Source organism: Rhodococcus sp. I2R (assembly GCF_020889545.1).
In the GTDB taxonomy this organism is placed as follows: domain Bacteria; phylum Actinomycetota; class Actinomycetes; order Mycobacteriales; family Mycobacteriaceae; genus Rhodococcoides.
Map to the genome: position 1 here is coordinate 115,033 of NZ_JAHUTG010000010.1, position 57,671 is coordinate 172,703.

A 57,671-nucleotide genomic window follows, 5' to 3' on the forward strand; every position below is an offset into this window, starting at 1 on the left:
AAGAACGCGAGAACGCTCACTGCGAGCACGCCGACAAGCCACAGCACAGACGAATCGATGTCGCGTCCTGCGATGCGACTCATCGCTCCACGCAGGGATTGGTTCCATACCGAGCCGACTGGGCCGATGCGGTCGGCGTCGCCCAGTAGCTCGGTGAAGTAGGTGCCCGCCTGCCGGCCCAGCACCAGGTAACTGATGGCGACGGTCGCGCCGAACGCGACGGCGGAGAAAGCGGCGGCCTTCCACCGTTTCGTCGCCAGGAAGTACAGGCCGGTGATCGCGGGGGTCAGTTTGATTCCGGCGACGAACCCGACGATGCCCCCGGCGATCCACCAGCGCGTGCTGCGGATCGCCACGATGGCGGCGAGTGCCAGGAAGACGTTGACCTGCCCGTAGTCGAGTGTGGTGCGTACGGGTTCGGTCCACAGCGCCAACGCCGTCCACAGCATCGCCACACGCGTCCAGTCGGTCGTGCTCCCAACCGCATCCGGCCTGAAGTCGAGGACGAGTCCGATGGCGAGCCGGATCAGCAGGAACATCGCCGCCATCGTCGCGAGCTGCCAGCACACGCCGACGATCGTGAACGGCAGGTAGTGCAGTGGGAAGAACACCAGGGCAGCGAACGGTGGGTAGGTGAAGGGGAGCGGGAAATCCGGTGTCTTTTCCGCGTAGGTGAACTCGTACAGGTTGCCTTGCAGGAGGGCCGCCGCCCCATCCACGTAGACGTGCAGGTCGACGAGGTTCATGCCGTTGGGCGTCGCGAAAGCCCACACAAGCCGCGTGATCACGGACAGGGCGAGCAGGAACGGGGCGTATCGAACCAGGCGGTTCACTTCTTCACAGCTCCCGTTTCAGTGTGCGTTGGGCCGATTGCGCGGAATCGACGGCTGAGCCTATAAGGCAATTGTGAAATGGCCCGAACAGGTGCCCCAGCGGGGGTCGGAATTCCCACATTCACGTATCACGAATAACATTTGTATCACCAACCACACTGATCACTTCCGTAACAGGCTACTGTCCACTTGCGGTGAACGCTGGTACCGGCTGTACAACGTCGAGTCGGATACATAGAGTGACCCCTCGAGCCAGCAACCGATTCACGGCCCGCTTTTCGATCAGGATGGGGAAAACAAGTGTTACGTAACGGTGTAACGCGCAGGACCGTCACAGCCCTAGCAGTGGCAGTCGCCGCCGCGCTCGCTGTGCCGACCGTTGCGTCCGCAGAACCAGCACCACCCGCAGTGGAACTGCCTCCTCTTTTCCTCCCCACTCCTGATCAACCGCTTCCCGACTACGCACAGGTCGAAGCACTCGCCGCGTTCGCGCCGGCCATCATGGGTGCCGCAGCGGGGCCGGCCGACGCCGCTCCCACCACCCAAGCCGATCTGCTCGCTCAGGCACGCATGCTCTTGGAGTCCTCTGCACTACCCGAGCAGGTCAGGTCCATCCTCGAGCGGGTCATCACGTTCCTCGACGGCTCCGGCGGCGGCGGCCCGGAGATTCCACCCGCGGACGGCCCGGTCATCGCGCAGTTCCTGTACCCGACCATCGGCAAGGGATGCATCTCCGATTCCGCCGATTCCGTCGGCACTGCACTCGCTGTGCCGGGACCGGCAACCCTGCCTCCCCCCGGCCCCCCGGCCGGCCAGGCGGGCTTCGTCTTCACGGCCCTCGGAACGCAACCCCTCGCGCAGACGCAGGAAGCGCCGCTGACCGTATCGTGGCTCAACCTGGACAACCGCCGCACCGGCGCTGTGGACCTGACCGGCGCTGCGAACATCAACCCCGGCGGGCCCGCAACTCTGTCGACCATCGCCGACACCGGCCCAGGTCGCGTTCTTGCGGTCGTCTCGGGATCGATCACGACCCAGTCGAAGGAAGATCCGACAGCACCGGCTCGCTCCTGCAGCTTCCTGCCGACGATCGGGACCGTTTTCGTACCGTGAGCGTCTGACCGATAGCACGGGTAAGGTCTGCTCGTGCGCAGACCTCTGGCTTTCGTCGCGATCGCATACGCGTTCGCAGTAGCGATGCTGGGCACGACGATGCCCACCCCCGTGTACTCGCTCTACCAGGCCGAATTCGGGTTTTCCGTCTTCGTAGTCACGATCATCTTCGCCGCCTACGCACTCGGGGTGTTGGCAGCACTTCTCGCGTTCGGCCGATGGTCCGATTCGCTGGGCCGTAGACCGATGCTGCTCGCCGGCATCGGTCTCGGCATCGCCAGCGCAATCGTGTTCATCAGCGCCGGCTCCCTCACTGCGCTGTTGATCGGACGAGTCCTCTCCGGGCTCTCCGCCGGAATCTTCGTCGGGACCGCGACGGTGACGCTGGTGGAACTGGTACCGGACAAGTGGCGCTCCCGGGCTCCATCCATCGCCACCGCAGCCAACATCGGCGGACTCGGCCTCGGCCCCCTGCTGGCGGGCCTGCTCGTCCAGTACATGCCACAACCGATGCGTCTGACTTTCGCAGTCGACATCGCGCTGCTGCTGGTCGCCGCCATTGCTGTGTACTTCGTTCCCGAGCCGGTCGCTGTGGCGCGCGGCGCCCGCCCACACATGCAACGACTGTCCGTACCCGCTCCCATACGAGGTACCTTCGTTCGCGCCGCGACCGGTGGTTTCGCAGGTTTCGCCGTACTCGGCCTGTTCACGGGCGTCTCACCCGGGTTCATGACGCAGGTTCTGGGGATCGACAATCATGCCGCGACCGGCGCCGTGGTCTTCGTGATCTTCGCATCTTCCGCGGCCGCCCAGATCGGCCTGCGCGGCCTCGGCGATACCTTCGCACTCCGGGCCGGGTGTATCACGCTGGTTGTCGGCGTTGCTGCGCTCGGAGTGTCACTGCTACTCGAATCTCTGCCGCTACTCGTCATCGCCGCGGTGGTGTGCGGCGTCGGTCAGGGCGTCACATTCAGCAAGGGGATGGCCTCGATCACGGCCGAGCTTCCCACCGATCGGCGCGCAGAGGTGACCTCGACGTTCTTCGTCGTGCTCTACATCGCCATCTCGGTGCCGGTCATCGGAGCCGGTGCCGCGGCCAATGCCTGGGGGCTCGTCACCGCGGGAGTGGTGTTCTCGGCGGCTGTAGCCGCGCTGGCCCTGATATCGCTTGCTCTGCTGTTACTCGAGTCCAGGGACTTTCACGAAGAAAAGGCGTCGGAGAACAGCTCGTAGAAATAGCCGGCGATCAAATAAATTACATCGATGAGATTCATTCGATTACCCTCTCAGGCCGCGGACCACTGACCGTAATCGGAGGCAAGAATGACATTGATGTCGACGGTGACCCCATCGATTTCGTCTTTGTCTATTCGGACCTGATGCAAATGCGCACTGGGGTGCCGGTATCCCTTCGGCGTTCCCCAATTGTGCTGCCAGTACCACTGACCGAGACCGGCGATCGAGGCCAGTTCGATGGTGGGTGAGTTTGCGTAGATGCCGGTGTTCTCCGGGCCCACAACAGACTCCCACCCCAGGATGTACGGCGCGATCATGGTCGCGAACTCCACCGCGGTGGGATTGTCGTCGATCGAGGCGTAGATCGGCCGATTCGCCGGACCGCCGGCAGCCGTGTGCAGTTCGAGGCCCCGCTTGGCATGTTTGACCCCCGCCGCGTAGCCACCCCTCCAATCGGAGGTGTCCCCCTTGCCGTACTGGTAGTTCGACACCACCTCGAGACCTGCCGCCGCGAGGGCGTCGGCCTCGGACTCCTTCAGCGGCTTGCCGATCATCCAGTCGGCGCCCGGCCGACGATCCGAGACGTACCGGACCGCACCGAGGTGGCCGGCCGCAGCAATTGCCGCCGCTGACGGAACACCACCTGAGTAGTCGACGAGAGTGCCCAGTCCGTCCGCTCGTGCCGCCGTCGAATTCACGGCAGCCAGACCCATTGCCGCGGCCGAACCGACCGCGGCGTACTTGAACAGCTCTCGTCTCGAAACGTGCACGGTGCAATCCCCATATCGATCGATCGGTCACCTCGGCGTGTCGCGCACAATTCGATCGGTGACGCTGGTAGCTTGGCGCGTTTCGCTATTGCACCACAATCACTTGGGTATCGCTAGTCACATCACTCGCACAGGTGTCACACGACCCATCCGCCCCACGCTCGCCAATTCGGCCGTTCCCCTACTGTGGAGTCGACAGCAGACACGATCGAAAAGGAGTTCCAGATGGGCGTCACGCTGGCCAAGGGCGGAAACGTCTCGTTGTCCAAGGAAGCACCCAACCTCACCGCCGTGTCCGTCGGTCTGGGTTGGGACGTACGCAACACCACCGGCGGGGACTTCGATCTCGACGCGAGTGCGATAGGGCTGCGCGCCGACAAGAAGTCCGTGGGTGATCAATTCTTCGTCTTCTACAACAATCTGCGGTCCCCGGACGGGGCCATCGAGCACACCGGAGACAACCGCACCGGTGAAGGCGAAGGTGACGACGAGAGCATCAACGTCGACCTCACCGCCCTCTCACCCGAGGTCGAGTCCATCGTCTTCCCGGTATCGATCCACGACGCCGACGTCCTGGGGCAGAACTTCGGGCAGGTCATCAACGCGTTCATCCGTGTCGTCGACCGCGCTGACGGCCGCGAGCTCGCGCGATTCGACCTCACCGAGGACGCCTCCACAGAAACCGCCATGGTGTTCGGCGAGCTGTACCGGCGCGGCCAGGAGTGGAAGTTCCGCGCCATTGGTCAGGGGTATGCTTCCGGCCTGGTGGGGATCGTTCGCGACTTCGGGATCAGCGCAAGCTGACGTATCGATTGAATAACCGTGCCGCCTTCTCCTTGGAAAAGCGGACATCGGTGTGGTCCCATCACCACATCAGTAACTTCGGCCACATCAGTCTCAGGAGTCACACAATGTCTCGTCGTCTCAGTCGTGCAGCGGGTGCAGTCGCACTGTCCTGTGCCGCACTCCTCGCCGTTCCGGCAACAGCCGCCGCGGACCCCGCTCCAGTCTCCGATCCGCTGTCGCAGGCCGTGGCAACACTTCAGGGGCAGGGCGATTCGACCGCTCTCGCAGCTGCCGAGGCGATCTCGAACTCGCGCACCGAGGTTGCCGACCCGGTGGACGCCAACCCACTGGCAGCACTCGAGACCGCCAATCGGATCCTGACCGACGCCGGCATCACGCCGTTCTTCTACCCGACTGCGGCAATCAACTGCTCTGCAACACCCGGCGCACCGTTGGGAATCGTGCCGGGTGTCGCAGGCGGCGCGGCCGGACCGTGGCCCAACCTCAGCATCCCGACGCTACCCCCGCTCAACGCGGTGGAAGCGGGCGAGACGATGTTCGCATTCGTCCCAGCCGGAATCATCGACGACTCGGGTGACAAAGCCGGCATGCAGGTTGCCTGGTTCAACGTCAACACCCTCCAGGGTGGATTCGCCGAGATGGGCGGCGCCACCAGCGAGCTCGTCGACGCCATCCTCGACAACCTCGACGTTCTGCCCGTCGTGAAGGAACTGGCGCGTGGACCGATCACCGAAGCGTTGGCCGCTCTGCCATCCGCAGGTGCGCGGGCTGTGCCGGTCGAAACCGGATCGGGCACCGTGCTCGCAGCCGTGTTCGGCAACGTCACCCACAACACTGCCGACGGTGCGAAGACTTGCTTCTTCTTCCCGACGGTCGGCTTGGTCAACGTCGCCTGATTCGAAACCTCGTATCACCTGTGCCGCCGCGTCGAAGTCTCACGCGGCGGCACAGTTCGTTGCATCCCACTGACGCTCAGACGTACTGGATTTCGTCGAAGATCCCGAACGATCAGTTTCTGCTCTACTGCTTCGACACCGACAGCACCGCCGAGCCCGTTCGCAGCGAGGTGCTGCGCAATGCCGCAGATATCGAACAGTTGCAGCTTCGAATCGCCGACGTCCCACTCGATCTCGGATACCCGCGGACGAGATCGATGCGTCTCGACGCCGCGCATGTGCTCGATCACGGACAACCCGGCGACTGGGGTGCGTGCCTGAGCGAGCTCGGCACGTTGTTACGGGAACAGCTCGATCAACACGAAACAACCTGGCGGCTACACCTTTTCACCGCTGTCACTGGTGCACCTCGATGCACCGGTGCGGCTCTCGTTGCGGTCCTGCAGATCTCACACGCGCTCGGTGACGGCAGGGTCGCGTCGTCACTTGCACGGCGACTGTTCGGCGACGCCGACACTGCTGTCTTCGACCCACCGGCACGTGGACGGTTTCGTCCCATCGAGTTCATCCGAAGATCGCGGCGTGCACACGAACTCGATCAGCGCCTCGCTGCCGACACCGATGCCGGGAAAGTACCGGCTCAGGCACCGCCCCGGCCGAGAACCCGACTCAACGTCGCCCCCTCCGAAGCAGTATCGATCCGCACGGTCGTTCGCGATCGCGCCGATCTCACGGCCCCGGGAATCGGTGTCACAGCCGGCGCACTCACCGTCGTATCGGCGGCCCTGTCTCGATACCTCGAAATGCACGGTGACCGTGTTCCGTCCGACCTCGGCGCCGAGGTGACCATCGCAAAACCCGGTGAGCGCCGCGCCCGCAACCACTTTCGCAATGCCGGGGTCGGACTCTTCCCCGAGACGGACGATCTGTTCGAACGCGCCGGTTCGATTGCGGCCGCACTGGCGCAGCGCCGAGCCCGTGCCGAGCATCCGGCAATGGCAGTGAGCGCGCTGGCAACCGAAATGGTTCCTGCCGTCCTGCTCCACTGGGGCGTGCGCCAGTTCGACGCCACCGCCGTCCCCGACGCGGTCACCGGGCATACCGTCGTATCCAGTGTCGCTCGGGGCGCGGCCACGCTGCGGCTCGGCGGCGGCCCGGTACGGTTCACCGCGGGCTTCCCCGCTCTCTCCCCCGTCATGGGACTCACCCACGGTGTGCACGGAATAGGAGAGACCGTGACGTTCGGGATCACCTCGGCCGCATCAGCGGTGCCCGACCCCGATGTCTACGAGTCGATCCTGCGCGGGGCCGCCGACGACGTTGCGCTCGCCTTCGGCTGATTGCCAGGGTCTTCTCAGCATCGGCAGGGTGATGGTCTCAGATTCTTCGACCACAGTTGGGTCATGACGCACATGACAGTCCTGGCGGTGGGCGGCACTGGCGAATCTCACCCCGACGACCACCGGACAGTTGTCACCGGGCTTCTCGGCAGCGTGACGACCCACCTCGACGATCGGTTCACGTCCAGGTGGGTGGGCTACCCCGCGTCCTACGGACCCGTTGCTGTCGGTGGTCTGAGCTATCGGCAGAGCACCCAGGCCGGTGTCCGCAGGCTGATCGCCGCGATTCGGCGTGCGGACGGGCCGGTTGCGTTGATCGGTTACTCACAGGGATGCTCGGTGATCAGAGAACTGCTCGGCATGATGACGAGGGGAACCGTCTGGTTGCCCACCGTCGTCACCGCTGGGCTGATCTCGGACCCTCAGCAGCCCGCCGGGGTCGTCGCAGGCTGCTCCGGCAGTGGCGTCGCCGGTGACGGACCGGCCGTACCGGCGTCGGTGGAGGTGATGTGGATCGGACACCCCGAGGACATGATCTGCAACGCCAGCGAGGACAGCTACATTCGCGACATCGCGGACATCACCCGCTTCATGTCGTTTCGGACACCGAAGCTGTGGCTGAGGCAGGTCTGGGTGTTGCTGCGCAGCAATGGCTTCCAGAATGCCGCCAAGACACGACTGTCACCTCGCCAATGGGTCACAGATGTCCGACGGTTGCGCGTCGCGGCCCGTGAGCTGGGTGGCTACCTGCCTCGCACCCTCGCCTGGCGAGGCATGCGGGTGGCCAACCCGTCGGGCGACCGGCACATCGCCTACGCGAGCGAGCCACTCGACAACAGTGGACTGACTGGTTGTCAGATCCTGGCCCAGTGGCTCCAGGTGAACGCCACCTTCGGACACTACGAACTTGCAGCCTGATCAGGCCTTCTCTGCCTCGACCTTCATTTTGGCGAGGCCCTTCTCGAAGTCTTTGCCGACCAATTTGTCCATCGGGAAGACCTTGCCGACGAGTCGGAAGAACAGATTGTTCTTCCCGGTCATCGCCCAGGTGACCTCGGAACCGTTCGGCCCCGGCTCGATGGTGAAGGTAGTGACGTTCTGAGCTTTGAACGGTTTGGTGAACACCAGGTCCAGTACGACGATCTGGCCGGGCTTCGAACCGGTGATGACCATGCTGCCCGCACCGGCCTTCCGATTGCCGGACCAGGCGTACGACGCACCGACGCCTGAATCCGGACCGGAGTAGGTGCGCTTCAGCTCAGGATCGGCATCTTCCCACGGCGACCAACTCCGCCACTTCTGGAAGTTGTCCAGCAACGAATGAATCTTCTCCGGCGATGCCTGGATCACCGTCGATCGTTCGACCAGGAAGCTGCTATCCGATGCCATGAGCGAATGATAGTCAGTCGCGCCGACACAGGCAGAACACGTGACCGGCCGGGTCACGAAATGCCACGAAGCTCGGATGCTCGTCGGAGTCGTCGAGCAACTTCGCTCCTAGGTCGAGGACGTGCCGAGTGGCGGCTGCCATGTCGTCGATCATGAAGTCGAGGTGGATCTTGATGCCCTCGGAAGGCCATTCGAGCGGCGCGAAGTCCGGCGCCTGCTGGAAAGCGAGCCGCAGCTCGCCCGGCCCCTGCAGCACCGCCCAGTCGCCTTCGGATCGGGTGATCTCCCAGCCCAGTACCTGCTGGTAGAACTCCGCGAGCGCGGCGGTGTCGGGGCAGTCGAGAACGGTGTAGTCCATGTCGATCTTCGGGGCTGTCATATTCCCGGACATTAGCCGCTCAGCATGAATGGCACATTGCAACGGTTAGACAGTTGCAATGTGCCATTCATGCCGGAGCTTGCGGGCTTTTGCGGGGCTACTGGCCCAGGGCAGGCGCGAACGTGGTGAACCACGCGTCGTGCAGGTGCTCTTCCCAGAAGTTCCACCAGTGCGTGCCGGTGCCGGTGATGCGAACCTGGGGGTTGTTGCCCGTACCGCGCAGCGCGGCGACGTACGCGCGGCTGCTCAGTCCCGACGCGGTCTCGAGCGGGACCATCTGCGCGAACTTGACCGGGTCGAAGCTGGCACTGACGGGGTTGACGGTCGGGTCGGTGAGCGGCGATCCGGTTCCGGCAGAAACGAACACGGAGGTGTTACGCAGTTTTCCGACGTTGAGCAGTGGGTCGTTCGCGAGCCACGACGCCGACGGCCATGCGCCCCACATGTTGCGAGCGTTTCCGCCCATCTCGCCGACCGAGACCTGAATGCCCTGCGCGTATCCGGGGCTGCTGGCCGAGGGGTAGCCGCTGAACGAGGCCACTGCCTTGTAGAAGTCGGGGTGATGCGCGGCGAGGTTGAGCGCGGACGTACCGCTCATCGACAGGCCGGCGATAGCGTTGTTGACTCCGTCGCTGCCGAACTGGGCGGCCATGACCGGCGGGAGTTCCTGGGTGAGGAAGGTTTCCCACTTGACGACGCCCAGCTTCGGATCGGGGCGCTCCCAGTCGGTGTAGAACGTGCCGCCGCCGCCGAACGGGATGACAACGTTGACGTGCTTGTCGGCGAAGAACTGCTCGACATCGGTCTCGATGAGCCAACCGTTGTTGTCATCGGGCGCGCGGAGGCCGTCGAGCAGGTAGATGGTCGGCGCGGGGCCGTCCCCTGCTGCCGTCAAGACCTTGACGGGGATGTCCTTGTTCATCGCGTTCGAGTGAACGTAGATGAGCGCGGAGTCCGCTTGCGCGACGCCGGTGCCCACGAATGTGGCAGCGAACGCTGCGATCAGTACGGTCACGACACCCAGCACGAGGCTGCGCGCACGAGAGAACAACATCAAAGAATCCCTATCGTCCGAATCTGATCGACCGTCGGTGGGAGGGTAACAGGGAAATAACGGCTTTGCGTGGCCTGGATCAGACCATCCACCATGCTGCGTAGGGCGGAAGCCAGACGCGACCGTCGTGCAAGACCACGCTGTGTCCGGAAAGCACCTCGTGCGGATCGGTGAGCCCCAGCTCGAGCAGTCGATCGTACGGGAACGCTCGATGCTCACTTGTGACATTGAACACACCGACCAAAGTGCCGCTCGGGTGACGTCGCACCAACACCAGGAGTCCATCCTCGGTGTCCGTCAGTACCTGCACAGGGGCCTCGGAATGCAGCATCGGCAACCCTCGGCGCACCCGCGCGATGTGCGCGATGCCGTCGAAGGCTCGCTGCGCGTCGGTCCCCTGCTGGAGGCGTCGGGCACGGTCTTCATCGGTGACGCGGGGACGGTGCACCCACCTGTTGTCGTTCTCGTGACCTGGTTCGCTCGCCCAGTTCGGGTCGCCGGGTGAGGCGATCTCGTCACCGCTCCACACGACGGGGATGCCGCCCCACGCGGCGACGATCGCGTGGGCCAGGAACATGCGCGCGAACGCACCGTCGGCATCCTTCCTCGACGGCCCCAGCCCGCTCAACGCCGCCGAAGTCCCACTGATGCGTCGATCGCCGGTATCCGGGTTGTACTGAAACACCAGACCCTCTGCCCAGGATCCATCGAAATCGCCCGAGTACCAGTCCGCCAGAAAGTGCCGATGCCCGGCGCCGGTCACCCCACGGGCGGCGGCGTCACCGTCGTCGATGGCCCAGCCGATGTCGTCGTGGCACCGCACGTACGTCACCCAGGTGCCACTGGGCGGCGTCGGCGGCAGTGAAGCGAGTGCGTGAACAGCCAATTCGCTGCTGCCCGAGGCCAACATGGACCAGATGTGCACCATCAGCGAGTTGTGATAGGCGATGTCGGAGACCCTGCCGGTGTGGCGGCCGAGGCCCAGATACGGCATCAGGTCACGAGGGCCGACGATCGCCTCGGCCTTGAACAGCGTTGCGGGAGCAGCGAGCCGGCATGTTGTGCGTAGTGCCTGCGTTATCGCGTGGACCTCGGGCTGGTTTTGACAGTTGGTACCGAGTCGCTTCCACAGAAACGCGATGGCGTCGAGACGAAGCACCTCGATACCCAGGTTGGCCAGGTGCATGACGATTCCTGCGAACTCTTCCAACACGGCGGGATTGGACCAGTTCAGGTCCCACTGCCACGCGTTGAACGTCGTCCACACCCACTCGTCGAGTTCGGTGTCGAGAGTGAAGCTGCCAGGCGCAAAATCCGGGAACACCTCGGGCAGGGTGCGCTCGAATGAATCTGGGGTCTCCCGGTCGGGGTAGATATGAAAGTAGCTGCGATATCTCTCATCACCCCCACGGGCCTTCTCCGCCCATTCATGTTCACGCGCAACATGATTGAGAACCAAGTCGACAACGGGGCTGATCCCGCGGGCCCGCAGCGTCGTCGCGAGGTTTCGCAGATCCTCGTTGGTGCCCAAATCCGGTCGAACCGAATAGAAATCCTTCACCGCGTACCCGCCGTCATTGTCACCCTCCCGTGGCGTGAGCAACGGCATCATGTGCAGGTAGGTCACGCCCAGATCGACGAGATGGTCGAGCCGCTCCCCCACCCCCTCCAACGTGGTGCCGTAGCGGTCGACGTAGCAGGCGTACCCGAACATGTTGGGGCGCTGAAACCAATCGGGTTGCAGGAGCCTGCGCTCGTCCAAACGATGGAGGTCGTCGGAGCGTTCGGCGAAACCCTGCGCTGCGATGGCGACGAGATTGGCGGCCACCGCGTCGGGCCCGTCGTACAGGGCGGTGACAGCATCGTGCAGGTCGGGCCACCACTGCTCGAGTCGGAGCTCGAACGTCTCGCGCCGATGGGCGGGCATGCCGGCGAGAATGTCCCGCACCTCCGGAGTCATGACTGCATCATGACACGGGTTGCATTGCCAGATTCCTGATCGGCCGGGACAGTGCGATGCCTTGGATTTTCCGGGACAGAACGCCGCTATATCCAGGACTGATCGCACCTGGTGAAGTAGCGTTCGGAAACGTGCCACCCAGTCTTGTTTCCGTCATCATCCCGGTGTACGACGGCATGCCCCAACTCGACGTGCAGCTCGAAGCCCTCGCGAATCAAGACTACGACGGTGAGTTCGAGGTCATCGTCAGCGACAACGGCGCGAACGGCGATCTTCGTCGGCACCTGGACGAACTGGGGTTGAAACTTGATGTTCGGTGGGTCGACAGCTCCGGCAAGAGAGGGGTCTCGAACGCGAGGAATATCGGCATCGACGCTGCACGAGGCCAGTTTCTCGCTTTCACCGACCATGACGACGCGGTGCACCCGAACTGGCTGAGTGCACTTGTTCGCGCGGCCGAGGACTTCGATGCAGTCGGCGGTGGGGTCGATGTGCGCACACTCAACTCGGATGAAGTCGCAACGTGGCGGTCACTGCCACCACCTGAGAAACGATTCGAAACGCCGTACTTGCCCTACGCATGCGGCAACAACTTCGGCATGTGGTCCAGAGTTGTGGACGAGGTGGGGTACTTCGACGGGCAGTTCCTCGGCGGAGGTGAGGATGTCGACTACTCCTGGCGCATCCAAGAGGCAGGGTTGACGCTGGGCCACGTCCCCGATGCAGTGGTCGCATACAGGCTGCGTACCACCTTGCGCGCGTCGTTCGTACAGGGAATGCGCTACGGGTGGACGTCGGTGGAATTGGCTCGCAAGCACAGCGTCCACGGAAGCCCCGACCCGTCGGCTCTGCTGCAAGTGCCGGCCCATGTGGCGACGATCCTGTATTTCGCGACGGTCAGAAATCCATGGCTTCCGAGAGCACTGAACCCGCCACCACGCGGACTGTGGGCTCATCTCATCGGGCAACAATATGGCGCGCTGAGAATGCGGTTGCAGCTCCTGGCCCGAGGACACAAGCGTTGACGGGTGACCGCTGGCTCGGCGAGCGCACAATGTGTTTGTGAAGATCACCGACGAGCAGCGCCGGGCACGTCTCGTCGCACGCCATTTCGCGAGCGCGCCAACCGTAGAGGACGTCGTTTCGTCCGTACTGGCCCTGCACGCAACCGACCCGGCGTCGGTGTACCTGTCGGTTCTCGCGCGCGCTCGATCACTGACGATCGAGGACGTTCGGGCCGCAATGTATACCCGTCGCAGTCTCGTTCGCCTCATGGCGATGCGCCGGACCATGTTCGTCATCGCCCATGACGATGTTCCGACGGTTCATGCCGCGGCCAGTCTCGGCGTCGCTCGCACGATGCGAACCCGGCTGCTCAAGCAGGTAGCTGCCGGGCCGACCGAGCCTGTTGTCGACGACGTCGACGCGTGGGTCGCCGCGGTGGAACGGGACACCGAGGCTGCGCTGCGGGCCGCCGGAACCGCTACCGGCGCGGAATTGTCCAACGCTGTTCCCTTGTTGAAGACCGCGTTTCTACCGACCACCGACAAGGTGTACGACGTCAAGCGCTATGTCACCTCCGAGGTGCTGACGATGATGGCCGCCGAGGGCCGGCTGGTCCGCGTCGAACCGCGCGGGGCATGGACCTCGCGGCGGCATGCGTGGGCGCCGGTCGAACACTGGTGGCCCGAGGGAATTCCCATTCTGGACGAGGCCGAGGCGCGTCGCGACCTGGTTCGGCGGTGGCTCGAGGTGTTCGGACCGGCCACGTTCGACGACGTTCAATGGTGGACGGGGTGGAACAAGACGCAGACCCGCGCCGCTTTGGCCGGGTTGGATCTCGTCGAGGTGGAATTGAGCGTGGGCGAAGGGATGATGTTGGCGGGGACGGTTTTTGATAGTTCAGGTCCGTCGGTGATGCTCTTGCCTGCGCTGGATCCGACGGCAATGGGATGGAAGCACCGCAACTGGTATCTCGGTGATTACAAGAAGCCGTTGTTCGACACCTTCGGCAACATCGGGCCGAGCATTTGGGTGGACGGACGCATCGTCGGTGGCTGGGCCGTCAGCCCCTCCGGCGAGGTGGTGACGGAGTTGTTCGAAATCGTCAGGCCGGCTGAGGTTGCAGCCGAGGCCGGGCGGCTGACAGATGTGCTCGACGGCTCGGCGGTGGTCCCCAGCTTCCCCACACCGTTGGAGAAGAAGTTGCGGGGGAGGTAGCTCGTTGCGGCGCAGCTGCGATGCCGAGGGTGTTGTGTCAGGTGCGGCATGATTGCGTCATGACCCAGCACGCGCTCGAATCGATACGAGACGAGTCTCGTGCGGTGATGCGTCGTCACACGGCTCCTGGAGATCGCGTCGCTCTTCTGGATTTTCCCAGCTACGACAACGCTGGTGACTCCCTTATATACGCGGGTGAAACCGTATACCTGGAGGAATCAGGGGTCCGCGTCGAGTACATCTCGGACCTGAACACTCACGACGATGCGCTGGCCAGGAGACGAGTAGGCACAGGCACCATTTTCCTGCAAGGCGGGGGCAACTTCGGTGACCGTTGGCCTGCACATCAGGAGTTTCGCGAAAGGGTGGTCGCCCGGTTCCCGGACAGCAAGATCGTCGGGCTCCCCCAGGGCATGGACTACGCCGATTCCGATGCCCTGAAGAGGACCGCAGCGATCTACGCGGCACATCCGGATCTCACGCTGATGTTGCGCGAGAAGCGTTCGTACGACATCGCGCTCGCAAGCTTTCCTGACAACAATGTCGAGTATTGCCCTGACATGGCATTCGGAGCCGAGATCGCGAACAACCCTGGCGATTGCGCTGTCGATGTCGTGAAACTCCTTCGCGTCGACTCCGAGAAGCTCGATCACGGACCCGTCGACATCGACGCCTCGTCAGTCCGATTCGACTGGGGCCTGCACGGCAAGGATTTGGCCATATGGCAGGTGATTACGCTCCCGACGAGAATTGCCTCCAACTTTCCCAAGACCACCCGGCCGCTCTACCCGGCGCTCGCCCGCTCCTACCCACGGGCCGCGGCGCTCAATCTCCGTGTAGCTCAACGGATTCTGAGCAAAGGTCGGGTCGTTCTGACGGACAGGCTGCACGCCGCTGTACTGGCCGCAATGATGGGCAAGCGGGTGGTCGCGATGGACAACGCGAACAAGAAGGTGTCGGGCATTTACAGCGCCTACCTTCACCGGTTCGACAACGTTCGCTTCGCGGCGACAGCAGCCGAAGCCGCCGAGCTGGTAGCCGAGGCTGTAGCGGACAGCCGATAGCGCGAGGTGTCAGCTAGACGTTGAAGCGGAACTCCACGACATCGCCACACGTACAAACATCATGGAGCTGGCTGCTGGCCGTCGGCTTCGTCCATCCAGGCGAAGGCGGCATCTACTACACCATCGTCAGTCCCGAGAATCTGCAGCCCCGTCCGCACAAGGAAGTAGAGCTGGTCCACCCATGGAGTTGCAAGCTCGACGTTGCCGCCGTGGCTCAGCGACGAGTCACGCCGCTTCCTCCTCGGCCGGGTCGACTTCGTACCAATGCTTCGAGTTTCGCCGACACTCCAGGGCGGGGACCCGCTGCGTTATTTCTCGCCAACGCCGACCATTCGGGTCTACGTGGTTAATCCATTCGATCGGCTTGCTGTAGTACTTCATCTTCCCGCGACACTTTGGGCATCGGTCGGCACGGATCTTTTCCAACGTAATGCGTCGTCCGTGACCGCTAACAGCCAACCCGAAGCGGAGTGGCCAGCGTGTCTCAGTCATAGCGATTCGGCGGAGACCGAGCAAGAGGCCGAGTAGCAGCACGACTGCCAAGAGCAGATGAAGCCAGGCGAACCCGCTTCGCCCTATGAAGTCCGCAGACTCTTCGGAAGCAAATAGGTCGATGACGCGCTCGACGACCTGCCACAGCGGAAAGACGCCGGTGACCCCGAGCGCAACACTTGCCCATGTCAGTAGAGCCAACGTCAATGGGCTTCTCCACATGGGCACGGCTTCATACCTGGCCTCGGGCGGCGTCGATGCAGCCGGGTTGACGACGATATTGCCCTGCGCTTGATACACATCTCCACCGATATCGCCGCCGCCAGTGCTGACTGAATTCTCCCGGCCAACACCAACTGATGCTTCGCACTCAGTGCAGGACTTGGCCGTCGACGCAAGCGGAATGCCGCATGATGCGCAGATCACTTCTCCCCCCCAGAGATTGAACGGCAGCGTCTCTACACGTTGAACCTGAACTCCACGACATCCCCGTCGACCATGACGTAGTCCTTGCCTTCGATACGGACTTTGCCCGCGGCCTTGGCTGCGGCCATGGATCCGGCGTCGACGAGGTCCTCGAAGCTGACAACTTCGGCCTTGATGAAGCCACGCTCGAAGTCGGTGTGGATGACGCCAGCTGCCTGCGGTGCCGTGTCGCCCTTGTGGATGGTCCAGGCGCGCGCTTCCTTCGGCCCGGCGGTGAGGTAGGTCTGTAGTCCGAGGGTGTGGAAGCCGGCGCGGGCCAGGGCGTCGAGACCCGGTTCTGTCTGTCCGACGCTTTCGAGCAGCTCGGCAGCGGATTCGGCGTCGAGTTCGAGGAGCTCGGATTCGATCTTCGCGTCGAGGAACACTGCATCCGCCGGGGCGACGGAGCGGGCAAGTTCGCCCACCTTCACGTCGTCGGTGAGGACGGCCTCGTCGGCGTTGAAGACATACAGGAACGGCTTGGTGGTCAGGAGCTGGAATTCCTTGAGCAGTTCGAAGTCGAGCTTGGCCTGCGCCGAGAACAGCGTCTTGCCCTCGTTGAGCACTGCCTGCGCAGCGATGGCGGCGTCGAGCGCGGGTTTGCGGTCTTTCTTGATCCGCGCTTCCTTCTCCACGCGCGGGATCGCCTTTTCGAGCGTCTGCAGGTCCGCGATAGCGAGTTCGGTCTCGATGACCTCGATGTCGGCGGACGGGTCGACGCGGCCGTCGACGTGCACCACATCGTCGTCGGCGAATACACGAACGACCTGGCAGATGGCGTCGGCTTCACGGATGTTGGCGAGAAACTTGTTGCCCAGCCCGGCACCTTCGGATGCACCCTTGACGATGCCGGCGATATCGACGAACGACACCAGCGCGGGCACCAGCTTCTCGGAACCGAAGATCTCGGCGAGCTTGCCGAGCCTCGGATCAGGAAGCGGAACCACACCGACGTTGGGCTCGATGGTCGCGAACGGGTAGTTCGCGGCCAGCACGTCGTTCTTGGTCAGCGCGTTGAAGAGGGTGGACTTGCCGACGTTGGGCAGTCCGACGATTCCGAGGGTGAGGCTCACGGTCTATGGAGTCTACTTTGACGTGGCCATCAGTTCGGACAGTGCCCGGCCTGCGTCGACCGCCGATGCACCGAGCGGACTGAGGTCAATATGATCCGCGCCCTCATCGAGGTGAGAACCCTCTGGTCTGAGCGAGTAGCCAGCAGGAGATCCGTCAGCCTGGACAGCCGTTCGATCTGCCCCGCCTATGTGAGCGGAAATACGTGTCCCTCTATGCATTTCCGCGCACGTGCGCGAAGCGCCTACCAAGTGCTCGCATTGATCAGGATCGCGAAGAACACCACATAGAAGGCAATGAGCACCACGAAAAACGCGACCCACACCCACAGTGCGATCTGCCCGAGCTTCTTGGCCCGGTCCGACGCGTACTGCGCACCCTGAAAATCGCCCATTGCCCAGCGCGGATACACGTTCGAGGAGTGAGTGAAGGCCGAGAACGCGAGCGGCCAGAAGAACAGCACCGCCGCCACTGCCCATCCCACGTTGGACGGCGGCGGCGGTGGCGGCGCGTACTGCTGATATGGCTGATTCGGGTCTGTCATGGACGCAGCGTAATACCTACCTACGCGGTTGTCTTCAGCGTCGATGTGGCCTCGGCCAAGGTGGTCACAGCATCCCAATCCTCGTTCGCCACCGCGGCGGCCGGAGTGAGCCACGAACCTCCGACGCACCCGACATTCGGCAGCGCCAGATACGTCGACGCATTGGCGGTGGAGATTCCGCCCGTCGGGCAGAAGCGTGCGGCAGGGATGGGTGAGTGAATGGACTTGAGGAAGTTCGCACCGCCGGAGGCCTCGGCCGGGAAGAACTTGAGTTCGGTGTACCCGGCCTCGAGGAGCGTGAGCACCTCCGAGACTGTCGCAGCGCCGGGCAGGTGCGGCAACCCGGTATCCCTCATAGCCTTGGTCAAAGCCGGGGTGCAGCCCGGTGACACCAGGAACTGAGCGCCCGCATCGGCAGCCTGCTTCGCCTGCCCCGGCGTCACGATTGTGCCTGCGCCGATCAGGATCTCGGGAACCTCCGCAGCGATGCGCTCGATGGCGTCGAGCGCCACGGGAGTCCGCAGGGTCAGTTCGATGACCGGCACTCCACCCTTGACCAGGGCGCGGGCGATCGGTACGGCGTGATCGAGGTTGTCGATGACGACGACGGGGATGACGGGAACGCGGTCGAGCAGAGATGCAGTCAAGTTCTTACCTTTTTTCTAGAGTCAGATGGGGGTCAGCGCATCACGAACATGGCGCCCTCGTCGGCTGGGCCGACCATGGCGCGCATGCCGGAGAACAGGTCGCGGCCGGTACCGGCCCATTCGTCGTCGGTGAGCACCCGGCCGGTGACCGGGCGAGCCTCGAACTCGCCGAGGGGAACGCCGATGTCAAGCGTGCCCGTATTGGAGTCGAGCGTGATCATGTCACCGTCGAGTATTTTCGCGATCGATCCGCCGTTTGCGGCCTCGGGCGTGAGGTGAATTGCGGCAGGCACCTTTCCGGACGCGCCGGACATGCGGCCGTCGGTGATCAGTGCGACGCGGTAGCCGCGGTCCTGCAGGATGCCGAGTGCCGGGGTGAGCTTGTGCAGCTCGGGCATTCCGTTCGCCTTGGGGCCTTGGTAGCGCAGCACCGCGACGAAGTCTCCTTCGAGCTGCCCGGCCTCGAACGCTGCCAGGAAGTCCGCCTGGTCGTCGAAGACCTTGGCCGGCCCGGTCACCGCGCGATGCTCGGACGCCAGAGCTGATGTCTTGATGACGGACTTGCCGATCGGACCGGTGAGCATCTTCAGTCCGCCGTCGCGACTGAAAGGCTCGTCGGCTCCGCGCAGCACGGTGTTGTCGCCACTGATGCGCGTGCCCTCGTGCCACATGACGCCGTCACCGTCGAGCTTGGGCTCTTGGGTGTAGCGCTGCAGTCCCCTACCGGCGACGGTGTCGACGTCCTCGTGGAGCAGACCGGCGTCGAGCAGCGACCCGATGACGAAGCCGAGCCCGCCTGCGGCATGGAAGTGGTTCACATCGGCTTTGCCGTTGGGGTAGATGCGCGCCATGAGCGGCACCACCGCAGACAGCTCGGACAGATCCTGCCAGGTCAGCGTGATACCTGCGGCCTTCGCGATCGCGACGAGGTGCATCGTGTGATTGGTCGACCCGCCGGTGGCCAGCAGCGCGACGCATCCGTTGACGATCGCCTTCTCGTCGACCAAGCGTCCGACGGGCGTGTACTGATCACCGAGAGCCGTCAGACCTGTCACGACGTGTCCGGCCTCGCGAGTGAGGGCGTCGCGCATCGCGGTTCCCGGATTGACGAACGACGACCCGGGTAGATGCAGGCCCATGACCTCCATCAGCAGCTGGTTCGAGTTGGCGGTGCCGAAGAAGGTGCACGTGCCGCTGCCGTGGTACGACGCCGCCTCGGCGTCCAGCAGTGCTTCACGTCCCACCTTGCCCTCAGCGTAGAGCTGACGGGCTTTCGCCTTCTCCCCGTTCGGAAGCCCGGAGGTCATCGGACCGGCGGGGACGAACACCGCGGGTAGGTGACCGAAACTCAGCGCGCCGATGAGCATTCCGGGGACGATCTTGTCGCACACACCGAGCATGAGGGTGGCGTCGAACATGTCGTGCGAGAGGGCTATGGCCGTGGACATGGCAATGATGTCGCGGCTGAAGAGCGAGAGCTGCATGCCCTCACGCCCCTGGGTGATGCCGTCGCACATGGCGGGAACACCACCGGCGAACTGTGCAATGCCGCCCGCGTCGATGACCGCCGCCTTGAGGGTGGCTGGGTAGGACTCGAAGGGTTTGTGCGCGGACAGCATCTCGTTGTAGGCGGAGACGATCGCGATGTTCGGTTTGACCATGCCGCGCAGCGCCTGCTTGTCGGCCTTGCCCGATGCGGCGAAGCCGTGGGCGATGTTGGCGCAGGCGAGGCGGCCGCGGGCGGGACCGGCGTCTGCTGCAGTGTCGATTCGATCGAGGTAGGTGGCCCGTTCGGACTGGCTGCGGTCTGCGATGCGGTCGGTGACCTGACGCAGGACCGGGTGGATTGTGTCCATGAGGTGTTCCCCTTTTCGGTCTCAACGGCCAGCCTAGGGCCACTTAGGTGTGCGCACAACCCAACTTATGTATTTGAAAGTTATAAGTGGGTGAACTTGCGTTGTTGCCGCAACAGTTGCGAATTGATTGAATGGCAGATATGCGACCGCCCCTTCCGAGCGCCCCACCTGCGACAGCGGGTGAAATCTTCGCGCTCGTGCGGGACGGCGAGGCCGACACACGAGCCGAACTCGGCAAGATCACCGGGCTCTCCCGCTCCGCGATCGCCTCGCGAGTCGCCGCACTCACCGCGCTCGGCCTCATCCTCGAAACCGAGGACACTCAGTCCACCGGGGGACGCCCGCCGGCGCGCCTGTCCTTCGACGTCGACGCCGGCATCGTCCTCGCCGCCGCCATCGGACGCAGTCGATCGCAACTCGGCGTCTTCACCCTCGGCGGAGAATTTCTCGCCAACGACACCGTCGATCAGGAAATCGGCGTCGGACCGAGTGAGCTGATGCCACAGATCACCAAACGCCTCGAAGCGCTCATCGACGACACCGGACGCCTCGGCCACCGCATCCTCGGCGTCGGACTCTCCATTCCCGGCACCGCGGACACCGCCCGCGGCTGCAGCCTGGATTCACCCATCATGCACGGCTGGGATGGCGTTCCCCTGGCGCCGTTCTTCGCCGACACCACCTCCGCACCCGTCTTTCTCGACAACGACGCGAACGTCATGGTGCTCGCCGAGCGCCGCGACAATCACACGCACTTCAACGATGCACTCCTGGTCAAGGCGTCGACCGGACTCGGCGCGGGCATCGTGGCAGGCGGGGTTCTCCAGCGCGGATCATTGGGCGCCGCAGGCGAATTCGGCCATACCAAAGCCGCCGCAGCTGCGGGCGTCGCCTGCCGGTGCGGCGACAGCGGATGCCTCGAAGCCATCGCCGGCGGCTGGGCCCTCGTGCGGGCCCTGCAGAACCAGGGCCGCAGCGTCGGGCACATCCGGGGCGTTGTCGACCTCGCGATCAGCGGTGACCCCGAGGCCCGACGCCTCATCCGCGACAGCGGTAGGCACATCGGTGAAACACTCGCCGGGGCGGTCAATCTGCTCAACCCCGAGGTACTCATCGTCGGCGGGGACATGGCAAAGGCCTACGACATCTTCGTGGCGGGTCTGCGTGAAACCGTCTACGGCAACGCAACCGCGTTGGCCACCCGCGCGTTGACCATCCAGGCCACCACGCATGGCGATCACTCGGGCGTGATCGGCAGCGCCGCGATGGTGCTGGACCAGGTACTGAGCGCGCGGGCCGTCGACCAGGCACTCGGCGCCTGACGACAGTGTCCGATTTCCGCTGGATACGGGCACGCGGGAATGACACAGTAGAGCTCATGGAGTTGGATTTCGAGCGGTGCTACCGGGCCGTGTCCGCGCGCGACACACGGTTCGACGGCCAATTCTTCACAGCCGTGCGCACGACGGGAATCTACTGCCGCCCTTCGTGTCCGGCAGTGACCCCCAAGCCGCAGAACGTCTCGTTCGTACCGACCGCAGCGGCAGCCCAACAGAACGGCTACCGCGCTTGCCGACGATGCCAGCCCGATGCCACCCCCGGCTCTCCGCATTGGAATATCAACTCCGATCTCACCTCCCGCGCGATGCGGCTGATCTCCGACGGAGCCGTCGAACGCGGCGGCGTCGGATCCCTCGCGCACACGCTCGGATACTCCAGCAGACAGCTCACCAGGGTGCTGACCGCGCAGATCGGCGCGGGACCACTCGCCCTCGCACGCGCACATCGCGCGCACACCGCGAGAACGCTGATTCAGACGACCACGATGTCCATGAGCGACATCGCCTTCGCGTCCGGGTTCTCCAGCGTTCGTCAGTTCAACGACACCGTGCGCGCTGTCTTCGCCGTCAACCCGACGACGTTGCGTGAGGAGGCCACGCGCAAGAAGACCGTTTCGAGCAGCGGCACAGTGACGGTCCGCCTCCCCTATCGACAGCCGCTGGACAAGGCCTGGCTCGAGTGGTTCCTCCGCGGTCACGTGGTGCCGGGTCTCGAGACTTTCGACGACGAGTCGGGTCTGTATCGCCGTTCGCTGCGTCTGCCGCACGGGCATGCCGTCCTCGGGATGCGTATCGAGGATGGATACGTGGAGACCACGATGAGCCTGCAGGATATGCGGGATCTCGCCCCCGCCGTCGCCCGTGTCCGTCACCTCCTCGATCTCGACGCCGACCCGGTGGCCGTGGACTCTGCGCTGATGCAGGATGCGGCGTTGGCACCGAATGTCCGCGCCCGCCCAGGAATCCGCGCACCCGGAAGCATCGACGGCGACGAGATGCTCATGCGCACGATGATCGGTCAACAGATCTCGTTGCGCGCCGCCGCGACACACACCGCTCGCCTCGTCGACGCCCTCGGCACCCCGATCGACGATCCGCTCGGCGGCGGAGTAACCAGACTGTTCCCCGGCGCCGACGCGATAGCCGAACACGGACACGAGGTTCTCGCCGGGCCGAGCGCGAGAGTGAAGGCGATCATCGGCGTCGCCGATGCCCTCGCGAGCGGCAAAGTGGTTCTGCACGCAGCGATGACATCCGAGGAACTCGAAGAAAGCCTGCTTGCATTGAAGGGAATCGGCCCGTGGACGGCACGCTACGTCGTCATGCGAACACTCGCCGACCCCGATGTATTGCTCGACACCGACCTCGTCGTGCGTCAGGGCGCAGACCGCCTCGGTATGCCGCTGACCGACTCGCACCGCTGGGCACCGTGGCGTTCCTACGTCTCGATGCACCTGTGGAACATCGAACTCGAAAGTAGAGGAATATGAACGCCACTCACGCCACCGTGTTCACTCCGATCGGACCGTTCACTACCATCGTCGACGCCGACGGAGTGGTTCTGGCGTCGGGATGGACTGCCACCGTCGACGATCTCACGCCCCTGATACACGCGACGTTGCGTCCGAGGTCCGTGCGTGAAGCGGCCGATCTGGGTGCGGTCACCGAAGCGGTGGTCGCCTACCACCGCGGCCGACTCGACGCCATCGACGACGTCCCCGTCGCCCAGCAGTCCGGGGAGTTCCTCATGCATGCCTGGAAGATTCTGCGCGAGGTGCCTGCCGGGTCCCCCATCACCTACTCGGAGCTCGCGGCACGCTCCGGTCGGCCGGCGGCGATCAGGGGCGCAGCGTCCGCCTGCGCGCGAAACGCCGCAGCGTTGTTCGTACCGTGCCATCGGGTGTTTCGGGTCGGCGGCGCGCTGGGCGGCTTCCGGTGGGGCCTGCCTGCCAAGACGTGGCTGCTCACCCACGAATCCAGCGAACGCTGAAAAGGCCGAGCGCGTGCTCGGTTGGCAGGTATGTAGCTGGACGCCGGGCTTAGAGTCATTCGGTGATCCGAATGCTTCACCCGCGCAGTGACCTGCAGAGGAATTTGTGACATGACCGGACAGTCGGCACCGAACGGTAGAACTGGTCGCGATCGGGGTGACCTCATCGGTCAGGGCGGACTCTGGCTGGCGAAGTGGTCGCTCATCCTCGTCTCCGTCTCTGCCGGAGCGTGGGTTGTGGGTTGGCTGATCGCAGCCCTGTGGGTCGTCGTGCTGCCGGTGTTGCTGGCGATAATCGTTGCCACGGTGCTGTGGCCACCGACCAGATCGATTATGCGAGTCGGGCTTCCTCCTGCCGCGTCCGCTGCCACGGCGCTGGTTGTGTTCTCCCTCATCGTTGTCGGGGTAGTCACCCTGATCGTGCCGTCCGTGGTCGATTCGACGCCCGAACTCGTCGACAAGGCATCGGACGGGGTATCTCAGGTACAGAACTGGCTCAAGGGTCCGCCCGTCAACCTCCAAGACGAGCAGATCGACACCGCCGTCTCCACGATTCTGGAGCGGTTGCAGGACAGTGGGGCCGCGATCGCCTCCGGCGTATTCAGTGGGGTGTCCACGGCCGGATCCATTCTGATCACTCTCACCCTGATGCTGGTGCTGACCTTCTTCCTGCTCAAGGACGGTCCCAAATTCGCTCCGTGGCTGCATGGAATGACCGGCTCTCGCGTCGGCCGCCACTTCGCCGAGGTCCTGGGCCGTATGTGGGTGACGCTCGGCGGATTCATTCGCACCCAGGCGGTCGTGAGTTTCATCGACGCGTTCTTCATCGGTCTCGGTCTCGTTCTCCTCGGTGTGCCGTTGGCGCTCGCGCTGGCAACTATCACGTTTATCGGTGGCTTCATCCCCATCGTGGGTGCGTTCGTCGCGGGCGCTCTGGCCGTGTTGGTCGCGCTGGTGGCGAACGGGCTGACTACCGCGTTGATCGTGCTGGCGATCGTCGTCGTGGTGCAGCAGCTCGAAGGAGATGTGCTTCAGCCGGTGATGCAGAGCCGCAGCATGAATCTGCATCCGGCCATCGTGTTGCTTGCGGTCACCGGTGGCGCATCGGTGTTCGGGATCGTCGGCGCATTCCTCGCGGTGCCTGCAGCCGCAGTCGCCGCAGTGCTGATTCGCTACCTTTCGGAGCAGATCGACCTGCACTCGTCCGAGCCTGGTCAGGCTGGGCCAGATCAGGCTGGACCGGATCAGGACGCGGCGAACAGCTGAAGAGTGGACCCGTCTCGATTGCGGATGACGTGCAGCCGGCTGGGGATTCTTTGACGCATCTCATCGACGTGGCTGACGATTCCGACGACTCGCCCGCCTGCCCGCAGTTCGTCGAGGACACCCATCACGGCCTCGAGGGTATCGGCGTCGAGGGTGCCGAAACCCTCGTCGATGAACATGGTGTCCAGCACCACCCCACCGGATTCGGCCGCGACGACGTCTGCGAGCCCGAGAGCCAGTGAGAGCGAGGCCAGAAACGATTCTCCACCGGAGAGTGTCTTCGCCGAACGCACGACCCCGGTGTAGTCGTCGCGGATGTCGAGCCCGAGTCCACCTCGGCGACCACGGGCTTCGGCCTCGTCGGAGTGAACGAACTCGTAGCGGCCCGCGGACATACGGCGAAGCCGCGACGACGCCGACTCCGCGACGTCTTCGAGCCGCGATGCCAACACGTACGAGCGCAACGACATCTTGCGTGCGTTCTGACCGCGTCCCGCAACGACATCGGCAAGGGCAGCGAGTTCATCGTGCGTGGCCTGCATGGGAGCCGCGCGGTCCACGGCAGCCCACAGCTGCAAAGCCAGGTCTTCGAGCTGTTCGGTTTGCCACCGGCACTCGGCGTTTCGGGCTACCGCATCGTGCAGGCGCACCGCGGCAGCATCGACGGCCTCCCGGAGCGGACCGAGATCGACCGGTTCGAGATCTCCAACAGCGGCGATCGCAGACTCGGCCAGCACCTGCTCGGCGTGGGCTCGGAGATCGCCGGCATCGACGAGCTGCTTCTCGATCGAGGATGCTCGAGCCGCAGTGACGACATGAGAGGCTGCGGCCTCGGCGGAGGTGAAACCGGAATCGGCCACCCTCCTCGCAAGCGTCTCGTCGAGACCGTGCACCTCGACGGTGACGCGCGCGGCATCGGCCCGCCGGTCGAGCAACTCCGTCGACAGTGCGACCAGGCGTTCGAGGCGGTTGGCGCGTTCGTCGATATCGCCTCGACCGTCGAGTGCAGCCAGAATGCGCTCGCGGATCTGCGCTGCGGACTTTCGAACGTGTTCGGCCTTCGCATCGAGTCCTGCGATAGTCGACTGTTCCTCTGCCAGGACCTTCGACAGCCGCTGGTCCTGCGATCTCAGCCGATCCAGTGCGGCTTCACGCTCGGTCGACTGCGCTGCGGCGGAGCGAGTTTCGGTGAGCGCTACTGTCACACGATCGAGTGCTTCGACGAGTTCGCTGCTGTCTCGACCGTCCGAACGGTGGACGAGGACGTCGACGACGCGGGTCAGCTCGGCCGATTGCGCGGCCGTCCGATCGACCTCGGCGCCCGCCCTCTGCTCCCGCTCGGCGGCCGCGTCCTCATCGTTCTTGGTGACGGTGGACTCGGCCGCGCGGGCCGGATCGGGGTGCGTCTGCGATCCACACACGCTGCACGGGTCACCCGGGGTGAGCCTGGCGGCCAGTTCCGCAGCCATCCCGGACACTCGCCGCTCGCGCAGATCCAATGTATGTGTGCGGGCGTCGTTGTGAGCTGCCCGGGCGTCTTCGTGCGCTCGTGTGGCTGCGGCGAGCTTCGTACGGGCCTTCGCCAACTCCACGGCAGCCTCGACCGCGCTCGTGATCCGGGCGGACTCAGCGCTCAACGCGGGGAGCTCTGCCGCCGCTCGAACCGCAGACTGCACCTCGGCCTCGGCCTCGGCGATCTGGGCCGGCAACGCGGCCCGATCCGCCTCCAGCTTCTCGATACGACCTGCCACCGCGGCACGCTCGACCTCGAGTGTGCGCACGGTCTTCTCCTCGGCATCCGCGCGTTGCGCCAGAGCCCGCAGTTCGTCGAGTGCACCGATCTCGGTGGTCCACCGGCGCACAGCCTCGGCAACGACGGCTCGGTCGGCGGCGACGTCTGACGGATCACAGCCAGCGCTGGCGAGTCCGGCCACGACAGCGTCCGCGCCGTCGAGTTCTGCGAACGCTCGGTGCGCGGCATCGCGGGCTGCATCGGCCCGAGTCTTCCTGCTCGTTGCCTCGGCGAGGTCTGCAGCCAACGCGGCGACCGGTCCTGCGGCAGCCGACCGCTCGAGCTCGAGACGCAGCGCCGCGTGCACCGGCGCGTCCCGATGAAACTGTGCGAGTTGCTGCTCCGCGATCGCCCTGCGCTTCTGCAACTGCGACGCGGTTTCCATCTTTGCGAGCTCTGCTACCGCGGCGTCGGACGCGGCACGTGCCGCATCGAGCTGTGTCGCCGACTGCACTGACGCCTGGCGCGCAGCCTCCAACACCTCACTCGCCCAATCCACCGGCGCGCGATCGAGCTGCTCCTCGACACCCGAGGCAGTCGATATCCGTCCCTGCAGCTTGTCGATGGCAATCCGACTCGATTCCAGTGCGGCGGCGCTCGTGCGCCGCGCATCGGCGAACCACTCCTCGATATCTCCGAATCTGGCGGTGTCGAACAGCCGCTCGAGGAGATCTCCGCGCTCGTCACTGCCCGCACGCAGAAAGCGCGCGAACTCGCCCTGCGGCAGCAGCACCACTTGAAAGAACTGATCGGCGCTCATCCCCAGGGCCGCACTGACAGCCTCACCGATCTCGTCCAGGCGCGTGAGGTTCTGGCTGCGGCCGTCGATCCAGGTCAACGTCGCCTTCGCGTTCTGCTTCGTGGTCCCCGTGCCACGTTTCTTCGGGCGAAAGTACTCGGGACTGCGGACGATACGAACGCGCCGGCCCCCGAGCGTCGCCTCCAGCGAGACCGTTGGAACCGCACCGGGCTCGGCGTGATCGGACAACAGCCGTTTGCCCTCCCTGCGGGCACCGGGAACCGTGCCGTAGAGCGCGAAGGCCACCGCGTCGAGAATCGTGGTCTTGCCGGCTCCCGTCTGCCCATGCAGCAGGAACAACCCGTCCGCGCCGAGCGCATCGAAATCCACGGACTCGCAACGACCGAATGGACCGAAGGCCGACATTTCCAGCTTGTGCAGCCTCATGCAGTTCGACCCAAAAGATCGTCCGGAGCGCCTGTTTCGGGAGTACCGGCAATGTCGGCGGCGACATCGTCACGCTGGACTGCAGCCAGCGCGCGCTCGAGCAGCAGGGTCTCGCTCGGAGTGGGCACGCTGCGCATATCGGTGACGAACGATGCCATGATCTCGCTGTCGCTGCGACCCCGAACGCGGTCGCGGTAGCGCAGCCCCGATTCGTTCGACGGGCTGTTCCACTCGAGATGAACGGCATGCGGAAAGCGGGTCCGCAACGACCGCATCGCATCGACCGGCCGCACCGCGTCGGTGAGCACCGCTGAAACGTAGTGAGTTTCGGCTTCGTCGAATCTTTCCTCATGGAGCAGTTCGTCCACGGTGCCCTCGATGCGACTCAGACCGCGAACCACGGGCAGGTCCACTCGCTCCACCGAGTGCAACCCGTCGGCGTCCAGTTCGACGACCCACACAGCCTTGCGATGGCTTCGCTCGCCGAAGGAATAGGGCAGCGGCGAGCCCGAGTAGCGGACGCGCTCGGTCAGCGTCTGCGGCGAATGCAGATGCCCCAGTGCGACGTAGTCGGCACCGTCGAACGCGGCGGCAGGCGCGGTCTCGACCCCGCCGACCGAGATGGACCGTTCCGAACCCGTGGCCTCACCGCCCACGACGAAGGCATGCGCGAGCACTACGGACCTCACCCTGCCACCAGCGGCACGGCGTTCACCCAGATCGGTGGTGACGCGATCCATCGCCGCGGTGAGAACCTCCTCGTGTGTCCGCGCCGACGGAATCTCCAGCTCGATTCGGGTGGTCTCGGGCTCGAGGTAAGGAATCCCGTAGAACGCAACGGAACCGAACTCGTCATCGACGACGACGGGGCTGCCGACATCGGCCACTCTCGTCATCAGGTGCAAGCCCCCGGCCGAGGCGAACGCGGCACCGGCACCGAGCCGTGCAGGCGAATCGTGGTTGCCAGCTGTGGCGACGATGACCGCACCTGCGCTGCGGATCGCCTCGAGGCCCCTGTTGCACACCAGCACGGCGTCCGCGCTGGGTACCGCGCGGTCGTAGATGTCCCCCGGCACGACCACGACGTCGATACGCTGCGCCGCAACCAGATCCGCGATGGCCGTCAGCGCGGCAGCCTGATCGGCGAGCAGATCGACACCGTGGAAGGTGCGGCCGATGTGCCAGTCCGAAGTGTGCAGGATCCTCATGACTGACGACGCTAACGGAGCCCACCGACAATCTCGGCCAAGCGCCGCGGGGACGGTTCGTGTCGGTGCGCTCGGGCATCATCTGCGCCATGAACGTACTCACCGCCCTGGGCATGCTGTTCGCCCTCGCGCTCGGCGTCGCTATCGGTTGGTTGGCGCACGCCTCGCGGGCCGGCGACCGCGCCGTGCGCGCCGAAGCCCAACTGGCCGCGCTCCGCGACAACGAGGCACTGCTGCATCGCTCGCTGGCCTCGGTCAACGAGGATTCCGCACGCCGCCACTCCGGCGCCATCGGGCAGCAGGTGTCGCACTTGGTCGAACCACTGCACGACGCGGTCGATGCATTGACCGAGCATGTGCGGCAAGTCGAACACAATCGCATCCGCGCCTACGCGGGTTTGACGGAACAGGTGTCCGGGATGCACCGAGCCTCCGTTGCGCTCTCCACTCAGACCTCGCAGTTGGTCACGGCTCTGCGCGCTCCTCAGATTCGCGGTCGCTGGGGTGAGATGCAGCTCGAACGGGTCGTCGAACTCGCGGGCATGGTCAAGCACTGCGATTTCGACACGCAGGTCACCCGCGACGGAGTTCGCCCCGACATGATCGTGCGGCTCGCCGGAGGCAGACAGATCGTCGTCGACGCCAAGGTGCCGTTCGCGGCGTATCTCGACGCCGCGCAGGAAGAGGATGCATCGGCTCGCACGGAGCTCATGTCGCGGCACTCGCGCCAGCTGCGCACGCACGTGGACCAGTTGGCTGCCAAGGAGTACTGGCACTCCTTCGAACCCACGCCGGAGTTCGTGATTCTGTTCGTGCCTGGGGATCCCTTTCTCGACGCAGCCCTGACATCCGACTCGTCCTTGCTCGAGTACGCGTTCAGCAAGAACGTGATTCTGGCCACCCCCACCACGTTGGTCGCGCTGCTGCGGACCGTCGCGTACACATGGAAGCAGGAGTCCCTGGCCGAGGACGCCGCCCGCATTCAGCAACTCGGACGCGAGCTGTACACGCGACTCGGTGTGGTCTCCTCTCACCTCGACAAACTCGGTGCTCATATGGGTAAGGCCGTCGACTCCTTCAATGCCACGGTCTCCTCGGTCGACACTCGCGTCGGCGTCACGGCGAGGAAACTGCACGATCTCGAACTGTTCGACGCTGACGTCGTCGAGGTACGACGAGTTCATACACGCCCGCGATCATCCGATTCGTCCGGTTTGCTGGGCAAGTTCGGTCATGTCGACGACGCAGTGAGCTGAACAGCCGCTAACCTCGGGGGGTGTCTACCTCCCAACGCGCCCGCTCCGGGGTACCGCTGGATCAACGATCAGCGCTCGCATCCGTGCCTGGTGTCCCTGCATGGGGAGCAGTGGCCATCGCCGTCGGCGCTACATTTCTGGGCTTCGTCATCGACGCCGCCCGCGGGACCGAGCTGACGTCTGCCTTCGCATGCCTGTACTTGATCGGCGTCGTCGCCGCCGTCGTGCTCGTCCGCTATCGAGGCCTGTTCACCGCGGCGGTCCAGGCACCGTTGATCTTGTTCGTTGCGGTGCCGCTTTCCTACCAATACTTCACCGAAAGCCCCGGGTCGGGCCTGCGGGACATCCTTCTCAACGTCGCTATTCCGCTGGTCAACCGCTTCCCGCTGATGCTGCTCGGGACGGTACTGGCGCTTGCTCTCGCCGGAGCGCGAGTCTTCCTGACCAAGCAAGCCAGTCACGCACCCGCGGGCGCCGCCAAGCGGTCAATCCTCGACCGCGCGAAGGAAACGCGTGAGCGAGCCAAGCAGAGCCGCGATCGGATCCGAGAGAATCGCCCTCGCGCCGAGGAGGCCCGGCCTCGTCGGGCGACCGCAGCAGGAGCCAATCACCGCGACACGGCCGACGGACGCACCGCAGACCGCGATACGTCCGCACGCCGAAACCGGTCGGATGGCACTCCCCTGGCCGAGGGCCGCCGCGCTCGCCGTGAACGCGAACAATCCACGCCCGAGCGACATCGCGCCCGAGGCGGCACCGACCGATCCCGCACCAGTACCTATCGGCCAGACCGCGAATATCGGCCAGACAGTGCACCAAGAAGAGATCGTGAATCGAGGCCGGACATGTCGGCCCGTCCCGCAGCTCGTGCGGTACCCGCCGCACGGTCGGAACCAGCGCCGCGCAGTCAGCCGCCGCGTGTTCAGCCGCCTAGAACTCCGCGGCCACCGCAGGTGGATCCGTACTCAGCGCCGCACGGGGGCGTACACATCCCGCCGCACCCGGTTCCACAGGTTCGCTACCGAGATCGCGGCGACGCCTGAACCCAGGCGTCGCTACGTGAGACTTCGTCAGGCTTTGGCGGGGCGCAGCTCGCGCGGTAGCGAGAAGATCAGCGTCTCGTTCGCCGTTGTCACCGGCTGAACGTCCGCGAACCCATGGTCCGCGAGCAGGTCGATGACGCCCTGCACCAAGATCTCCGGTACGGACGCTCCCGAGGTAATACCGACGGTGGTGACGCCGTCGAGCCAGGACGTATCGACGTCCTTGGCGTAGTCCACCAGATAGCTGGCCCTCGCCCCTGCCGTCAGGGCAACCTCGACCAATCGAACGGAGTTGGACGAGTTCTGTGATCCGACGACGATGACGAGATCGCATTCGGGAGCCATCGTCTTGACGGCCACCTGACGGTTCTGTGTCGCGTAGCAGATGTCGTCACTCGGCGGATCCTGCAAAGTCGGGAAACGCTCGCGCAGGCGCGCCACGGTGGTCATGGTCTCATCGACACTCAACGTGGTCTGCGACAGCCAGATCACCTTGTTCTCGTCGCGCACCGTCACCTGGTCCACAGCATCAGGACCGTCCACGAGCTGGACATGCTCTGGGGCTTCCCCTGCAGTGCCCTCGACTTCCTCGTGTCCCTCGTGACCGATGAGCAGAATGTCGAAGTCGTCACGCGCGAATCTCTTGGCTTCCTGGTGCACCTTGGTGACCAAGGGGCAGGTTGCGTCGATGGTGCGCAACTGCCGCTCAGCAGCCGAGGCGTGCACAGCGGGCGACACGCCGTGCGCGGAGAACACCAGAAGGGACCCCTCGGGGACCTCGTCGGTCTCCTCGACGAACACGGCACCGCGGTCGGCCAACGTCTCCACGACGTGCCTGTTGTGCACGATCTCCTTGCGGACGTAGACGGGCGCACCGTGCTTTTCGAGTGCCTTCTCGACCGTCTCGACGGCTCGATCGACTCCTGCGCAGTAGCCGCGAGGCTCGGCGAGGAGTACACGTTTGGCGCCCGAGTACGAAGCGGCAGCCTCGCCCGATGGACGTGTGATTCCGAGATTCAAGGGGACAGCCGAAGACATACCAATAGGATACGGGTGCGGGAGTGGAGCCTGCAGGAACGACCCATAGAGGGCGGGAGTGGAGCCTGCAGGAATGACCCTGTTGTGGTTAGCCGCACCTCACCGATGAGCATGTCGGCTACCCAAACGTGCCGACTTCAGGCATGGTGGTGCGCATGACTCGTGTCCCGTTTGCTGCACGTGTCGCTGCCGGTGTGGCTGTGACCGTCGTCGAGGAAGCTCGCAAGCTCCCCAACACTGCCGTCACCTTTCCGATGACTGTGGTCAGCGAGGTTCTGGCGGGCACGATGCGGTTCCAGCAGCAGGTCACAGCGCTGGCCATCAAGGGCGACCACATCATCGCCGTCCTGCCCATCATCGGCACTCCGGACGAGGCGCAGCCGTCGTGGGCGGTTTTCGATGACGATGAGGACGCCGGGCCGGGCCGCGACTTTCCGCCCGCTGATCTCGCCGACCTCACCAACGGCGACGTCGACGTGCCTGATCGCGAGGCACCCGCCGCGACCGGCAGGTTCGCGCTGTACTCGACACCACCGAACGGCATCGCCTCCGATGCCGAGGCCGCAGCGCAGTCGGGACCGTCAGTCGCCGTCGATCGTCCCGAGATCGTCGAACTGGTCGATTACGACACCCTCGCGCTGGCACAGCTGCGGGCACGTCTGCGGAGCCTCTCGCTCGACGATCTCGAGACCCTCCGCGCATACGAGAGCGCTTCACTGGGTCGCGCACCGTTCCTGACGATGCTCGAGAACCGAATCACCACTGCGAAAGCAAAGTGACCGCCAGTACCGCCGAAGAACCATGGCCGGTACGGACCGTCGCGATGAAAGTCGCGGGGTGGATCGACCGGCTGGGTAGCGTCTGGGTCGAGGGCCAGCTGACCCAGATCAATGCGCGACCGGGCACGAGGACGGCATTTCTCGTGCTTCGGGATCCGTCTGCCGACATGTCCCTGTCGGTGACCTGCTCACCTCAGTTGCTCGACCGCTCACCCGTCCCCCTCACCGAGGGGGCGCGGGTGATTCTTTACGGGAAGCTGTCGTTCTACACCGGCCGCGGGACCGTATCGCTGCGCGCGACCGACATCCGCGCAGTTGGCGTCGGGGAACTGCTGGCCAGGATCGAACGGCTACGGGCACTGCTCGCGGCGGAAGGACTGTTCGATCCCCGGCTCAAGCGGCCACTGCCCTTCCTTCCACGCACGATCGGACTGATCACTGCGCGAGCTTCCGCGGCGGAGCGCGACGTGCTGACCGTCGCGCACCGACGCTGGCCCGCGGTGCGCTTCGCCGTCGAGCACACACCTGTCCAGGGCCCGACGGCAGTTCCGGCCATCCTCAGCGCTCTGGAGAGACTCGACGCAGACGAGGGCGTCGACGTCATCGTGCTGGCTCGCGGCGGTGGGAGCGTCGAGGATCTGTTGCCGTTTTCCGACGAGGCGCTGTGCCGCGCGATCTCCAAGGCCACCACGCCGATTGTCAGCGCGATCGGTCACGAACCGGACAGTCCGCTCAGCGATCACGTCGCAGATTTACGAGCGGCGACGCCGACCGATGCGGCCAAACTGGTCGTGCCCGACGCGGTCGCGGAGCGCAATCTCGTCGCCGACCTGCGGCTACGAACCGCTGCCGCCCTACGCAACTGGGTGGCGAGGGAAGCGCGCGGACTGGAGATGATTCGGCATCGCCCAGTGCTCGCCGATCCCGTCGCAGGCATAGATCAGCGCGGCGAGGAGATCGAACGACTGGTCGACGCCGGTCGTCGGGACGTGCTTCGCGAACTCGCCAAGCAGGACACCCTCGTCCTGCACCTGCGTGCGCGATTGCAGACTCTCGGCCCCGCGGCGACACTCGCGCGCGGCTACGCCGTCGTGCAGCGTATGGTCGCCGGCGGCGATCCCGAAGTACTGCGTTCGGTGGAAGACGCGCCGCCGGGAACGCAGATCCGAGTAAGAGTGGCCGACGGTGCCGTCACGGCCGCCGTCATGGGCAAAGTCCGATAGGAGGATCTAGTGACCGATACACCTGTGTCCGAGATGGGTTACGAGGCCGCACGCGACGAACTGGTCGACGTGGTCAAGGTGCTCGAACAGGGCGGGTTGGATCTCGACGCCTCCCTCGCTCTTTGGGAGCGCGGCGAACTTCTGGCCACTCGGTGCGAGGAGCACCTGGCCGGAGCACGCAAGCGCGTCGAGAACGCGCTCGCGCACATCGCGAAGGAAGACAGCTAGGGAGTCAGGGGCTCGGCGCTCGTCGTCGCGGCAGCAAGCGTCGTGAATTCCTCGACGGTCCCGCTGCCGGTGATGAGCAGGCGCACGTCATCGAGGTCGGTGACCCACACCGGTTCGTCGCCCTGACGCTCGTAGACCACCCACTCGGTGCCGTCGACCGTCTCGGTCCCCGATGGGTAGCGTTCCTCGCCCTCCACCACGTACCGGACCAGTACGGTCTCGCTCGCATCGGACTGAGTCAACCTGTTGTAGCGGCCGGAGTCGGAGATGTATCCGACGTTGCTCACGTCCCCGCCCTGATCCCCCGAGATCGTCCGGCTGCTACCCGAGTTGGGCGTCCAGTCCGCGGGGACCTGTGGATTGCGAATGGGGAAATCGAGCTGGGCCGCGTCGAACTGCAGGGCCGCGTCGACATCGAAGTTCGGGATGGGGCCCTGCGTGGGGCCACCCGGGCTGAGCGTGCACTGGCTGGCGATGCCGGCAATCAACAGGCAGGCGATCACGAGCGGAATCAGTGACCACACCATGTCGCGGTTGTTGTTGAGGATCCGGGGTTTGCTATTCGCCACAGCACCAGTATCCCCACTCGGCGACGGAGCCCTGTCGGCGCATGCCCTCCGTCCCACCCGCGAGGCCACGAATGAGATAATCGCCCCTGGGTAACACCCCACCTACCAGGAGGCTACAAACCGATGACGGCCAGCACCGAGTCCACTCGCGCCATGGCGCCAGATCGCAACCTCGCCCTCGAACTCGTACGCGTCACCGAGGCCGGTGCGCTCGCCTCGGGACGCTGGGTCGGTCGCGGCGACAAGGAAGGTGGCGACGGAGCAGCCGTCGACGCCATGCGTCAGCTGGTCAGCTCGGTTTCGATGCGCGGAGTCGTCGTGATCGGCGAAGGTGAGAAGGACGAAGCGCCGATGCTCTACAACGGGGAAGAGGTCGGCAACGGCAACGGCCCCGAGTGCGACTTCGCCGTCGACCCCGTCGACGGAACCACCTTGATGGCCAAGGGCATGCCGAACGCGATCTCGGTGTTGGCAGTCGCCGAGCGCGGCGCGATGTTCGACCCGTCCGCTGTCTTCTACATGAAGAAGATCGCCGTCGGACCCGACTTCGCCGACGTCATCGACATCACGGCACCGGTCGCGGAGAACATCGCCCGGGTCGCCAAGATCAAGAAGGGATCCACCTCCGACGTCACGGTGTGCATCCTCGACCGGCCCCGGCACGCCGAGCTCATCCAGCAGGTGCGCGATACCGGCGCCCGTATTCGCCTGATCTCCGACGGTGACGTCGCCGGTGCTATCGCCGCCGCCCGACCCACCTCGCCCATCGACATCCTGATGGGTACCGGCGGAACTCCCGAGGGCATCATCGCGGCTGCCGCCATGCGCTGCATGGGCGGCGCTCACCAGGGCATGCTGGCTCCGACCGACGACGACGAACGCCAGAAGGCGATCGACGCCGGACACGACCTGGATCGGGTCCTGTCCACCGAAGACCTGGTCTCGGGCGAGAACGTCTTCTTCACCGCGACCGGCGTCACCGACGGCGACCTGCTCCAGGGCGTCCGGTACTCCGGTGGCGGCGCGCACACGCAGTCGATCGTGATGCGCTCGAAGTCCGGCACGGTCCGCATGATCGACGCGTACCACCAGCTCAACAAGTTGAAGGAGTACTCGTCCGTCAATTTCGACGGCGACACCTCCGGCGCCATCCCGTCCTTCTAAGCCTCGAAACCCCAACCGACCCAACGACTGGCAAAGTAAGGCTCATGACGCAGACAGACGAACAGCAGTACCGCATCGAGCACGACACCATGGGAGAGGTACGCGTTCCGATCGACGCCCTCTGGCGTGCACAGACTCAGCGTGCGGTTGAGAACTTCCCGATCTCCGGTCGCCCGCTCGAGCGCACGCAGATCCGCGCGATGGGCCTGCTCAAGGCGGCTTGCGCGCAGGTCAACAAGGACCTGGGCTTGCTCGACGGCACCCTCGCGGACGCCATCGTCGCCGCCGCCACCGAGATCGCCGACGGCAAGCACGACGACCAGTTCCCCATCGACGTTTTCCAGACCGGCTCGGGCACCAGCTCCAACATGAACGCCAACGAGGTCATCGCCTCCATCGCGAAGGCGAACGGCGTCGAGGTGCACCCCAACGACCACGTGAACATGTCCCAGTCGTCCAACGACACCTTCCCGACGGCCACCCACGTCGCGGCCACCGAAGCTGCGGTCACCTCGCTCGTGCCGGCGCTGAAGCACCTGCACGCCGCCCTCGCTGCCAAGGCGACCGAGTGGAAGACCGTCGTGAAGTCCGGTCGCACGCACCTCATGGACGCCGTGCCTGTCACGCTCGGCCAGGAGTTCGGCGGCTACGCACGTCAGATCGAAGCAGGCATCGAGCGCGTGGAAGCGACCCTGCCTCGGTTGGGCGAGCTGCCCATCGGCGGCACCGCTGTCGGCACGGGTCTCAACGCGCCGGATGGGTTCGGCCCCAAAGTGGTTGCAGAACTGGTCAAGTCGACCGGCATCGATGCACTGACCGCGGCGAAGGACTCGTTCGAGGCCCAGGCCGCGCGCGACGGACTCGTCGAGGCCTCGGGCGCACTGCGCACCATCGCGGTGTCACTGACCAAGATTGCCAACGACATTCGCTGGATGGGATCGGGACCACTCACCGGGCTCGGCGAGATCACCCTCCCCGACCTGCAGCCGGGTAGCTCCATCATGCCCGGCAAGGTCAATCCGGTTCTCCCCGAGGCTGTTACACAGGTGGCAGCTCAGGTTGTCGGCAACGACGCGGCAACGGCATTCGGCGGCGCGTCCGGTGCATTCGAGCTCAACGTGTACATCCCGATGATGGCGCGCAACGTTCTCGAATCGTTCAAACTGCTCGCCAACGTCTCGGTGCTGTTCGCCGACAAGTGCATCGTCGGGCTGGAAGCGAACACCGATCGCCTCAAGACACTCGCCGAGTCCTCGCCGTCCATCGTGACGCCGCTGAACTCCGCGATCGGCTACGAGGAAGCAGCAGCCGTCGCCAAGCAGGCGTTGAAAGAGAAGAAGACGATCCGCCAGACCGTCATCGACCGCGGACTCATCGGCGACAAGCTGAGCGAGGAAGAGCTCGACAAGCGCCTGGACGTGCTGGCCATGGCGAAGGTCAAGGACTAGTCAGCTAGCTGGCCCCCATCGCATGAATGGGCCATCGCAACGGTCAGACGGTTGCGATGGCCCATTCATGCCAAGCGGTGGGGCGCACTCAGGCCAAGTGAGCGATCTCGTCGCGAGCTTTCTTGCCCTCGTCGCCGAGGTCGTCACGGTCGAAGAAGTTCCACCGCGCCAGAACCGGCTTGAACACCTTCTCGCGCTGCTGGTCCTCGTCGTAGATCCCGGCAGCGGCGAGCGCCTCGGTGCTGTTGGCCTTGCTCGGCAGGTCGACGACGGGGATGGCGAAGCCTTGGATACGATCGGCGATCGCACGCGCCATCTGGTCCGGAACGACACCGAATGCCTCGTCGGCGATCTTGGCGAACACCTCGGCCTGACGCGTGTCGTCGACGACGATCTTCGACAGAATCTTTGCGAGCACCTCGTCGCCGCCGAGTGCGATGGTGTTGTTGTTGCGCACCGTCGCCGATGTCTCGATGAGCGCGAATTCCGCGAGAATGTCGAGAACGTGCAGGCTGGGGGCGTCGTAACCCCTGGTCATCTCCTCCATACGCACCCGCTCGAGAGCGACGGGATCCACCGCGCGGGTGAGCACCATGTAGTCGCGCAGGACGATCGCCTGACGGTTCTCCTCCGACGTCCAGCGTCCGGTCCACCGCCACCATGCCCCGAGGTCAGTGAGGGCCCGGGCGAGCTCGCGGTGGTAGGACGGCAGGTTGTCGGCGACGAGAATACTCACCGTTGCCGACAGTATTTCCACGTCGCTGAGGTGCGACTGCTCCGAAGACCAGTCCTCTCCGCCGAGGAAGGCGAAGTTCCGTCCGTCGTCCCACGGCGCGAAGTCGTGGGGATGCCAGTCCTCGGCTTCTTCGATGTGACGACGCAGTGTCTCTTCTACGGCAGGCTCCAGTTGGAGCAACAGGTCGCCGTCCGTCATGTTCGTAGGCATACCCGCAACCGTATCTTCTCGACGTGCCCGCCGAGTTCGGGCCCCTGACGTCTGTGATTTCTCCCAAAACTGCATCTCTGCAGGTCTAAGCTCTGTGCATCTACTCACTTCGAGGAGAGGGCTCGCGATGACGCGGTCTGGCCGAAAACTGCTGTCTCTTGCTGCCGCGACGATCATGATTGTCGCGGCAGGATGTTCCTCGGATTCGACCGAATCCGAGGAACCGTCCCCCTCGTCACCGCCGCCGACCGCGGACTCCGAACTCTCGCCCGGCCAAGTGTCGGGAGTCGACGTGCCCGACGGACGCATCGACTATGCCGTCGGGCAGCTCGACGGCATCGCCCAGGAACTGATGGAGTCATCCAACATTCCCGGCATGGCCGTCGCTGTCGTGCACGACGGCGAGGTGGTGTATTCGGAGGGCTTCGGCGTGCGAGAAGTCGGCACGGACGAGTCCGTCGACGGTGACACCGTCTTCCAGCTCGCTTCCTTGTCCAAGCCCGTCGGTTCGACCGTCGTCGCCTCGCAGGTCGAAGCCGGTGTCGTCGACTGGTCGACTCCGGTGAGCTCGGAGCTACCGTGGTTTGCGCTGTCGGACCCGTGGGTGACCAGCAATGTCACCGTCGGCGACTTCTATGCCCACCGCAGCGGCCTGCCCAGCCACGCAGGCGACCTGCTCGAGGATCTCGGATACGACCGTCGGCAAGTGCTCGAACGCCTTCGCGAAATTCCCCTCGATCCGTTCCGGTCGACTTACCACTACACCAACTTCGGTGTGACGGCAGCGGCCGAGGCCGTAGCGCAGGCGTCGGGCAAAGATTGGGAGACGCTCAGCCAGGACGCCCTCTACGGACCCCTCGGGATGACATCGACGAGTTCGCGGTTCTCCGACTACATCGACCGCGAGAATCGAGCCGTCCCGCACGTCCTCGCGGACGGCGAGTACGAGGCGAAATACCAGCGCGAGCCCGACGCGCAGACGCCGGCTGGCGGGGTCAGCTCCTCGGCGAACGACATGGCCGCGTGGATGACGATGCTCACCGAGGAGGGAGTGTACGACGGCACCCAAATCGTCGACGCCGATGCACTGGTCCCCGCCGTGACGGCGCAGATCGTGTCGAGCCCGTCGCCGACGCCCGATACGCGCGCCGGGTTCTACGGCTACGGGTTCAATGTCTCGGCGAACGCCGCGGGGCGCACGACGGTGAGTCACTCTGGAGCGTTCGCCCTGGGCGCGGGCACGAACTTCCTGTGGATTCCCTCGCTGGACGTGGCGATCATCGCATTGACCAACGCCGCACCGATCGGTCTCGCCGAGACACTCACCGCCGAGTTCGCCGATCTCGTACAGTTCGGCGAGGTCCGCGAGGACTGGCGGACGTTGTACCAGGGTGCATTTGCATCGATGAGCGATCCCGAAGGCGAACTGGTCGATGCAACCGCACCCGAAAACCCCACCCCCGCGCGGCCGCTACCGTCGTACGCCGGGGTATATCAGAACGAATTCTGGGGTCCGGCAACCGTCGAGGAAGCCGGCGGCGCACTGATGCTCTCGCTCGGACCGGATGCGACGTCCTTCGAACTCACCCACTGGGACGGCGATACGTTCACCTTCGTGCCGACCGGCGAGAACGCCCCCGACGGATCGATATCGCAGGCAACCTTCAGCGGCGATACGGTTACCCTCGAGTTCTTCGACAAAAATGGGATGGGGCGATTCACCAAGTGACCGAGACACTGCAGGCGGCAGCACTCGTGCAGGACATGTTCGACGCGGCAAACCGGGGCGATTTCGACGACGTCATCGCGCGACTGGGTGAGGACGTGGTATGGCACAACGTCGGTATGCCCAAAGTGCGCGGTATCTCCCGGGTCGGCAAGTTCATGCGGTTGTTCAACAAGCCGCAGTACGGCTTCGAGGCCGTGATGCACCACATCGCCGAGAACGGGAACGTCGTTCTCACCGAACGCACCGATGTGCTGATCTGGCGCAGGTTGCGAATCGAGTTCTGGGTGTGCGGGACCTTCGAGGTCCGCGACGGCAAGATCGTCGTGTGGCGTGACCACTTCGACAACGTCGACTTCTTCAAAGGTCTTGTAAGGGGCGCGTTCCGCGCCATGTGAGTGGAAATACACACTGGGACATGTATTTCCACTCACATGTGCCGCTAGGCGCCTGCGGGACCGAACTCTTCGAGCATCTCGGTCACCAGCGCGGCGATCGGGGAACGCTCACTGCGGGTCAAGGTGATGTGCGCGAAAAGCGGGTGCCCCTTGAGCTTTTCGATCACGGCGGCGACGCCGTCGTGCCGTCCGACGCGCAGGTTGTCGCGCTGCGCGACGTCGTGGGTGAGCACGACGCGTGAGCCGCTGCCGAGGCGGGAGAGAACCGTCAGCAACACGTTGCGTTCGAGGGACTGCGCCTCGTCGACGATCACGAACGCATCGTGCAGCGAACGACCGCGAATATGCGTCAGCGGCAACACTTCCAGCATTCCGCGCGCGATGACCTCCTCCATCACCTCCGGGCTTGCCAGGCCATCGAGGGTGTCGAAGACCGCCTGCGCCCACGGCCCCATCTTTTCGCTTTCGCTACCGGGCAGGTAACCGAGCTCCTGACCGCCGACCGCGTAAAGGGGTCGGAACACAATGACTTTCCGGTGTGTCCGGCGCTCCAACACAGCATCGAGCCCGGCGGTCAGTGCGAGCGCAGACTTACCGGTACCCGCCTTGCCGCCGAGTGAGACGATTCCGATGCTCTCGTCGAGCAGCAAATCAAGCGCAACACGCTGTTCCGCGGACCGGCCATGCAGACCGAAGGCTTCACGCTCACCGCGTACCAGCTGGACTTGCTTGTCCGGAGTGACCCGACCGAGCGCAGACGATCGTCCACCGAGCAAACGAACCCCCGTGTGGCAGGGCAGTTCTCGGGCACCATCGAGGTCGACGACGCCGTCGGCGAAGAGTTGGTCGATGTCGCTGGCCTGAACCTCGAGCTCGGCCATGCCCGTCCAGCCGGACGGAACCACGTCGTGTGCGTGATACTCGTCGGCGGGGAGTCCGACTGCACCTGCCTTGACCCGAAGCGGAATATCCTTGCTGACCAATACGACGTCTTTGCCTTCGGCCGCCAGGTTCAGTGCACAGGCAAGGATCCGCGAGTCGTTGGAGTCGGTCCTGAATCCGACCGGCAGGACTGCAGGATCGGTGTGATTGAGCTCGACTTGCAGTGTGCCACCGTCTGTTCCGATAGGAACCGGCTGGTCGAGACGCCCGTGCGCGACACGGAGATCGTCGAGCATGCGCAAGGATTCCCGCGCGAACCATCCGAGCTCATGATGATGGCGTTTACCCTCCAGTTCGCTGATGACCACCAGCGGAAGGACCACATTGTGCTCGGCGAAACGAATGACTGCCCAAGGGTCCGACAGCAGCACCGAGGTATCGAGCACGAATGTCCGGAAAGGGGCGGAAACGGAGCGTGAAGTGGTCACGTGGGGCTCCTATGTCCGGCGCGGCACCGCGCGGACGTACATATCGCTCGGCCGGTCGGTCCCGAAGTGTCAGTTGACACGAGGACCGGGTGCCGGCCCTCTCGCGCTCACTTGCTCAGTCACGTATCAGAACCTCCCGCACAGGCAGCTTCCCCGCTGTCTGTTGCTGCCGACGCTACCGCCAAAACCAAGGATCGGCTTCCCGACTGCGGGGCGTGTCGGTGAACAACGCGTTAACCGTGCCCGGGACGCAGGCCCCTCGACGCATGAATGGGCCACCGCAACCGTCTAACCGTTGCGATGGCCCATTCATGCGTCAAACGAGCTAGCCCAGCAGACCCCAGTCCTCGAGTCCGTCGTACAGCGGCTTGCTCTGGGCGAGCTTGACGACGCGTTCCTTGAGCGCATCGCTGGCTTCACCGGTGGCGAGGGCGGTGCCGATGATGTCGGCTACCTCGGTGAACTCGGCTTCGCCGAAGCCGCGCGTCGCCAGTGCCGCGGTCCCGATGCGCAGGCCGGAGGTGACCATCGGCGGCCGGGGGTCGAACGGAACAGCGTTGCGGTTTACGGTGATGCCGACCTCGTGCAGCAGATCCTCGGCCTGCTGGCCGTCGAGCGAACTGTTACGCAGGTCGACGAGCGCGAGGTGCACGTCGGTGCCGCCGGTGAGGACGGAGATGCCCTTCTCGGCGACATCGGCGCCGTTCAGACGCTCGGCCAGCAACGACGCGCCGAGCAGGGTGCGCTCCTGACGTTCCTTGAATTCGGGCGTCGCGGCGATCTTGAAAGCGACGGCCTTGGCGGCAATGGCATGCATCAGCGGTCCGCCCTGCTGGCCGGGGAACACCGCGGAGTTGAGCTTCTTGGCCCACTCCTTCTTCGCCAGGATCATGCCGGAGCGAGGGCCACCGAGGGTCTTGTGGACGGTGGTGGACACGACGTCCGCGTACGGGACGGGCGAGGGGTGCACACCGGCGGCGACGAGCCCGGCGAAGTGCGCCATGTCGACCCAGAGGAGCGCGCCGACCTCGTCCGCGATGGAGCGGAAAGCCTCGAAGTCCTGGTGACGAGGGTATGCCGACCAACCTGCGATGAGTACCTGCGGCTTGGCTTGGACGGCCTGCTTGCGCACCTCGTCCATGTCGATGCGGTGGTCTTCCTTGCTGACGCCGTACGACTCGACCTCGTAGAGCTTGCCGGAGAAGTTGAGCTTCATGCCGTGTGTGAGGTGACCGCCGTGCGCGAGATCGAGGCCCATGATCTTGTCGCCGGGGTTGATCAGTGCCATCAGCACCGCGGCGTTGGCCTGCGCACCTGCATGCGGCTGGACGTTGGCGAACTCGGCGCCGAAGAGTTCCTTGGCGCGGTTGCGGGCGAGGTCCTCCACGACGTCGACGTGCTCGCAGCCGCCGTAGTAGCGACGACCCGGGTATCCCTCGGCGTACTTGTTGGTCAGCACGCTGCCCTGAGCCTGCAACACCGCGCGAGGCACGAAGTTCTCGGACGCGATCATCTCGAGGGTGTCGCGCTGACGGCCGAGCTCACCCGCCAGCGCCTCGGCGACCTCGGGGTCGAGTTCGGCGAGCGACAGGTTGTTGACGTCAGTCATAAAGGGGGTCTCCAAGAGAACGCAGCAAGGTGGACCTGGACAGTTTAGAAGACGCGCTCGTCCGTCACCTAAGCGCGCTCGGAATGAGGGGTTCGTCGAGCAGCCTGCCGAAGAGAGCGGACCGATCGGCCACCGTCACGCCCTGGTCCAGCCAGCCGCCGAGAAGCTTGTAGCCCTCGACGTAAGTGCTGATGTACGCCCGCCACAGCGGGGAGGAGAGGAACTTCAAGCTCTGACGGGCCCGCTTCGGCGAGGCCAGCGCCCACCTCTCGAGGTATGCGGCCACATCGTCGTGACTGCGGTGCTGATCGTGCAGCAGCAGCGCTGCGTCCTGACGCACGCCCAGAAGCTGACCCGAGGCCTCCGAGAGCCGTTCCGCCCTCTCTCCGTCGAAGCGCAACCCCAGATCGGCGTAGATCTCCTGCGCCCACAAGCCCCACCCGGGTCCGACGATCGACTTCAGCGCGAGATCGGCCAGCCCCTCGGCCATCAGGCATTGCGGGGTGTTGACGAGGAACAGTGTTTGTTCGCGCTGACCCGCAGCGACGAGACCGGCCTCTTTTCTGCAGTGTTCGGTGTGGTGGCCGGGGTACGCCTCGTGCGCGATCAGATGCGGCAGGCTTGCCATCTGCTGCTCCAGGTCGGAGTTGATCGCCACGGTGGAGGTGTAGTTGCCGAGGTAGTAGTTGAAACCCGACCACGGCTTGTCGCCGACGACCTCGTAGTTCACCTGTTCGGACTCCGGCAACGTGTACTCCGCGCGCACTCGGTCGCGCAGCGCGCTCGAAAAGGCGTCGACGCAATCCTGGAGCCGATCGGCGGGGACCACGTCACTTGCGCGATGCGCCGCCAGCCGTTCGGCCAGGTTTCCCGGCCCCGACAGGACCTCGTCCATCCGACGGTGCGCTTCCCGATAGTCGTCCTGACTGCCCGGTTCGATCTGCACATCGAAGTAGGCGAATACTTCGTCGACGAAGCCGATGTCCTCGCCGGCGAACTTGCGTCCGGAGCATTCCAGTGCCCGCAGGTGCACATCGATGAATTCCGCGCGTTGAGTCGGCAGGTCGGTATCGGCGATCGCCGCGCGCAGGTCGGCGGCTTTGCGCGCGAGGGCACGCGGCTCCGGTGCGGGCGCGTTCTCGGTGCGAGAACGCAACTCGGGGTCGCCGGTATAGGCGTCGACGAAGCCTTCCTCGAGCCGGTCGAAACTCAGACCGAGGAGGAGATATTCATCAACGAGAGAGTCGGCGTTCATGACACCCGACGATAATGGTTGCGCGAATGGAGCCTGCGGAATGACCCCGCCCGAGCGAGTCACGGTGCCAGCGAGCACAATCTGAAGTCATGCGACTCGCGCTCCTTCGGAGCTCACGCCTGCTGGGCCACCGCGTCATGCCTATCGCGTGGTGGCGTCAATGAGCGAGTCCAGCCCCTATGTCGAGTTCGACAGAGCGCAGTGGCGCATGCTTCGGCAGTCCACGCCGCTGGTTCTCACCGAGGAGGAACTGGTCGGGCTTCGCGGACTCGGGGAGCAGATCGATCTCGACGAGGTCGCCGAGGTCTACCTTCCGCTCGCCCGTCTGATCCACCTTCAGGTCGCGGCCCGACAGCGGTTGTTCGCGGCAACTGCGACGTTCCTCGGCGAGAAGCACCCCGATCGTCAGGTTCCGTTCGTGATCGGGGTCGCCGGAAGTGTGGCCGTCGGAAAATCCACGACCGCCCGCGTGCTGCAGGCGCTGCTCGCCCGCTGGGAGCATCATCCGCGCGTCGATCTGGTCACCACGGACGGGTTTCTGTATTCGACGGCGGAACTCATGCGGCGAGGGATTCTGCACCGCAAGGGGTTCCCAGAGAGCTACGACCGCCGCAAGCTGCTGCGCTTCGTCACCGAGGTCAAGTCCGGCGCGGAGGAGGTGGCCGCCCCGGTGTACTCGCACGTCTCGTACGACATCGTCAAGGGCCAGTTCCACATGGTGCGTCAGCCGGACATCCTCATCGTCGAGGGCCTCAATGTGTTGCAGACCGGTTCGCGACTGATGGTGTCGGATCTGTTCGATTTCTCGATCTACGTCGACGCGCGGATCGAGGATATCGAGGCGTGGTACGTCAAGCGTTTCCTGGCGTTGCGGAAGACCTCGTTCGCCAACCCCGAGGCACACTTTCATCATTACGCGAATCTGTCCGACGAGCATGCCCGCATCGCTGCCGAGGATCTGTGGCACTCGATCAACCTGCCGAATCTGGTGGACAACATCCTCCCGACGCGGCCGCGCGCGACGATGGTGTTGCGCAAGGACAACGACCACGCCATCAACAGACTTCGGTTACGGAAGCTGTAGGCGCCTGGCGGCACATGTGCGTGGAAATACATAGAGGGCTATGTATTTCCACGCACATGCGCGAAGCGCCTAAGCGCCGAACCGCCGGTGCCGGGCGGCGTAATCGCGGAGTGCTCGGAGGAAGTCGACTCGCCGGAACTCGGGCCAGTACGCCTCGGTGAACCAGATCTCGGAGTATGCGCTCTGCCACAGCAGGAAGCCCGAGAGCCGTTGTTCGCCGGACGTGCGGATCACCAGATCGGGGTCCGGCTGCCCGGAGGTGTAAAGGTGGCCGTCGATGCCGCTGACGTCGATCGATCGCACCAACTCCTCACCGGTGAGCCCCTCGGCGATCTTGTCGCCCACCAGCGATTGCACGGCATCGGCGATCTCCTGCCGACCGCCGTATCCGACGGCGACGTTGACGTGCGTGCCGGTGCGCCCCGAGGTCAGTTCGGCTGCCTCCTTCAGGCGCCGCGCAGTCGCGGCCGGCAGCAGGTCGAGCGTTCCGACGATCTTGACGCCCCAGTTCTGGCCGGGGCCGCAGATTTCCTCGACCACGTCGGTGATGATCTCCAGCAGTGCATCCAGTTCGTCGGGGTCGCGCTGGAGGTTCTCGGTCGACAACAGATAGATCGTCGCCATTTCGATACCCGCAGCGTCACACCAACTCAGCATCTCCGCGATCTTCAGCGCACCCATTCGGTGCCCGTGCGCGACGTCGGTGAAACCGTTCTGCCGCGCCCATCGCCGGTTTCCGTCGCACATCACAGCGACGTGACGCGGATGCGCCACACCGTCGAGTTGCGTCAGCAAACGACGCTCGTACACGTTGTACAGAACGCCGCGAACCTTGGTCGGGAGAATCTTCACCGAGACATCACCACGGAGGACAACCTTACGCCGCCGCTTCGGCTCTACTCACCGGTAGAGTGAGCGGCGAACCTACGGGGGCGTAGGTTCGCCGCGCGCAGAGGAGGTCATCCGCATGACGATGTTCGGTCTGAACGAGCTGCCAGTCAAACCTCGTATGCGCGGCTGGATTCACCTGTACGCCTTCGGCGTGGCAGTCGTCTCCGGGATCGTTCTGGTGACCCTCGCCTTCACTCTCGTGTCGGTCAGTGCGGGAATCGCGACGACCGTGTACGCGATCACCGTCTGTGGAGTCTTCGGAGTCAGTGCGACGTATCACCGCGTGAACTGGAGCAACCCTTCCCACCGCATGTGGATGAAGCGGGCGGATCACTCGATGATCTTCGTGTTCATCGCAGGCAGCTACACCCCGTTCGCTGTGCTGGGATTGCCGGAGAGCACCGGCCGGACACTGCTGATCGTGGTGTGGGCGGGCGCCCTCGGCGGCGTAGCGCTGAAGATGCTGTGGCCCCAGAGCCCGCGCTGGGTCGGTGTTCCGCTCTACCTCATCCTCGGCTGGGCCATCGTCCCGGTCGCGCCGACACTCATCGACCAGGTTGGTTACGCGCCGTTCCTGCTGCTACTCGCCGGCGGAATTCTGTACAGCATCGGCGCAATCCTCTACGCCACGAAGTGGCCCAACCCCTGGCCGACGACGTTCGGTTTTCACGAGTTCTTCCACGCATCCACCGTGCTCGCGGCGGTCTGCCACCTCGTTGCCGTGTGGATGGTTCTGTTCTAGCTGCCAGGTTTCAGCGCTGGAGCGCCTCGACGAGTTCGAGCTCGGAAGTAACCGGCCGGTCACAGACGAAGCCTCGGCACACGTACGCGGTATCCCGGCCGTCGACGGTGGGCCGATCCGCCAGCAGCGGTGCCGAATCGACGACGCCCGCGACCACGACGGTTCCGCCGGGAGCATGTCTGCGGGCAACCGTCAGGAGCGCGCTTTCCGCCCCGGACGTAGCTGTCGAGACAGCAATCTGCAGAGGGCCGCGCACGGATGCTTCGGCGACGGTCAACCAGTGTCCACCCGAACGTGGTGAGCGCTCGAGCACGATGACCGCGTCCGCCAGCCCCGCGGCTGCCAGTTCGCTGTAACGGGCGGCGTCATCGGCCGGGACGAGCGTGGCTGCCGTCAGCAGAGCTTCGGTGATGGTCGAGGCACCCGACGGTGTGGCATTGTCCAACGGGTCCCGTGGCCGGGTGACCAGAGCTTCGGCGTCGTCGGCTGTATCGAACCAACTGCCCAGGTGGGCAGGGTCAGCGAAGTGCTCGATCGCCGCGTCGAGAAGTTGCTGGGCACGCTCGACCCACACCTGTTCACCGGTCACCTGAAACAACGTCGACGACGCGACGGCCATGCATGCATAATCCTCGAGCACTCCTTTCGCGTCACCGACATGGCTTCCCAGGGAGGCACGCCGCAGTCGGCCGTGCTCGAAGTGGGTGGCGAAGATCTGCTCGGCGCATTCGACGGCAGCGTCGATCCAGTCGAGGCGTCCCAGTGCCGCGCCGGTCTCGGCGAGGGCGGTCACGGCAAGCCCATTCCAGGCCGTGACCACTTTGTCGTCGCGGCCGGGTTGCGGGCGGCCATCACGCGCCGCCATCAGGCTCCGGCAGACGCGGACGAACCGCTCAGCGTCCTCGGGGTCCTCCGGCAGTTGCAGCACCGAGGTCCCGCCTTCGAACGTGCCGGCACTGCTGACGGCGAAGAGACCGGCGGCCCACACACCGTCCTCGAACCCGAGGACTTCGACCAACTGCTCCGGAGTCCACACGTAGGTCGACCCCTCGACGCCCTCGGTGTCGGCGTCGAGGGCGGACGCGAAACAGCCTGCTTCGGTGCGTAGTTCGCGCAGCATGAAATTCGCGGTGGCGTCGGCGACCCGGATCGCCAGTGAGTCGGTGGCAAGTGGGTCGGCGGTGACGCGCGCGAGATGACCGTAGAACCTCAGGAGCAGCGCATTGTCGTAGAGCATCTTCTCGAAGTGCGGAACGATCCATTCGGCGTCGACGGAGTACCGCGCGAAGCCGCCGCCGATCTGATCGTGAATTCCGCCCCTGGCCATCGCCTCCGCGGTCCGACGCGCCGCGGACAACGCCTCGGATGATCCGGTGCGCTCGTGGTGGCGAAGCAGACCTTCCAGCAACGCGCCCGGCGGGAACTTCGGGGCACCACCGAAACCACCGAATTCGAGGTCCTCGTCACCGAGCACGGACGCGACTGCCTCGTCGAGCAGGTCTGCGTCGATCGGACGCTCCGATGCCGGCAGCCGTCCGGAGTTCTCGCGCAGGGCGGTGGTGATCGCGGCGGAGGCGTCGAACACTTCGCTGCGACGGGTCGTCCACGTCTCGGTGATCGCGTCCAGCAGCTGGGGAAACGACGGCAGTGTGCCGAGCGGACGCGGCGGGTAGTAGGTGCCGCAGTAGAACGGTTCACCGTCCGGGGTGAGGAAACACGTCATCGGCCAACCGCCCTGACCCGTCATTGCGACAGTGGCGTTCATGTACACCGAGTCGAGGTCGGGGCGCTCCTCGCGGTCGACCTTGATGCAGACGAACCCCGCGTTCATCGCAGCCGCGGTGGCCTCGTCCTCGAATGACTCATGCGCCATGACGTGGCACCAGTGGCACGCCGAGTACCCGATGGAAAGCAGAATCGGAACGTCGCGGTCGCGCGCGGACTGCGACGCCTCGGCCGTCCACTGCTGCCAGTGCACCGGATTATCGGCGTGCTGACGCAGATACGGACTCGTCGAATCGCCGAGGGTGTTGCGACCGGTCACCGTTCAGCTCTCGTCGCGCTCGGGCTTTCGAACCGCACCTCGGTCGGTACCTTCGTCGAGCTCCTGATCGGGCGTCGGATCCTCCTTCTCGAAGGTGTCCGGCAGCCTCTTGATCTGCTTGTTCATCGACCAGATCAGCAGCGCAGTGCCCAGGAGCAACGCCACGATGATGACCAGACCGATGGGAGAGGATTTCCCGAACTCCGGGCCCGGGGCACCTTGGGCCAACAGTGAGACGATCACTCGGACTTCTCCGATTCGATGCCGGCGAACAGATCTGTCTCCGGGATCGACGTCTTCACCCGCGTGCGAGCGAGCTCGTATTCCTCGGTCGGCCACAGCTTCTGCTGCACCTCGACCGGGACCGCGAAGAACGCGCCGTTGGGGTCGATCTGCGTCGCATGCGCGCGCAACGCATCGTCGCGCTGCCCGAAGTACTCACCGACCGTGACCTGGGTGGTGATGCGTTCCATGATCTCGTCACGATCGCTGCTCCAGCGCGCGAGCCAGTCGACGAACGGACTTTCCTCACCCCGATCGACGAACCAGTCGTTGAACAGCTGCATCCGTTTACGCAGGAAGCCGTGCGAGTAGTACAGCTTGAGCGGCGTCCACGGCTCACCTGCGTCCGGGAACTTCTCCGGATCCCCCGCCGCCTCGAACGCGGCAACCGACACCTCGTGGCAACGGATGTGATCGGGGTGCGGATAACCGCCCTTTTCGTCGTATGTGGTGATCACATGCGGCTTGAAATCCCTGATCACCTTCACGAGCGACTCGGTCGACTCCTCCAGCGGCACGAGGGCGAAACAGCCCTCGGGTAGCGGTGGCAGCGGGTCGCCCTCGGGAAGACCGGAGTCCATGTAGCCGAGCCACGTGTGCCCGACGCCGAGGATGCGCGCTGCCTCCGCCATCTCCTCGCGACGCACCTCCTGGATGCGTTCGTGAACCCCCGGGATGTCCATCGCCGGATTGAGGATGTCTCCTCGTTCACCGCCGGTGAGGCTCACCACGAGCACATCGTTTCCCTCGGCCGCGTATCGAGCCGTCGTGGCAGCGCCCTTGCTCGACTCGTCGTCGGGATGGGCGTGCACAGCCATGAGCCGTAGTCCGCTCACGATCTTCCTCACCTCAGCTTCGCCTGATTCTTCCCCTCCCCCTATAGTTCCACTTGGCACCGACACAGCGCGCACCGGCTGCCGTAGACCACGAAGGTTCCGCTCACGACGAAAGTTCGTATGACTGCCACGCTCCCCGAGGGCCGCTATCCGGCGTCGGCGTCGCGCCGCCCTGTCAGCCGACGCATCCAGACGCTTCTGTTGGCGCTCGTGCTTGTCGTCGGACTGGGTATTGCATTCGTCGGATATCAACGCTTCGCGGTCGCCGATGTCGAGGCCACGGCCCTGACATTCGATCTGGTCGACGACAGCACATTGTCCATCACCTTCAGCGTCACGCGCCCGGATTCGGAGCGCGACGTGGTGTGCATCGTGCGGGCCCGCTCTCGTGACGGGTCGGAAACCGGCAGACGCGAGCTTCTCGTACCGGGCTCGTCGGCCCGAGAAATCTCGGTGACGTCCATCGTGCGGACCTCCCAACCACCCGCTGTGGGTGATGTCTACGGATGCAGCACGAACGTTCCCGAATATTTACGGGCCAGCTGACTGCTCGCTGCCCCGTGGTAAGATAGGCCGGTACACGGTTCCGAACTGGAGCCGTGTATTGCTGCATTGACGGCCGGAGTGACGGTTGACGGTGCCGAGAATGCACCCTCGCTGCGGCGGCTCAGGAAGCGGGCCGATCCCAGGTTCCGGAGCGAAATGGAACTTGCGAAATGACCGTGAGCGAGAGTCGGGCCCGCGATATGACCGGGTTCGGGTGTTCCCGCATATTCGTGCGTTCGTCAGCAACAGACCGGGAGCCCACCGCGGCTTCGACTACAAGGGAGTGATCGAGATGACCGAGACCCAGGTGACCTGGCTAACCCAGGAATCCCACGACAGGCTCAAGAGCGAACTCGACCAACTCATTTCCAATCGCCCGGTCATCGCCGCCGAAATCAACGAGCGACGCGAAGAGGGCGATCTGAAAGAGAACGGCGGCTACCACGCTGCACGCGAGGAGCAGGGCCAGCAGGAAGCGCGCATCCGACAGCTTCAGGAACTGCTCAACTCGGCGAAGGTCGGCGAAGCCCCGACTCAGTCCGGTGTGGCGCTGCCCGGATCCGTCGTGAAGGTGTACTACGACGGTGACGAGTCCGATACCGAGACCTTCCTCATCGCGACTCGCGAAGAAGGTGCGCGTGACGGCAAGCTCGAGGTCTACTCCCCCAGCTCGCCTCTCGGCGGCGCGCTCATCGACGCGAAGGTCGGCGACACCCGCGAGTACTCGCTGCCCAACGGCAAGACGATGAAAGTCACGCTGATCAGTGCTGAGCCGTACCACACGTAAACTTTCGTGTTCGCAGAAAGAGCCCCCGGCCGCTTGCGGCCGGGGGTTCTTTTCTTACGTCCTCAGGCGGTGAGGGTTTTCTCGTACTTGCGCACCGACAGCGGCACGAAGATGACGAGGAACAGTACGACCCAGATCAATGTGTAGAGGATGGGATTCTGCAGCGGCCACGCATCCGGCGCCGGTGCCAGCGGGTTCGTGTTGCCGAAGAGTTCACGCACCGCCTGCACCGTCGAGGAGATCGGATTCCACTCGGCGATCACCTTGAGCACGGTCGGGAAGTTGTCGATCGGCACGAACGTGTTGGCGATGAACGTCAGCGGGAAGATGACGATGAACGATGCATTGTTGAACAGCTCGGGCGAGCGAACCAGCAATCCCATGTACGCCATGACCCACGAGATCGAGTACGCGAACAGCAGCAGCAACACGTATCCGGCGAGCGCTTCGAAGAACGACGAGGTGATTCGCCATCCCACGATGAGTCCGGTGATCGACATGATGGTGATGGTGACGATGTTGTTGCCGACATCGGCTGCGGTTCTACCGATCACGACGGCCGAGCGTGCCATCGGCAGCGATCGGAATCGATCCATCACGCCCTTCTGCAGGTCTTCGGCGAGCGAGGACCCGGTGATGGTGGCCCCGAAGATCATGGTCTGGACGAAGATTCCGCCCATCAGGAAGCTCTTGTAGTCCACTCCGGGAATGTCGATGGCACTACCGAACACGTACGCGAACAGCAGCACGAACATGATCGGCGACAGCGTGGCGAAGAACAGCAGATCGGGAACGCGCTTGAGCTTGATCAGGTTTCGCTTGGTGATGATCAGGGAATCGCGAGCAACGCTCATTTCTCTTCCTCCGCTACTACGTCGTCCTCGGCGGTATGACCGGTGAGGGTGAGAAACACATCGTCGAGATTGGGTCGCCGCAGGCCGACGTCGACAACCGATATATTCGCCTGCTTGAAACCGAGCAGCGCGGTGGTGAGGTCCTCGGCACCGCCGCCGACGGGCATACTGATTCGGCGTGTCTGTGCGTCGTAGGTGGGTACGTCCAGCCCGACGGGCGTCAGGATCTCGAGCGCCCGGTGATGGTCTGCGGGGTCCGTCAGCACGAACTCCACCCGCTCACCACCCACCTGGGACTTGAGCTGGTCGGCCGTGCCCTCGGCGATGATCGACCCCTTGTCGAGGACGATGATCTTATCCGCCAGGCGATCGGCCTCCTCCAGGTACTGCGTCGTCAGAAGTATGGTCGTTCCGTCCTTCACCAGGTCGCCGATGAAGTCCCACATACCCATTCGGCTTCGCGGATCCAGCCCGGTGGTGGGTTCGTCGAGAAAGACGACCTTCGGTCGACCGATGAGGCTGGCGGCGATATCGAGCCGGCGACGCATACCTCCCGAGTACTGCTTCGCCGTCCGGTCGCGCGCGTATTCGAGATCGAAGCGAGCCAGCAACTCGTCGGCGCGTTGTCGAGCTTCGGACTTCTTCAGGCCGAAGAGCCTGCCGACCATCTCCAGGTTCTCGTACCCCGTCAGATATTCGTCGACGGCCGCGAACTGTCCGGTCAGCCCGATCATCTTTCGGACATCGTTGGGCTTGTCCCCCACATCGACGCCGTGGACCTTCGCCGTCCCCGATGTGGCCTTGAGCAGCGTTGCGAGAATGCGCACCGCAGTAGTCTTTCCTGCGCCGTTGGGCCCGAGTACGCCGAGCACCGTGCCCTCCGGCACCTGAAAACTGACGCCGTTCAGAGCGATGTTCTTGCCGTACTCGAGTACCAGATTCTCGACTTCGATGGCGTTCGCCATACTGTGCTCCCCATTTCCGTTCGGTGCTGTGCGTAGAAGCAGACTCGAAACCCGTCGAAGATTAACCGGTCGGACGCCTGCCCTGCCATCCGCACCGAAACGGCGACGCGCGCGTCAGGGCGCGATGGAGACGACATATCCGCTGGCAGCGAGGGCTGCGAGCACGTCCTGGCGGTGCACCGGCCCGCGGGTTTCGACGGTCAACATCACATCGACTTCCTCGAGTCCCAACTGTCCCCCGGTGCGGGAATGGACGACGTCGACGACGCTGGCGCCGTGTTGCTTCACCACTCCCAGCAGGTCGAGCAGACCACCCGGTCGATCCGAAATCGTCGCACGCACTGCCAGATAGCGGCCCGCTGCGCGGAGGCCATGGGTGATGACGTGCGTCAGGAGCAACGGGTCGATGTTTCCGCCGGACAGAACTGCGCAGACCGGGCCTTCGAGTCGAAGGTCGTCGCGGGTCATCAGTGCCGCCACGGCGGCAGCACCGGCCGGTTCGACGATCAGTTTCGCGCGTTCGATGCACAGCAGCAATGCGCGCGACAACGCATCCTCGCTGACCGTAACCACATCGTCGACCCAGTCCGTCACATGCGCGAACGGCACGGTCCCCGGAAGGCCTACCGCGATACCGTCGGCCATCGTCGACATCGCCTCGGCGGCGATCGGGTGACCTGCGGTGAGAGAGGCAGGCCAGGCGGCTGCCCCCTCGGCCTGGACGCCGATGATCCGCACTCCGGGCTTGCGCAGGTGCGCGGCCGCGGCGACGCCCGCGAGCAGTCCTCCGCCCCCGGTCGGAACCACGATCGTGCCGACCTCCGGCATCTGCTCGAGCACCTCCGCGCCCAGAGTTGCTTGCCCAGCGACGATGTCGATGTGATCGAACGGGTGAATGAGGGTGGCGCCGGTGCGGTCGGCGAAATCGCGTGCGCTCTTCAATGCCTCGTCGACGGTTGTCCCGACGAGTGTCACATCCGCGCCGTAGGCCTTGGTGGCCACCAACTTCGGCAACGACACACCCGTCGGCATGAACACCGTCGCCGATATACCCAGCTGTGTGGCGGCCCAGGCGACGCCCTGTGCGTGATTTCCCGCACTTGCGGCGACCACCCCTCCCGCACGTTCCGCTGCGGACAGTCGAGCGATCCGAAAGTATGCACCGCGTGGCTTGAACGAACCGGTGCGCTGCAGGTTCTCGCACTTGAGTCGAACCTCGTGACCGGTGAGATCGGACAGAATGCGTGAGGCGACGACCGGGGTCCGGCGCATCATGGGCCTCAGCAGCGTCTCGGCATCGGTGATGTCCGCGGCGCTCAGGCGGGCATCATTCACGCGGCAAACCGATCTTGGCGCGCATCTTCATGACCGCACCGGCCTTGCCCCCACCGACGACAGCCGTAAGAATTCCGTCACGAACGTAGTATGCCAGGAACTTCCGGCCGTCATCCTCGACGATTTCGACACAATCTTCGCTCGACGGCGTGCCCAGCGCCTGGATCTTGACGTCATACTGGTCACTCCAGAAGTACGGCACCCGAGGACGTGACGGACCGGGCTCGGAACCGAGCATCGCGGGAACCATGACCCGCACCTGATCCGCTACATTGCTCCAGTGCTCGACGCGGGTGCTGTGGGCGCCGTCGTTCCACGCCGCAACGTCGCCGACCGCCCAGATATGTTCATCGCTCGTGCGTCCCACGGAGTCGGCCAGGACGCCGTCGCCGAGCTCGACACCCGAGCCCTCGAGCCAGTCGGTGACAGGTGTCGACCCGACGCCGACCACGACGACATCGGCCTCGAGCTCCGCACCATCGGTGGTGACCACGTGGGTGACTCGGTCCGTGCCGCGCAACGACTCGATGCCGACCCCGGTGCGCAGCTCGACCCCTTCCTCGCTGTGCAGCCTGGCGATCAGCGCACCCACCTCGGGCCCGAGTACCGACGCCAGCGGAGTTGCCTGCGGTTCGACCAGGACGACGTCGACACCGAGATGCCGCAAGCCGGCCGCGAGCTCGCAGCCGATGAAGCCGGCACCGATCACCACCGCCTTGGACGCAGAGGCGGCATCGCGTCGCAGCGCTTCGGCGTCGTCGCGGGACCGAAGTACGTGCACGCCCGCAAGATCGGGTAGCGACGCCAACTTCCTCGGCCGCAGTCCGGTCGCGACGACGAGATGGTCGTAGTCGAGCGCGGTGCCGTCGGCGAGTTTCAGCCGCCGCGCAGCGGGATCGACCGAGGCGACAGGCGATCCGAGCCGCAGATCGATCTTGTGCTCGGTGAAATAGTCCTCGGTTTCGAAGGTCGTGTCGTCTCGTTCACCGCGGATGACTTCCTTCGACAGTGGCGGCCTGTCGTACGGGAGGTGATTCTCGTCGCCGACGAGCACCACCTCCCCGTCGTACCCGAGCTTGCGCACCTCCTGCGCCGTCCGTAGTCCTGCCAGTCCCGCTCCCGCGATCACGATCGTCATGTGAAGATCTCTACCAGAAAAGAACACGTTGCAGTCGACTTGTCTGGCACGTTCACGCGTCTACGATCGACAGCATGACCACGGACCACCGGATGCGCGAAGCCCACTCCTTCGGGGATGCTCGCCGACGGACCCGGTGAGCGCCCCTGCCGCATTCCCGGACGACGCGATTCCCCCGGCCGAGGAACGCGGAACGCTCGTCGTCAAGGAACAGGCCGTTGCACGCGTGGCCACTACCGCTGCACTGACGGTTCCGGGGGTCATCCGCCAGGTCGGTGGCCTGCCGCGCCTCACCGGGAAAGAACTCCCGCGCGCGGATGTATCGGTCGGCGACCATTCCGTCTCGGTCAACCTGTACGTCACGGTCGCGTGGCCGTGTGTCATCCCCGCGGTCGCGGAGTCGATCCACGACGCCGTCGGGCGGGCCTTGACCGACACGATCGGGCTGCCGCTACACCGTCTCAACGTCGTTATCGCGCATGTCGTCAGCGCCCCTGAGAAGCCAGGCACCGCCGAACAGGCCGTCACGTATTCGGCGGTCCATCCGGTCGTCGAGCCGCGCCCGCCGACAGCAAGCCCGGCAGCGGTTCCGCTGGCTATCGTTCTCGCGCTGGCTCTGCTCGCTCTCACAGTGGTGGCAGGACGGGAATTCCTCATCGTGCACGAGGGGGTCACCGGGTTGCCATGGATCGGAACTGCGCTCGAGCGAATCGCCGAAGTGCAGTGGTCGTGGTGGCTTTTCGTTGCGTGCGCAGCTGCGGCGGCAGCCGGGCTCGCGCTGGTCGTGCTCGGACTGAAGCCGAGGACGAAGACTCACAGCGGCGCGACAGCTACAGCCTCCTCGGTCCCGATCGTGTGGTTGCGGCCGACGGACGTGGCGCGAGTGTGCAGCGATCATGCCGGAGTGATCGCCGGCGTCGAATCCGTGCGGACCACCGTTACGCGCAAGAGGGTCGAGATCGACGTGCGCCGGCTGGTCGACGGTAACGTCGGCGACGAAGCCCTCGCGGAGGATGTGAGAACCGCAGTCGCGCCCACCCTCGCCGTACTCGCCCACACCAGAGACGTAGTGGTCCGCGTCAGATGGTCTCGATCGTGAAGCGCGCAACCTCACTGATCGACCGCATCCTTGTCACGGTCCTCGGTCTTACGCTGCTCGCAGCCGGAGCCTTCGGCCTCTTGTGGTACTTCGACGTT

General features: G+C 64.8%; 55 protein-coding genes (2 of these 55 only partly in view). 29 read left to right on the top strand and 26 right to left on the bottom strand.

The window, feature by feature from the left end:
* Nucleotides 1-833, bottom strand: partial view of a mannosyltransferase gene (locus KVY23_RS12705; protein WP_206509439.1) — the 5' portion only. It extends 403 nt beyond the left edge of the window; only the first 833 of its 1,236 coding nucleotides appear in the window; its start codon is at nt 831-833; its stop codon lies off the left edge, out of view.
* A 300-nt stretch (nt 834-1,133) separates the two neighbouring features.
* On the opposite strand from KVY23_RS12705, the gene KVY23_RS12710 reads away from it, so the two are divergent.
* Nucleotides 1,134-1,946 (top strand): hypothetical protein, encoded by an 813-nt coding sequence (locus KVY23_RS12710; RefSeq protein ID WP_075840327.1) that lies wholly within the window; start codon nt 1,134-1,136, stop codon nt 1,944-1,946.
* A gap of 33 nt (nt 1,947-1,979) precedes the next feature.
* On the top strand, nt 1,980-3,179 hold the full coding sequence (locus KVY23_RS12715) for an MFS transporter (RefSeq protein WP_206509438.1): 1,200 nt from the start codon (nt 1,980-1,982) through the stop codon (nt 3,177-3,179).
* 53 nt (nt 3,180-3,232) lie between these two features.
* Here the strand turns inward: KVY23_RS12715 and KVY23_RS12720 are convergent, their stop codons facing one another.
* Entirely contained in the window at nt 3,233-3,952 is a 720-nt protein-coding gene (locus KVY23_RS12720) for a DUF1906 domain-containing protein (protein WP_230556666.1), read from the bottom strand.
* A gap of 225 nt (nt 3,953-4,177) precedes the next feature.
* Here KVY23_RS12720 and KVY23_RS12725 point away from each other — a divergent pair, with 225 nt between their 5' ends.
* The 4 genes from KVY23_RS12725 (at nt 4,178) to KVY23_RS12740 (ending at nt 7,913) form a co-directional block, all read left to right on the top strand.
* Complete coding sequence (locus tag KVY23_RS12725) at nt 4,178-4,756, top strand: TerD family protein (RefSeq protein ID WP_206509437.1); 579 nt, start codon at nt 4,178-4,180, stop codon at nt 4,754-4,756.
* A gap of 107 nt (nt 4,757-4,863) precedes the next feature.
* Nucleotides 4,864-5,655 carry a hypothetical protein gene (locus KVY23_RS12730; RefSeq protein ID WP_206509436.1) on the top strand — a complete coding sequence of 264 codons (792 nt, stop codon included), beginning with the start codon at nt 4,864-4,866 and terminating at the stop codon, nt 5,653-5,655.
* 59 nt (nt 5,656-5,714) lie between these two features.
* Nucleotides 5,715-6,995, top strand: a complete 1,281-nt coding sequence (locus KVY23_RS12735) for a WS/DGAT domain-containing protein (RefSeq protein WP_230556667.1) — start codon at nt 5,715-5,717, stop codon at nt 6,993-6,995.
* 63 nt (nt 6,996-7,058) lie between these two features.
* The gene (locus tag KVY23_RS12740) at nt 7,059-7,913 is read left to right on the top strand and encodes a PE-PPE domain-containing protein (RefSeq protein WP_230556670.1); all 855 of its coding nucleotides are present in this window, start codon (nt 7,059-7,061) and stop codon (nt 7,911-7,913) included.
* Here KVY23_RS12740 and KVY23_RS12745 read toward each other — a convergent pair whose 3' ends face one another.
* The 4 genes from KVY23_RS12745 to KVY23_RS12760 form a co-directional block, all read right to left on the bottom strand.
* A complete protein-coding gene (locus tag KVY23_RS12745; protein WP_230556672.1) occupies nt 7,914-8,384 on the bottom strand; it encodes an SRPBCC family protein in 471 nt (156 codons plus the stop codon).
* Nucleotides 8,385-8,397: 13 nt separating this feature from the next.
* On the bottom strand, nt 8,398-8,763 hold the full coding sequence (locus KVY23_RS12750; RefSeq protein WP_230556673.1) for a VOC family protein: 366 nt from the start codon (nt 8,761-8,763) through the stop codon (nt 8,398-8,400).
* A 97-nt stretch (nt 8,764-8,860) separates the two neighbouring features.
* Nucleotides 8,861-9,817 (bottom strand): alpha/beta hydrolase family protein, encoded by a 957-nt coding sequence (locus KVY23_RS12755; RefSeq protein ID WP_230556675.1) that lies wholly within the window; start codon nt 9,815-9,817, stop codon nt 8,861-8,863.
* Between the two features lie 79 nt (nt 9,818-9,896).
* Nucleotides 9,897-11,777 carry an alpha-amylase family protein gene (locus KVY23_RS12760; RefSeq protein ID WP_230556677.1) on the bottom strand — a complete coding sequence of 627 codons (1,881 nt, stop codon included), beginning with the start codon at nt 11,775-11,777 and terminating at the stop codon, nt 9,897-9,899.
* A gap of 131 nt (nt 11,778-11,908) precedes the next feature.
* Between KVY23_RS12760 and KVY23_RS12765 the strand changes: the two genes are divergently transcribed.
* Genes KVY23_RS12765 through KVY23_RS12780 form a run of 4 tightly spaced genes read left to right on the top strand, consistent with a single transcriptional unit; the run spans nt 11,909 to nt 15,411 of the window.
* Nucleotides 11,909-12,802, top strand: a complete 894-nt coding sequence (locus KVY23_RS12765; protein WP_230556679.1) for a glycosyltransferase family 2 protein — start codon at nt 11,909-11,911, stop codon at nt 12,800-12,802.
* Nucleotides 12,803-12,839: 37 nt separating this feature from the next.
* Nucleotides 12,840-13,997 (top strand): winged helix DNA-binding domain-containing protein, encoded by a 1,158-nt coding sequence (locus KVY23_RS12770; RefSeq protein WP_230556681.1) that lies wholly within the window; start codon nt 12,840-12,842, stop codon nt 13,995-13,997.
* 59 nt (nt 13,998-14,056) lie between these two features.
* The gene (locus KVY23_RS12775) at nt 14,057-15,061 is read left to right on the top strand and encodes a polysaccharide pyruvyl transferase family protein (protein ID WP_075840324.1); all 1,005 of its coding nucleotides are present in this window, start codon (nt 14,057-14,059) and stop codon (nt 15,059-15,061) included.
* 20 nt (nt 15,062-15,081) lie between these two features.
* Complete coding sequence (locus KVY23_RS12780; protein ID WP_139318244.1) at nt 15,082-15,411, top strand: hypothetical protein; 330 nt, start codon at nt 15,082-15,084, stop codon at nt 15,409-15,411.
* 600 nt (nt 15,412-16,011) lie between these two features.
* Here the strand turns inward: KVY23_RS12780 and ychF are convergent.
* The 4 genes from ychF to edd all read right to left on the bottom strand — a co-directional run bounded on the left by ychF (nt 16,012) and on the right by edd (nt 20,136).
* Nucleotides 16,012-17,091, bottom strand: coding sequence for a redox-regulated ATPase YchF (gene ychF / locus KVY23_RS12785; protein WP_075840322.1), 1,080 nt, complete (start codon nt 17,089-17,091; stop codon nt 16,012-16,014).
* A gap of 242 nt (nt 17,092-17,333) precedes the next feature.
* Nucleotides 17,334-17,633 (bottom strand): CD225/dispanin family protein, encoded by a 300-nt coding sequence (locus KVY23_RS12790; protein WP_230556683.1) that lies wholly within the window; start codon nt 17,631-17,633, stop codon nt 17,334-17,336.
* Nucleotides 17,634-17,653: 20 nt separating this feature from the next.
* Nucleotides 17,654-18,280, bottom strand: a complete 627-nt coding sequence (eda, locus tag KVY23_RS12795) for a bifunctional 4-hydroxy-2-oxoglutarate aldolase/2-dehydro-3-deoxy-phosphogluconate aldolase (protein WP_230556684.1) — start codon at nt 18,278-18,280, stop codon at nt 17,654-17,656.
* 32 nt (nt 18,281-18,312) lie between these two features.
* The gene (gene edd / locus KVY23_RS12800; RefSeq protein WP_206509423.1) at nt 18,313-20,136 is read right to left on the bottom strand and encodes a phosphogluconate dehydratase; all 1,824 of its coding nucleotides are present in this window, start codon (nt 20,134-20,136) and stop codon (nt 18,313-18,315) included.
* A gap of 140 nt (nt 20,137-20,276) precedes the next feature.
* Here edd and KVY23_RS12805 point away from each other — a divergent pair, with 140 nt between their 5' ends.
* From KVY23_RS12805 to KVY23_RS12820, 4 genes are all read left to right on the top strand, one after another.
* Nucleotides 20,277-21,458: an ROK family transcriptional regulator gene (locus KVY23_RS12805; RefSeq protein WP_230556686.1), complete on the top strand. Its 1,182-nt coding sequence runs from the start codon at nt 20,277-20,279 to the stop codon at nt 21,456-21,458.
* 56 nt (nt 21,459-21,514) lie between these two features.
* Nucleotides 21,515-22,966: an AlkA N-terminal domain-containing protein gene (locus tag KVY23_RS12810; protein ID WP_230556688.1), complete on the top strand. Its 1,452-nt coding sequence runs from the start codon at nt 21,515-21,517 to the stop codon at nt 22,964-22,966.
* Complete coding sequence (locus KVY23_RS12815; RefSeq protein WP_230556690.1) at nt 22,963-23,466, top strand: methylated-DNA--[protein]-cysteine S-methyltransferase; 504 nt, start codon at nt 22,963-22,965, stop codon at nt 23,464-23,466. The genes KVY23_RS12810 and KVY23_RS12815 overlap by 4 nt, the downstream gene beginning before the upstream one ends.
* A gap of 111 nt (nt 23,467-23,577) precedes the next feature.
* Nucleotides 23,578-24,732, top strand: a complete 1,155-nt coding sequence (locus KVY23_RS12820; protein WP_230556692.1) for an AI-2E family transporter — start codon at nt 23,578-23,580, stop codon at nt 24,730-24,732.
* Here KVY23_RS12820 and KVY23_RS12825 read toward each other — a convergent pair.
* Nucleotides 24,711-27,710: an AAA family ATPase gene (locus KVY23_RS12825; protein ID WP_230556695.1), complete on the bottom strand. Its 3,000-nt coding sequence runs from the start codon at nt 27,708-27,710 to the stop codon at nt 24,711-24,713. The two genes, KVY23_RS12820 and KVY23_RS12825, sit on opposite strands and share 22 nt — an antisense overlap.
* Complete coding sequence (locus tag KVY23_RS12830) at nt 27,707-28,918, bottom strand: exonuclease SbcCD subunit D (protein ID WP_075840318.1); 1,212 nt, start codon at nt 28,916-28,918, stop codon at nt 27,707-27,709. The genes KVY23_RS12825 and KVY23_RS12830 overlap by 4 nt, the downstream gene beginning before the upstream one ends.
* 89 nt (nt 28,919-29,007) lie before the next feature.
* On the opposite strand from KVY23_RS12830, the gene KVY23_RS12835 reads away from it, so the two are divergent.
* A complete protein-coding gene (locus KVY23_RS12835; RefSeq protein WP_075840340.1) occupies nt 29,008-30,174 on the top strand; it encodes a DNA recombination protein RmuC in 1,167 nt (388 codons plus the stop codon).
* A 20-nt stretch (nt 30,175-30,194) separates the two neighbouring features.
* Nucleotides 30,195-31,217: a DUF6542 domain-containing protein gene (locus tag KVY23_RS12840; RefSeq protein WP_230556697.1), complete on the top strand. Its 1,023-nt coding sequence runs from the start codon at nt 30,195-30,197 to the stop codon at nt 31,215-31,217.
* A 27-nt stretch (nt 31,218-31,244) separates the two neighbouring features.
* Here the strand turns inward: KVY23_RS12840 and KVY23_RS12845 are convergent, their stop codons facing one another.
* Nucleotides 31,245-32,255, bottom strand: coding sequence for a 4-hydroxy-3-methylbut-2-enyl diphosphate reductase (locus KVY23_RS12845; RefSeq protein WP_230556699.1), 1,011 nt, complete (start codon nt 32,253-32,255; stop codon nt 31,245-31,247).
* Between the two features lie 155 nt (nt 32,256-32,410).
* Here KVY23_RS12845 and KVY23_RS12850 point away from each other — a divergent pair, with 155 nt between their 5' ends.
* Genes KVY23_RS12850 through KVY23_RS12860 form a run of 3 tightly spaced genes read left to right on the top strand, consistent with a single transcriptional unit; the run spans nt 32,411 to nt 34,485 of the window.
* Nucleotides 32,411-33,034, top strand: coding sequence for a lipid droplet-associated protein (locus KVY23_RS12850; RefSeq protein WP_230556709.1), 624 nt, complete (start codon nt 32,411-32,413; stop codon nt 33,032-33,034).
* Nucleotides 33,031-34,257 (top strand): exodeoxyribonuclease VII large subunit, encoded by a 1,227-nt coding sequence (gene xseA, locus KVY23_RS12855; RefSeq protein ID WP_269419411.1) that lies wholly within the window; start codon nt 33,031-33,033, stop codon nt 34,255-34,257. Before KVY23_RS12850 ends, xseA begins: the two co-directional genes overlap by 4 nt.
* 9 nt (nt 34,258-34,266) lie before the next feature.
* Entirely contained in the window at nt 34,267-34,485 is a 219-nt protein-coding gene (locus KVY23_RS12860) for an exodeoxyribonuclease VII small subunit (RefSeq protein WP_269419412.1), read from the top strand.
* On the opposite strand, the gene KVY23_RS12865 is transcribed toward KVY23_RS12860, so the two are convergent.
* On the bottom strand, nt 34,482-35,054 hold the full coding sequence (locus tag KVY23_RS12865; protein ID WP_230556710.1) for a DUF4245 domain-containing protein: 573 nt from the start codon (nt 35,052-35,054) through the stop codon (nt 34,482-34,484). The genes KVY23_RS12860 and KVY23_RS12865 overlap by 4 nt on opposite strands.
* A gap of 123 nt (nt 35,055-35,177) precedes the next feature.
* Here KVY23_RS12865 and glpX point away from each other — a divergent pair, with 123 nt between their 5' ends.
* Entirely contained in the window at nt 35,178-36,218 is a 1,041-nt protein-coding gene (gene glpX / locus KVY23_RS12870; protein WP_230556711.1) for a class II fructose-bisphosphatase, read from the top strand.
* Nucleotides 36,219-36,262: 44 nt separating this feature from the next.
* Nucleotides 36,263-37,666, top strand: coding sequence for a class II fumarate hydratase (locus KVY23_RS12875; protein WP_230556712.1), 1,404 nt, complete (start codon nt 36,263-36,265; stop codon nt 37,664-37,666).
* A gap of 88 nt (nt 37,667-37,754) precedes the next feature.
* Here the strand turns inward: KVY23_RS12875 and KVY23_RS12880 are convergent, their stop codons facing one another.
* Nucleotides 37,755-38,612, bottom strand: coding sequence for an acyl-ACP desaturase (locus tag KVY23_RS12880; RefSeq protein WP_206509412.1), 858 nt, complete (start codon nt 38,610-38,612; stop codon nt 37,755-37,757).
* Nucleotides 38,613-38,739: 127 nt separating this feature from the next.
* Here KVY23_RS12880 and KVY23_RS12885 point away from each other — a divergent pair, with 127 nt between their 5' ends.
* Nucleotides 38,740-40,341: a serine hydrolase gene (locus tag KVY23_RS12885; RefSeq protein ID WP_374108723.1), complete on the top strand. Its 1,602-nt coding sequence runs from the start codon at nt 38,740-38,742 to the stop codon at nt 40,339-40,341.
* Nucleotides 40,338-40,736 (top strand): limonene-1,2-epoxide hydrolase family protein, encoded by a 399-nt coding sequence (locus KVY23_RS12890; protein ID WP_230556714.1) that lies wholly within the window; start codon nt 40,338-40,340, stop codon nt 40,734-40,736. The genes KVY23_RS12885 and KVY23_RS12890 overlap by 4 nt, the downstream gene beginning before the upstream one ends.
* A gap of 44 nt (nt 40,737-40,780) precedes the next feature.
* Here KVY23_RS12890 and KVY23_RS12895 read toward each other — a convergent pair whose 3' ends face one another.
* From KVY23_RS12895 to KVY23_RS12905, 3 genes are all read right to left on the bottom strand, one after another.
* Nucleotides 40,781-42,106, bottom strand: a complete 1,326-nt coding sequence (locus tag KVY23_RS12895; RefSeq protein ID WP_206509410.1) for a PhoH family protein — start codon at nt 42,104-42,106, stop codon at nt 40,781-40,783.
* Between the two features lie 325 nt (nt 42,107-42,431).
* A complete protein-coding gene (gene glyA / locus KVY23_RS12900) occupies nt 42,432-43,715 on the bottom strand; it encodes a serine hydroxymethyltransferase (RefSeq protein ID WP_206509409.1) in 1,284 nt (427 codons plus the stop codon).
* 64 nt (nt 43,716-43,779) lie between these two features.
* Nucleotides 43,780-44,970 carry a DUF885 domain-containing protein gene (locus KVY23_RS12905; RefSeq protein ID WP_230556716.1) on the bottom strand — a complete coding sequence of 397 codons (1,191 nt, stop codon included), beginning with the start codon at nt 44,968-44,970 and terminating at the stop codon, nt 43,780-43,782.
* A gap of 160 nt (nt 44,971-45,130) precedes the next feature.
* Between KVY23_RS12905 and coaA the strand changes: the two genes are divergently transcribed.
* Nucleotides 45,131-46,054, top strand: a complete 924-nt coding sequence (gene coaA, locus KVY23_RS12910; RefSeq protein WP_241259723.1) for a type I pantothenate kinase — start codon at nt 45,131-45,133, stop codon at nt 46,052-46,054.
* A 69-nt stretch (nt 46,055-46,123) separates the two neighbouring features.
* Here the strand turns inward: coaA and KVY23_RS12915 are convergent, their stop codons facing one another.
* Complete coding sequence (locus KVY23_RS12915; protein WP_206509407.1) at nt 46,124-46,906, bottom strand: isoprenyl transferase; 783 nt, start codon at nt 46,904-46,906, stop codon at nt 46,124-46,126.
* A gap of 115 nt (nt 46,907-47,021) precedes the next feature.
* Between KVY23_RS12915 and KVY23_RS12920 the strand changes: the two genes are divergently transcribed.
* Nucleotides 47,022-47,687 (top strand): hemolysin III family protein, encoded by a 666-nt coding sequence (locus KVY23_RS12920; protein WP_230556725.1) that lies wholly within the window; start codon nt 47,022-47,024, stop codon nt 47,685-47,687.
* 10 nt (nt 47,688-47,697) lie between these two features.
* Here the strand turns inward: KVY23_RS12920 and KVY23_RS12925 are convergent, their stop codons facing one another.
* From KVY23_RS12925 to mca, 3 genes are read right to left on the bottom strand one after another with little or no spacing between them, the layout of a single operon-like run.
* Complete coding sequence (locus KVY23_RS12925) at nt 47,698-49,731, bottom strand: thioredoxin domain-containing protein (RefSeq protein ID WP_230556726.1); 2,034 nt, start codon at nt 49,729-49,731, stop codon at nt 47,698-47,700.
* A 3-nt stretch (nt 49,732-49,734) separates the two neighbouring features.
* Nucleotides 49,735-49,974, bottom strand: a complete 240-nt coding sequence (locus KVY23_RS12930; protein ID WP_230556728.1) for a hypothetical protein — start codon at nt 49,972-49,974, stop codon at nt 49,735-49,737.
* Nucleotides 49,971-50,849 (bottom strand): mycothiol conjugate amidase Mca, encoded by an 879-nt coding sequence (gene mca / locus KVY23_RS12935; RefSeq protein ID WP_230556730.1) that lies wholly within the window; start codon nt 50,847-50,849, stop codon nt 49,971-49,973. The genes KVY23_RS12930 and mca overlap by 4 nt, the downstream gene beginning before the upstream one ends.
* Nucleotides 50,850-50,969: 120 nt before the next feature.
* Between mca and KVY23_RS12940 the strand changes: the two genes are divergently transcribed.
* The gene (locus tag KVY23_RS12940; RefSeq protein ID WP_075839230.1) at nt 50,970-51,395 is read left to right on the top strand and encodes a DUF4307 domain-containing protein; all 426 of its coding nucleotides are present in this window, start codon (nt 50,970-50,972) and stop codon (nt 51,393-51,395) included.
* A 292-nt stretch (nt 51,396-51,687) separates the two neighbouring features.
* The gene (gene greA / locus KVY23_RS12945; RefSeq protein ID WP_075839269.1) at nt 51,688-52,182 is read left to right on the top strand and encodes a transcription elongation factor GreA; all 495 of its coding nucleotides are present in this window, start codon (nt 51,688-51,690) and stop codon (nt 52,180-52,182) included.
* A 62-nt stretch (nt 52,183-52,244) separates the two neighbouring features.
* Here the strand turns inward: greA and KVY23_RS12950 are convergent, their stop codons facing one another.
* From KVY23_RS12950 to KVY23_RS12965, 4 genes are all read right to left on the bottom strand, one after another.
* Nucleotides 52,245-53,036 carry an ABC transporter permease gene (locus tag KVY23_RS12950; RefSeq protein WP_075839231.1) on the bottom strand — a complete coding sequence of 264 codons (792 nt, stop codon included), beginning with the start codon at nt 53,034-53,036 and terminating at the stop codon, nt 52,245-52,247.
* Nucleotides 53,033-54,001 carry an ATP-binding cassette domain-containing protein gene (locus KVY23_RS12955; protein WP_230556738.1) on the bottom strand — a complete coding sequence of 323 codons (969 nt, stop codon included), beginning with the start codon at nt 53,999-54,001 and terminating at the stop codon, nt 53,033-53,035. The genes KVY23_RS12950 and KVY23_RS12955 overlap by 4 nt, the downstream gene beginning before the upstream one ends.
* A gap of 114 nt (nt 54,002-54,115) precedes the next feature.
* A complete protein-coding gene (gene ilvA, locus KVY23_RS12960) occupies nt 54,116-55,276 on the bottom strand; it encodes a threonine ammonia-lyase (protein WP_230556807.1) in 1,161 nt (386 codons plus the stop codon).
* A gap of 52 nt (nt 55,277-55,328) precedes the next feature.
* Nucleotides 55,329-56,474, bottom strand: coding sequence for an NAD(P)/FAD-dependent oxidoreductase (locus KVY23_RS12965; protein ID WP_230556740.1), 1,146 nt, complete (start codon nt 56,472-56,474; stop codon nt 55,329-55,331).
* A gap of 136 nt (nt 56,475-56,610) precedes the next feature.
* On the opposite strand from KVY23_RS12965, the gene KVY23_RS12970 reads away from it, so the two are divergent.
* Together KVY23_RS12970 and KVY23_RS12975 are read left to right on the top strand one after the other, a co-directional pair.
* Complete coding sequence (locus KVY23_RS12970; protein WP_230556742.1) at nt 56,611-57,573, top strand: DUF6286 domain-containing Asp23/Gls24 family envelope stress response protein; 963 nt, start codon at nt 56,611-56,613, stop codon at nt 57,571-57,573.
* On the top strand, nt 57,570-57,671 hold the 5' portion of the coding sequence (locus KVY23_RS12975) for an alkaline shock response membrane anchor protein AmaP (protein ID WP_230556744.1). It continues 438 nt past the right edge of the window; only the first 102 of its 540 coding nucleotides appear in the window; the start codon lies at nt 57,570-57,572; its stop codon lies beyond the right edge, outside the window. Before KVY23_RS12970 ends, KVY23_RS12975 begins: the two co-directional genes overlap by 4 nt.

Bases quoted from the DNA above. Each gene is read 5' to 3' on its own strand.
- KVY23_RS12790 (WP_230556683.1), bottom strand. From the start codon at position 17,633: ATGACAGACCCGAATCAGCCATATCAGCAGTACGCGCCGCCACCGCCG.
- greA (WP_075839269.1), top strand. From the start codon at position 51,688: ATGACCGAGACCCAGGTGACCTGGCTAACCCAGGAATCCCACGACAGG.
- KVY23_RS12805 (WP_230556686.1), top strand. From the start codon at position 20,277: ATGCGACCGCCCCTTCCGAGCGCCCCACCTGCGACAGCGGGTGAAATC.
- KVY23_RS12745 (WP_230556672.1), bottom strand. From the start codon at position 8,384: ATGGCATCGGATAGCAGCTTCCTGGTCGAACGATCGACGGTGATCCAG.
- KVY23_RS12940 (WP_075839230.1), top strand. From the start codon at position 50,970: ATGACTGCCACGCTCCCCGAGGGCCGCTATCCGGCGTCGGCGTCGCGC.
- coaA (WP_241259723.1), top strand. From the start codon at position 45,131: ATGAGCGAGTCCAGCCCCTATGTCGAGTTCGACAGAGCGCAGTGGCGC.
- KVY23_RS12885 (WP_374108723.1), top strand. From the start codon at position 38,740: ATGACGCGGTCTGGCCGAAAACTGCTGTCTCTTGCTGCCGCGACGATC.
- KVY23_RS12825 (WP_230556695.1), bottom strand. From the start codon at position 27,710: ATGAGGCTGCACAAGCTGGAAATGTCGGCCTTCGGTCCATTCGGTCGT.
- KVY23_RS12835 (WP_075840340.1), top strand. From the start codon at position 29,008: ATGAACGTACTCACCGCCCTGGGCATGCTGTTCGCCCTCGCGCTCGGC.
- KVY23_RS12875 (WP_230556712.1), top strand. From the start codon at position 36,263: ATGACGCAGACAGACGAACAGCAGTACCGCATCGAGCACGACACCATG.
- KVY23_RS12725 (WP_206509437.1), top strand. From the start codon at position 4,178: ATGGGCGTCACGCTGGCCAAGGGCGGAAACGTCTCGTTGTCCAAGGAA.
- glyA (WP_206509409.1), bottom strand. From the start codon at position 43,715: ATGACTGACGTCAACAACCTGTCGCTCGCCGAACTCGACCCCGAGGTC.
- KVY23_RS12920 (WP_230556725.1), top strand. From the start codon at position 47,022: ATGACGATGTTCGGTCTGAACGAGCTGCCAGTCAAACCTCGTATGCGC.
- KVY23_RS12730 (WP_206509436.1), top strand. From the start codon at position 4,864: ATGTCTCGTCGTCTCAGTCGTGCAGCGGGTGCAGTCGCACTGTCCTGT.
- edd (WP_206509423.1), bottom strand. From the start codon at position 20,136: ATGGACACAATCCACCCGGTCCTGCGTCAGGTCACCGACCGCATCGCA.
- KVY23_RS12965 (WP_230556740.1), bottom strand. From the start codon at position 56,474: ATGACGATCGTGATCGCGGGAGCGGGACTGGCAGGACTACGGACGGCG.
- KVY23_RS12740 (WP_230556670.1), top strand. From the start codon at position 7,059: ATGACGCACATGACAGTCCTGGCGGTGGGCGGCACTGGCGAATCTCAC.
- KVY23_RS12750 (WP_230556673.1), bottom strand. From the start codon at position 8,763: ATGACAGCCCCGAAGATCGACATGGACTACACCGTTCTCGACTGCCCC.
- KVY23_RS12760 (WP_230556677.1), bottom strand. From the start codon at position 11,777: ATGACTCCGGAGGTGCGGGACATTCTCGCCGGCATGCCCGCCCATCGG.
- KVY23_RS12830 (WP_075840318.1), bottom strand. From the start codon at position 28,918: ATGAGGATCCTGCACACTTCGGACTGGCACATCGGCCGCACCTTCCAC.
- KVY23_RS12850 (WP_230556709.1), top strand. From the start codon at position 32,411: ATGACTCGTGTCCCGTTTGCTGCACGTGTCGCTGCCGGTGTGGCTGTG.
- KVY23_RS12755 (WP_230556675.1), bottom strand. From the start codon at position 9,817: ATGTTGTTCTCTCGTGCGCGCAGCCTCGTGCTGGGTGTCGTGACCGTA.
- KVY23_RS12820 (WP_230556692.1), top strand. From the start codon at position 23,578: ATGACCGGACAGTCGGCACCGAACGGTAGAACTGGTCGCGATCGGGGT.
- KVY23_RS12950 (WP_075839231.1), bottom strand. From the start codon at position 53,036: ATGAGCGTTGCTCGCGATTCCCTGATCATCACCAAGCGAAACCTGATC.
- KVY23_RS12815 (WP_230556690.1), top strand. From the start codon at position 22,963: ATGAACGCCACTCACGCCACCGTGTTCACTCCGATCGGACCGTTCACT.
- KVY23_RS12810 (WP_230556688.1), top strand. From the start codon at position 21,515: ATGGAGTTGGATTTCGAGCGGTGCTACCGGGCCGTGTCCGCGCGCGAC.
- glpX (WP_230556711.1), top strand. From the start codon at position 35,178: ATGACGGCCAGCACCGAGTCCACTCGCGCCATGGCGCCAGATCGCAAC.
- KVY23_RS12955 (WP_230556738.1), bottom strand. From the start codon at position 54,001: ATGGCGAACGCCATCGAAGTCGAGAATCTGGTACTCGAGTACGGCAAG.
- KVY23_RS12880 (WP_206509412.1), bottom strand. From the start codon at position 38,612: ATGCCTACGAACATGACGGACGGCGACCTGTTGCTCCAACTGGAGCCT.
- KVY23_RS12775 (WP_075840324.1), top strand. From the start codon at position 14,057: ATGACCCAGCACGCGCTCGAATCGATACGAGACGAGTCTCGTGCGGTG.
- KVY23_RS12905 (WP_230556716.1), bottom strand. From the start codon at position 44,970: ATGAACGCCGACTCTCTCGTTGATGAATATCTCCTCCTCGGTCTGAGT.
- ilvA (WP_230556807.1), bottom strand. From the start codon at position 55,276: ATGATGCGCCGGACCCCGGTCGTCGCCTCACGCATTCTGTCCGATCTC.
- KVY23_RS12845 (WP_230556699.1), bottom strand. From the start codon at position 32,255: ATGTCTTCGGCTGTCCCCTTGAATCTCGGAATCACACGTCCATCGGGC.